Source organism: Nonomuraea indica, assembly GCF_002850745.1.
In the GTDB taxonomy this organism is placed as follows: domain Bacteria; phylum Actinomycetota; class Actinomycetes; order Streptosporangiales; family Streptosporangiaceae; genus Nonomuraea; species Nonomuraea indica.
The window spans coordinates 1-55,364 of the sequence record NZ_KZ559468.1 but is presented as its reverse complement, the minus strand read 5'-3'; the positions used below and the strand labels follow the sequence as shown (position 1 = coordinate 55,364).

Here is a 55,364-nt window from a genome sequence, read left to right as displayed (position 1 = left end):
CCTGGGGCTTCTCGCCCTTGGCCAGCGCGACGGCGAGCTTGGCCGCGGCGTCGGCCTCCTTCTTGACGGCCTTGTAGACGGTCATGCACTGGTCGCCGGCGAGGATGTTCTGCAGGCCCTGGACGGTGGCGTCCTGGCCGGTGACCGGCACCTTGCCGTTGAGGTTGTTCTTCTTCAGCACGGTGATGGCGGCGTTGCCGAGGCCGTCGTTGGCGGCCAGCACGCCGGCGATCTTCGGCTGGCTGGTCAGCATCTGCTCGAAGATCGTGCCGGCCTGGGTGTTGTCCCAGTCGGGAACGGCCTGGTCGGGGCCCTTGACGTAGTCGCCGGAGTCGAACTTCGGCTTGAGCACGCCGTCGTAACCCTGCTTGAACAGGGTGGCGTTGTTGTCCGTCGGCGAGCCGTTGAGGTAGGCGACGATCGGCTTGTCGGCCTTCTTGTCCGACAGGCACTTGACGAGCCCCTCGCCCTGGAGGGTGCCGACCTTGGTGTTGTCGAAGCTGACGTAGTAGGCGGCGTTGCCGCCCAGCGTGAGCCGGTCGTAGTCGATCGTGACCACGCCCTGCGACCTGGCCTTCTCGATGACGGTCTTGCCGGTGCCGCTGTCCAGGTTGACGATCATGAGAACGGTCGCGCCGTTGGTCATCATCTGGTCGGCGATGGTCTGGAAGGCCGTCTTGTCGTTCTGGGCGTTCTGGATGTCGTACTGCACCCCGGCGGCCTTGAACGCCTCTTCCAGGTACTTGCGGTCCGCCGTCTCCCAGCGGGCCGAGGACTTGCTGTCGGGCAGGATGACGCCGATCTTGCCGGCCTTCTGCTGCGGTGAGCCTTCTGCGGTGGCGCCGGTCGTGGTCTGACCGCTGTCGCCCCCGCAGGCGGTGAGACCGAGGGCGAGCGCGGCTGCCGCGGCCGTCATGCTGAGGATCCCCTTGCGCATGTGCAGGGTCCTTTCTTCCGGAGGGGCCCGGGATGAATGTTGTTTGCGGCAACGTAATCCGCGGTGGCCTGCTTGGGAAGACCCAGCGGAGGGGGAGTTTGTTGTTCCAGGTAACAATCGGGAAACACGCGGTCAACCTCGGGGAATCCCCCGGCGACCCGCGGCGCACGCCCGTGTTGGCCTGTAAGCGCTTTCCCGACCTGCGTCCGTCACGCCGCGAGACTCTGCGCGATGAGCACCACGGAGGAAAGCGCGGCGACCGTCAGGACGGCCGCTCGCACCCGCCCGCCGTCGAGGCGGCGGCGCACCGGCCCCGACACCAGGAACCCGAGCACCATGGGCACGACGAGGGCCGCCCCCGTGGTCAGGGCGCGGGCCGGCAGGTGGTCCACGAGCGCGAGGACGACCAGCGCCTGCGCGGCGCTGACGGAGAAGAACATCGCCAGCGTGGCCCGGATCTCGGGCCCCTTGGCGCCCTGGTAGACCAGCGCGATGGGCGGGCCGCCGATGCCCGTCGCGGTGCCGGTGATCCCCGAGAGGAATCCGGCCGCGGCGATCGTCGCCCGGGTGCGGGGCACGCTCAGCGCCCGCGCGGTCAGAGCGACGGCGAGGAGCACCATGACGCCTACGAAGACGCCCAACGTGTAGACGGAGACGTAGACAACGATGACAGCACCGATGGCACTGCCCGGCAGCCGCCCGAGCAACGCGAACCCCACACCGCGCCAGTCGGCCCTGCGCCCCTCGGCGGCGAGCGTGAACAGCGGCATCGTCAGGTTCACCACCTGGATGGCGCCGGGCATGATGCCGGGGTCCAGCAGGGCCAGCACGGGCGCGGCGACCAGCCCCAGCCCGAAGCCCACACTCCCCTGCACCACGGCCCCAGCGAACACCGCGACACCCCCGACGACCAGCACGAGCAACTCGTTCGACATGCGGGAGAGTCAACCATCTTTACGGAGAGTTGCCGTTCGCACACCGCACGCAGTCGATCAGGTATAGGGTTTCGACAGACGCCGACATAGCCTCTGGAGTATGAGCGTGAAGCCCAGAACAGCAACGACCATACGTGTCAGCGTCGCCACGAGAGACCGCATCGCCCGCATCGCCCGACAGGAGGGCCGGAGCATGACCGAGGTGCTCAACGAAGCGATCCACGACTACGAACGCAAGCACTTCTGGGAGGAGCTCAACGAGCAGATCGAGCGCACCCAGCGAGAGGATCCCCGGGCCTGGGCCGACTATCTCGCCGAACGCGAGCTGGTCATGGGCCCGCGATCCCGGTCACGCCGGATCGCCCCCGAATGGGAGGGGCTGATCACATTCCCCGAGGAGAACGATGAAGGCCACCCGAGGTGATATCTGGTTCGCCGATCTCGGCGATCCGACCGGCCGGGAGCAGGGCTTTCCCCGTCCTGTGCTCGTACTCAGCAACGATCGACTCAATCGCTCGAAGCTGGGGCTCGTTCTCGCGATCCCCCTGACAACGCGAGAACGCGGCTACCTCACCCACATCAGGGTCTCAGCCAACGGGACGGGGCTGGCGAAGACGAGTTGGGCGATGGTGGAGCAGATCCGCGCCCTGTCACCGGAACGATTCGAGTTCTACGTCGGCCACGCTCCCGATGAGACGGTCGACGAGGCCATCGGCGTGCTCAGGCAGATGATCTGAGCATGGCCGTGCCACCCGGCGAAGTGATGGTTCGCCGGGTGGCATCCTTCATCGTGCCAGAGCCGCCCTCGCCGCGCCGGACGGGAGGCGAGATCCGCCTCGGCCGGCGGCGACCTCCGGCGGCCCGGGCGGTCAGGACTTGGCGAGCAGCGAGCGCAGGACGTACTGCATGATGCCGCCGTGCCGGTAGTAGTCGGCCTCGCCCGGCGTGTCGATGCGGACCACCGCGTCGAACTCGACGTCACCGGCCTTGACCCGCACCGTGCGCGGGATGCCGCCGTCGTTGAGCTTCTCGACCCCGGTGATGTCGAAGGTCTCCTCGCCCGTCAGCCCCAGCGACTCGGCGCTCGCGCCCTCCGGGAACTGCAGCGGCAGCACGCCCATGCCGATCAGGTTGGAGCGGTGGATGCGCTCGTAGGACTCGGCGATGACGGCGCGGACGCCGAGCAGCGCGGTGCCCTTGGCCGCCCAGTCACGCGACGAGCCCGAGCCGTACTCCTTGCCCGCCAGGACCACCAGCGGCGTGCCGGCGGCCGCGTAGTTGACCGAGGCGTCGTAGATGAACGACACCGGGGCGTCGGGCTGGGTGAAGTCGCGGGTGTAGCCGCCCTCGGTGCCCGGCGCGATCTGGTTGCGCAGGCGGATGTTGGCGAAGGTGCCGCGGATCATCACCTCGTGGTTGCCGCGCCGCGAGCCGTAGGAGTTGAAGTCCTTGACCGCGACCCCGTTGGCCTGGAGGTACTGGGCGGCGGGCGTGCCGGTCTTGATGGAGCCGGCCGGCGAGATGTGGTCGGTGGTGACCGAGTCGCCGACCTTGACCAGGACCCGGGCGCCGGTGATGTCGGAGACGGGCTCCGGCTGCTCCGGCATGCCGTCGAAGTAGGGGGCCTTGCGCACGTAGGTCGAGTCGGGGTCCCATTCGAAGGTGTCGCCGGTCGGGATCGGCAGCGACCGCCAGAGGTCGTCGCCCTTGAACACGTCCGCGTAGTCGCGCTCGAACATGTCGCGCCCGATGGAGGAGTTGACCACGGCCGAGACCTCTTCGGGCGACGGCCAGATGTCGCGCAGGAACACCGGCTGACCGTCGGAGCCGGTGCCGAGCGGCTCGTTGTCGAGGTCGATGTCCATGGTGCCGGCCAGCGCGTACGCCACGACGAGCGGCGGCGAGGCCAGGTAGTTCATCTTGACGTCGGGGTTGATGCGGCCCTCGAAGTTGCGGTTGCCGGACAGCACGGCGGTGACCGCGAGGTCGCCCGCCTGGACCGCCTCGGAGATCTCCTCCGGCAGCGGGCCGGAGTTGCCGATGCAGGTGGTGCAGCCGTAGCCGACGAGGTTGAAGCCGATCTTGTCGAGGTAGGGCTGCAGGCCCGAGCGCTCGAAGTAGCCGGTGACGACCTGCGAACCGGGCGCCAGCGAGGTCTTGACCCACGGCTTGCGGGTCAGGCCCTTCTCGACGGCGTTGCGGGCCAGCAGGGCCGCGCCGAGCATGACGTACGGGTTGGAGGTGTTGGTGCACGAGGTGATCGCGGCGATGGCGACGATGCCGTGGTCGATCTCGAACGAGGTGCCGTCGGCCAGCGTGACCGGCACCTTCTTGTGCGGCCGCTCACCGTTGAGAGCGGCGGGGTGCGGCTCGTCGCCGTTGCCGCCGTGGCTGATCGCCGGGGCGTCGGAGGCGGGGAACGACTCGGCGGACGCCTCGTCGATCGGGCCCTCCACGGCCGGGGCGTAGTCCTTGACGGCCGCGCGCCAGGCCTTCTTGGCGTCGGACAGCGCGATGCGGTCCTGCGGGCGCTTGGGGCCGGCGATCGACGGGACGACCGTGCCCAGGTCGAGCTCGATGTACTCGGAGAAGACGGGCTCGGGCGCCGACGGGTCGAGCCAGAGGCCCTGGGCCTTGGCGTAGGCCTCGACCAGGGCGATCTGCTCCTCGGAGCGGCCGGTCAGGCGCAGGTAGTCGACGGTCTGGCCGTCGATCGGGAAGATCGCGCAGGTGGAGCCGAACTCGGGGCTCATGTTGCCGATCGTGGCCCGGTCGGCCAGCGGCACGCTGGAGACGCCCTCGCCGTAGAACTCCACGAACTTGCCGACCACGCCGTGCTTGCGCAGGATCTCGGTGATGGTGAGCACCAGGTCGGTGGCGGTGGCGCCCGCGGGCAGCTTGCCGCTGAGCTTGAAGCCGACCACGCGCGGGATGAGCATGGAGATCGGCTGGCCGAGCATCGCGGCCTCGGCCTCGATGCCGCCGACGCCCCAGCCGAGGACGCCGATGCCGTTCTCCATCGTGGTGTGGGAGTCGGTGCCGACGCAGGTGTCGGGGTAGGCCTTGCCGTCACGGGTCATCACGACGCGGGCCAGGTGCTCGATGTTGACCTGGTGCACGATGCCGGTGCCCGGCGGGACGACCTTGAACTCGTCGAAGGCCGTCTGGCCCCAGCGCAGGAACTGGTAGCGCTCGCGGTTGCGCTCGTACTCGCGCTCCACGTTGCGCTGGAAGGCGTCGGGGTGGCCGAAGTAGTCGACGATGACCGAGTGGTCGATGACCATCTCGGCGGGGGCCAGCGGGTTGATGCGGGCCGGGTCGCCACCCAGGTCGCGTACGGCCTCGCGCATCGTGGCCAGGTCGACCACGCAGGGCACGCCGGTGAAGTCCTGCATGATCACACGAGCGGGGGTGAACTGGATCTCCACGCTCGGCTGCGCGCCGGGGTCCCAGCCGCCCAGCGCCCGGATGTGGTCAGCCGTGATGTTGGCGCCGTCCTCGGTGCGGAGGAGGTTTTCCAGCAGGATCTTCAGGCTGTACGGGAGGCGGGCAGCACCCTCGACGGCATCCAGCCGGAAGATCTCGTATGACGCGTCTCCGACGCGCAGCGTGTCACGGCTGCCGAAGCTGTTCGCGGACACGGTGATTCGCCTCCTCCATAGACAGTTGCTCAAGGTGAATCCTCCCGCACCCGGGGATCGACCAGCACGTTAGGTGACCCTAAGTCCAGGGCGCGGCGGATGTCTCGACATCAAGATATCGACAGAACTATCTCGACATCAAGTTAACCGGGTGGGGCCTCAGGCGGGCACCAGACGCAGGAAGAGCAGCCCGATGATGGCGACCGACAGCACGGGGGCGAGGATCTTCTGCTCGAACTTCTTGCCGGTCTTGATGCCGATCTTCCATGGCAGCAGGAACTTCACCGACATGGGCCACAGCACCGGGCAGCCCTTCTCCGTCATGCAGTCGCCCACGACGTGCACGAACGAGCCGATCCCCACGGCCAGCCCGAGCCAGGCGTAGCCGACGCCGAGTGAGAGGAACACCGTGTACAGGCCCGCGGTGAGGCCGATGTTGACCAGCGCCGAGCCGGCCTTGTTGCCCGGGATGCCGATGCCGATCGCACGCAGCGCGAGGCCGATGAGCAGGACGACCAGGACGTCGCGGCCGATGGGATGGCTGCTCGCCAGCCAGTGCGCGCCGAACCCGACCGCGACCGCGAAGGCTAAGGAGTGGGTGGCGCCACGGTGCCCGCCGCCCAGCCAGTTGACCACCTTGCTCAGCGCCCACGTCACCGGACCGAACGTCTGCGCGATCGTGGCGCTCGGATGGTCGAGGTCGGGCAGCATCGCCGCCCCCGCGCAGACGAGCGCCCCGGCGATGAGCTCCGCCGGCGTGAGCGCGTTGACCATGATCCCGGTCGAGATGAACCGGTCGGACTCCATCACCATCGGCAGGGCCGCCAGGCCCGGCGCCAGCCCCAGCCAGGCGATGGCCCCCGTCATCGCGTGCGTGTGACCCATCATGATCCGGACTGTACGGCAAAGCGCGGACACCGGGGCGTGGCGGCCACGCCTGATCCCCGTCCGGTCGCCGAGCAGAAACAGGGGCCGGCGAGGTGGCCGCAAACGCAGACGAGGTCGTCTCCGCGGCGACAGCACCCCCCAGCCCTGCCGACGCGGAACGACCTCGTCTGATCTGAACAACGACCTCGTTCCCGATCCTGTTCCCGGATTCCGGAGCATTTTCGTGATCTGTCTCACTCTCCCCGCGGCATTGCTCGCGACATGTTGGCGATATATCTTTGAAGCATCGAGAACAGTCGAAACTTGGAGGAACCCCCATGACTTCCGCACATGCGGCCGGCCGCCCCTGGCCCGACCCGAGAGAGTTCAGGCACGCCGCCCATCAGGCGTTCAGGGCCATCGCCGGAGCCTGGGAGGACGCCGGACGGCGTCACCACCCCCCGCACGGCCACGCCCCGCACGACCACGGGCCGCACGACCACCGGGGACGCGGCCGGCGGCCGTTCCCGCCCGAGTTCGGGCGCGGCCCCTGGGGGCCGGGCGGGCCGTTCGGGCCGGGTGGGCCATGGGGCCACCGCGGCTGGGGCGGCCGGGGCCGCAAGGCCAAGCGCGGCGACGTGCGCGCCGCGATCCTGGCCCTGCTCGCCGAGGAGCCGCGCAACGGCTACCAGATCATCCAGGAGATCGCCGAGCGCAGCGAGGGCGGCTGGAAGCCCAGCCCCGGCGCCGTCTACCCGGCGTTGCAGCAGCTCACCGACGAGGGCCTGGTGGTCTCCGAGGAGAACGAAGGCCGCAAGACCTTCCGTCTCACCGAGGCCGGCCGCGCCTACATCGACGCCCACGGCGACGAGGTGCGCGCCCCGTGGGACGAGATGCGGCCCGACATCGACGACAACGCCGCCGATCTGTGGGACCTGGCCCGGCAGTCGGCGTTCGCGATGATGCAGGTTCTGCAGACCGGGAGCGACGCACAGATCCGCGAAGCGCGTAAGACTCTGGTGGAGACCCGGCGCAAGCTCTACCAGATCCTGGCCGACGGCGACCCGGGCGAGGAGTGACCCGATGACCGGCGCCATCGTGGAAGACCGGTCCGCGAAGGAGGAGTCACGCATGGATCCGGACCACCACGGCAGCGGCGAGGAACGGCGGACGGACCCGGCCGGGGACCGCGCCGTCCACCCCGCCGACCACCTCGCCGGACGCCCCGCCGAGCGGCCCGCCCGAGACCCGCGTCCCGACCCCGGCGACCTGCGCATCGGCGACGCCGAGCGCGAGCAGACGATGGCCGCGCTGCGCGAGCACTTCGCGCTGGGCCGGCTCGACCACGCCGAGCTGGACGAGCGGCTCGACCGGACGCTGGCGGCGCGCACCGTGCGCGACCTCGCCCGGGTGACGGCCGACCTGCCCGGCCACGGCCACCACAGCGCCTATCGCGAGCCGGTCGCGCCCGGGCCCGGCGACTGGCGCGCCGCGGTGAACGCGCATCGCCACCAGGTCGCGGCCACGCGCCACCACCGTCCGCGCCGGGGCCCGCACGGTCACGGTCCGCACCGGGGCGGGACGCCATGGCTGCCGATCCTGTTCGCGATGATGTTCGTCGGGCTGGTGGTCGGCGGCTGGGGCGTCGTCAAGGTGCTGTTCCTGATCTGGCTGGGTGCCACGATCTTCAGCGCGGTACGGCGGCGGTTCCACCACCGCGGGTGACCCGCCCGTGACGGGGTAGGCGGGCGGGATGACATCCGACCGACGCCGTTTCGCCCGCAACCTGCTCGCCACGGGCACCGCCGTGGCCGCGGGCGCCGTGACCGGCGCCCTCTCGACCGACAGCCGCTCCCGGTGGTACCGCCGGTTGCGCAAGCCGCCGTGGCAGCCGCCCCCGCAGGCCTTCGGCCTGGTCTGGACCCCGCTGTACGGCCTGATCGCCTACGCCGGCGCCCGCGCCCTGACCACCGCCTCCGCCCCGGCCGGGCCCGAGACGTCCGCGACGGCGGCCTCCGGGACGGAGGCTCCCTCGACCGGAACGGGGGCAGGGACCGAAACCGGAACCGGGACGGGAACCCGGACCGGGACCGGGCCCGGGGCAGGGGCAGGGACCGGGGCAGGGACCGGGACGGGGACCGCGGCAGGAACCGGGGCGGCGGGGCGGGCCGGGCTGGTGCGGGCGCTCGCGGTGAACCTGGCGCTCAACACCGCCTGGACGCCGCTGTTCTTCGCCGCCCGCTCCCCCCGGCTGGCGATGGTGGACATCCTGGCCCTGAACGCCTCCAACCTCACGCTGCTGCGCCGCTTCCTGCGCGCCGACCGCCGCGCGGGACTGGCGCTGCTGCCGTACGTCGCCTGGACCGGCTTCGCCACGGCCCTGAACGGCGCGATCATCGCCCGCAACCCGGAGGCCTGACGCGCGGCCTCCGGGAACCGGCGGTCAGGCGGCGCCGCGGGCGGCCGTGGGCGCGTCCTCGCCGAGCGTCCGGTCGATCCAGGAGCGGTACCGGGTGACGTCGGTCCAGATCCCGACACCGGGCCCGCCCGAGGGGTTCGTCGAGCAGCCGGCGCCGCCGTCCATGCGGTCGTCCACGTCGTCGCCGTCGCGCGAGGTGGCCCCGATCAGCTCCCACCGGCCGCCGACCCGGCGGATCTGCGGCCCGCCGGAGTCGCCGTTGCAGGCGCTGGCCGCCCGCCCGTCACGTTCGCCCGCGCACAGCTCCGCGACGCCGTCGAGCGTGACGCAGCGGCTGTCGGCGACGCGCACGGTGTCGAGCTCGCGCAGCAGGCGCGAGCCGTCCGCGCACTCCGGGTTCTCCCGGTCCTCGCAGGTCATGCCCCAGCCGAGGACCCGGCTCGGCGTGCCCACGGGACCGGGATCGGCGGCGACGGGGATGGGCGCGAGGTCCACCCGCCGGTCCAGCCGGACCAGCGCGATGTCCGACTCGCGGCCCCGGCGCAGCTGGGCGGAGCCGAAGCCGGGGTGGACGACGACGCGCTCGACGCCGGCGGGCACGCCGCCCTCGTCGCGGTCGGCGGAGCCCACGCGCACCCGGGTCCTGCCGGGCTTCAGCAGGCCCTGGCAGTGCGCCGCGGTGACGACCCAGTCGGGGGCGACGAGGGCGCCGCCGCAGTGGTGGTCGGGCTCCTCGGCCAGCCGGAACGACACCATGAAGGAGTAGGGCTCCGTAGCCGCCCGCCCGCCGATGATGGCGGGCCGGTCGGCCAGGAGGACGGTCTGAGGGGTGGTGGCCGCAGCGGCCGTGGTGGCGGTGGTGGCCGCAGCGGCGGTGGTGGCCGACGCGGACGGCGTGGCGAGCAGGGGGGCCACGAGAGCGGCCATGAGGGTGGCCGCGAACGCCGTCGAGCGCCTGGCGGTTGCCTGGAACACGCGTGTCCTCTCGTCCGAGGGGCGGGAAGGGGATCCTGGTCGCTGCGGAAGCGGCAGGTCAGAGGCCCTCCCGGGCGACCTGCCACACGCGACAGGCTACCCGGGCCGCGGCGCGGTAGGCGCCGGCGAGCCCGGCCGCCGGCCTCAGCCGAGGGCGCGGTCGAGGTTGAAGGCGGCGCTGATGAGCGACAGGTGGGTGAAGGCCTGCGGGAAGTTGCCCTGCTGCTCGCCGTTCCGGCTGATCTCCTCGGCGTACAGGCCGAGGTGGTTGGCGTAGGTGAGCATCTTCTCGAACGCCAGCCGTGCCTCGTCCACGCGCCCGGCGCGCACCAGCGCCTCGACGTACCAGAAGGAGCAGATGGAGAACGTGCCCTCCTCGCCGCGCAGGCCGTCCGGGCTGACCTGCGGGTCGTAGCGGTAGACGAGCGAGTCGGACACCAGGCAGGCGGTGAGCGCGTCGAGGGTGGACAGCCACTTGGGGTCGGTCGGCGAGATGAACTTCACCAGCGGCATCATGAGGACGGCGGCGTCGAGCACGTCGCCGTCCTGGTGCTGGACGAACGCGCACCGCTTCTCCGACCAGCCGTGGCGCATGAGCTGCCGGTAGATCGTGTCGCGGGTGTCGCGCCAGCGCTGCATGTCGGCCGGCAGGCCGCGGCGGCGGGACATGCGCATGGCCCGTTCGATCGCCACCCAGCACATCAGCCGCGAGTACAGGAAGTTCTTGCGCCCGCCGCGGGTCTCCCAGACGCCCTCGTCCGGCTGGTCCCAGTGCTCGCACACCCAGTCGACGAGGGAGCAGACGTCGTCCCAGTGGCCGCTGGAGATGGGCTGCCCCCACTTGTCGTAGAGGTAGACGGAGTCGATGAGGGCCCCGTAGATGTCGAGCTGGAGCTGGTCCGCCGCGGCGTTGCCGACCCGCACCGGGGCCGACGCCCGATGTCCCTCCAGGTGGTCGAGCACGCGTTCGGGCAGTTCGGTGCGCCCGTCGATGCCGTACATGATCTGCAACGGCCCGGCCGGGCCGTGGGCGTCGCGGCAGACGCACCTGGTCAGGAAGTTCATGAACGCCTCCGCCTCGCCGGTGAACCCGAGCCGGAGCAGCGCGTACACGCAGAAGGCGGCGTCGCGCACCCACAGGTAGCGGTAGTCCCAGTTGCGCTCGCCGCCGATCTGCTCGGGCAGGCTCGTGGTGGGCGCGGCGACGATCGCGCCGGTCGGCGCGTAGGTGAGCAGCTTGAGTGTCAGCGCCGAGCGGTGGACCATCTCCCGCCAGCGGCCCCGGTAGCGGGAGGCGGACAGCCAGCGCCTCCAGAACCCCACGGTGGCGGTGAACTCCGCGTCCGCCTCCGCGTGCGGGCAGCCACGCGGTTCCACGCCGCCGTCCACCCGGTCCAGCGCGAACACCTCGGACTGGCCCTCCTTGAGCGTGAACTCGGCCGTGGCGTCCCGCTCGTCGCGGGCGACGGGCACCGTGGCGGTCAGCGCCAGCGAAAGGTCGTCGGAGGAGAAGAGCACCACGCCGCCGCGTTCGGTCACCTCGTGCGGCCGCGCCCCGTAGCCGAAGCGGGGGGCGACGCGGGCCCGGAACGGGATCGAGCCGCGCACGCAGACGACCCGCCGGATCAGCCGGTGCCGGTCGACCTCGCCCCCGTCGCCGGACCCCTCGCTCACCGGCATGAAGTCCTGGATCTCGCCCACCCCGTCCTCGGTGAAGAACCGGGTGATCAGCACGTTGGTGTCGGGGAAGTAGAACTGCTTGGTCCTCGCGGGGACGGCGGCGGCCAGCTCGAACGCCCCGCCCCGGTCCGCGTCGAGGATCGCGGCGAAGACGCTGGGCGCGTCGAAGCGCGGGCAGCAGTACCAGTCGATGGTGCCGTCGGTGCCGACCAGTGCCACCGTGCGCAGGTCCCCGATCAGGCCGTGCTCGGCGATCGGCAGGTAGCGGGAGGGCCCGCCCGGGTCACCGTGATCGATTGTTCCGGCCATCGCAGCAGCCTTTCTCCGGACACCGCCCCGTCCCCTGCCCCCGCCGCCGGCGGCGAAGCAGGGGTGCCGGGACAGTAAGGAGACTGTTGACCGAGATTGACCGGTGGTGGATAACGGAGTTCCGGTACGCCGCACTGATCCGGAGACTCAGATGACGGCCCTCGCTCCCCCCGCGCTGGTCGGACGCGACGCGCAGCTCGGCGCGCTGCTCCGCGCGATCACCCGGCCGCCCGCGGTGGCGCTGGTGCAGGGCGAGGCGGGGATCGGCAAGACGCGGCTGGTCCGGGCGGCCGTCGAGCTGCTGCCCGAGGGGGAGCGCACCGTGCTGGTCGGCCACTGCCACCAGCTCAGGGAGCCGTTCCCGTACGGGCCGGTGTTCGACGCGCTGCGCCACGCCGGGGCCGCCCTGCCCGCCGGGCCGGCGCTGAACCCGGTGACGGGGGCGCTGCGCGGCTACCTGCCCGAACTGGCCGGCGACCTGCCGCCGGCGCCGCCTCCGCCGCCGGTCGACGACCCGCGCGCCGAGCGGCACCGGCTGTTCCGCGCCGTCCACGCGCTGCTGGCGGCCGTGGGGCCGGTCGTGCTGGTGGTGGAGGACCTGCACTGGGCCGACGACGGCACCCGGGACCTGCTGCGCTTCCTCACCGACCAGCCGCCCGGGGGCCTGGCGCTGGTGGTGACGTTCCGGCGGGAGGACCTGCCGGTGCCGGGGCTGCCGTTCGGGCACGCGTACCGGCACCCGCCGGGCGTCAACAGCGAGGTGGTGGAGCTGGCGCCGCTGGACGTGGCGGGCGTCGCGCTCATGGCGGGCGGCCTGCTCGGCCGGGCCGGGCTGCCGGCGGCGTTCGCGGCGCGGCTGCACGAGCGCACCGCCGGGGTCCCGTTCGTGGTGGAGGAGGTGGTCCGCTCGCTGCTCGCCGACGCCGGCGGCGCCGCCGCCGGCGAGGTCGGGGAGGAGCCCAAGGCGCTGGACCGCATCGCGGTGCCGCTGCTGCTGCGCGAGGCGATGGCCGAGCGGCTGGCCGGGCTGTCCCCCGCCGCGCTGCGGGTCGTGCGGGCGGCGGCGGTGCTCAAGCTGCCGGCCGACGAGCCGCTGATCGCCGCCGTCTCCGGGGACGTCGGCGCGCAGGACGGCGCCGGGCTGTGCGAGGCGCTGAAGGCGGGCGTGCTCATGGAGCACGCCGACGGCCAGCACGGTTTTCGGCACGCGCTCGCCCAGCAGGCCGTCTACGACGCGATCCCCGGCCCCGACCGGCGGCTGATCCACCGGCGGGCCGTGGATGCGCTGGCGGCGCTCGACCAGCCGCCGCTCGTCCAGATCGCCTACCACGCGCGGCGCGCGGGCGACTTCGACGCCTGGCGGCGCCACGGCGGCGCCGCCGCCGACCAGGCGGCCGCGCTCGGCGACGTCCCGCTCGCCGTCGAGCTGCTGGAAGGCATGCTCGCCGACCCCAAGCTGCCGCGCGACGCCCGCGGGCCGCTGGCGTTGCGGCTCAGCAGGCTGGCGACGGTCGGGCTGTCCCACCGGCGCGTCGTCCGGCTGCTGCGCCACCTGCTCGCCGACGACTTCCTGTCACGGGAGGTACGCGGCGAGGCCCGGCTCAATTTGGGCGTGCTGCTCGCCAACCAGGCGGGCGCCATCGCCGCCGGGCGTCAGGAGGTGCTCGCCGCGCTGGCCGACCTCGCGGACCGGCCCGGCATGGCCGCCAGGGGGCTGGCGCTGCTGGCCATGCCGGCGTGGGGCACCGAGCCGATCTCCGCCCACCAGGAGTGGATGGACCGGTCCGAGAGCCTGGTCGCCGCCGACGGCGACCCCGAGCTCACGGCTACGGTGCACGCCAACAAGGTCGCCTTCGCCATGCTGGTCGGCTCGCCGGAGGCGTTCGTGCTGGCCGACACCCTGCCGGTCGGCCACCCGTCGGCGGGGGTCCGGCGGCAGGTGGCCCGCGCCTACTCCAACCTGTGTGACGCGGCGATCCCGCTCGGCCACTACGCCGCGGCCCGGCGGTACGCCGAGCTGGGACGGCGGCTGGCCGAGGAGAGCGGCGCCCTGTACCCCGTCTACCTGGTGGAGATGTCGTCCATCAGGCTCGACTGGCTGACCGGGCGCTGGTCCGGGCTGCGGGAGCGGGCGGGCGCGGCCGTCGAGATGATGCCGGAGACGCCGCTGCTCGGCGTGGACGCGCAGCTCGTCCTCGGCATGCTGGCGCTGGCCTGCGGCGAGTGGGAGGAGGCCGGCCGCCATCTGGAGGACGCCGGGGTGCGGGAGCCCGACTCGGCCTTCCTGCCGGTGGCCGCCGCCGCCTCCGGCGGGCTGGTCGAGCTGCTGCTGGCCCGCGACCGGGTGGACGCGGCGCTCGCCGAGGCCCGCGCGGCGGTGGCCCGGCTGCGCCGCAAGGGCGTGTGGGTGTGGGGCGAACAGCTCGTCCCGCCGGCCGTCGCCGCGCTGGTGCGTGCCGCGTGCCGCGAGGAGGCGGGTGAGCTGGTGGCGGAGTTCGCGGCCGGGATCGAGGGCCGCAGCGCTCCGTCGGCCGTGGCCGCGCTGGAGGTGGCGCGCGGCGCGCTGGCGCACGCCGACGGCCGGTTCGCGGAGGCGGTGGCGTGCCTGGCCCGCGCCGGGGCGGCGTACGAGGCGATGGGGTGCCCCTACGGCGCGGCCCGGGCGGCGGAGGCGGAGGCGCTCGCCCGGCTGGAGCTCGGCCAGCTGGACCGGGCGGCGGAGATCGTCGCCGGCGCGGCGGAGCGGTACGCGGCGCTCGGTGCCGCCCACGACGCGGCGCGCTGCCGGCACCGGCTGCGGGAGGCCGGCGCCGGCTGCCCGCCGCGCCGGGGGCGCAGGTCGGCGGGCGGCGGGCTGTCGCCCAGGGAACGCGAGGTGGCCAGGCTGGTCGCGCAGGGCCGGACGAACAGGGAGATCGCCGAGGTGCTGTTCCTGTCGCGCCGCACGGTGGACACGCACGTGGCGAAGGTGCTGCACAAGCTGGGGGTCCGCACCCGCAACGACGTCGCCTGGCCCCTGTGACGGGTGACGCCCGCCCCCCTTGTCAGAGGCGTCGCCCGCCCCCTTGTCACGGGCGTCGTCCGGCCCCCGGTGACGGGCGTCGTCCGGCCCCCGGTGATGGGAAAGGCCCCGGCCGGCGGCCGGGGCCTTGCGGTGGGGCGGGATCAGACGGTGATGCTCCAGGTGTCGAGGTAGCCGGTGTCACCGCTGTAGACGTCCTCGATCTCGAGGATCCAGGTGCCGGCCGCCTGCTGGCTGACCGGGACGGTGTACGTCCTGGTGCCGTACGACGTGCAGCTCGTGCCGCCGTACCGGTCGACCGCGTACCACTGGCCGTTGGGTCCGCGCAGCCAGATGTCGAGGTCCTCGGCGCAGGTGTGGTTGACGGTGACGGAGAGCCTGACCGGTGAGGTCGCGGCGCCCGTCGCCGTGGAGGTGATCGGGCTCTGCACGGTGGTGTAGTCCCGGATCTGGTAGTCGGTGCCGTTGGTGAACGTCCGGCCGCCCGAGGTGCCCTGGACGGTCAGCGCGTACGTCGCGGACCGTGTCGCCGTCTGCCCGGTGCCCGTCACGGTGACGGTGTAGGAGCCGGCGGGGGTGGTCGGGGCGGTCGTGATCGTCAGGGTGGACGAGCCGCCCGACGTCACCGAGGCGGGGTTGAAGGAGGCGGAGGCTCCGGTGGGCAGCCCCGTCGCCGACAGGTTCACCACCTGCGGGTCGCCGGCCGTGGTGGTGGTGCCGATGGTCGTGGTGGCCGGTGAGCCCGCCTGGACGGTGCCGGACGCCGGGTTGGCCGCCATCGAGAAGTCGCGGCTCGGCGTTCCGCCGCCTACGGCCTGCTTCCAGATGGCGTGGGCGGCCGCGTCGGCGGCCCGGTCGAGGACGGTGTCGTTGATGTTGGAGATGGTGTCGCACGCGGCGTGGTAGCAGGGGTCGTACGCCCGTCCCGCGGTGCCGCCCCACTTGGCCGCCTGCGCCGAGCTCTTGGTGTAGCTGGCGCCGGCGGCGACGCCCGAGGTGGCGATGCCCGCGTTGCGGAAGGAGGCGTCGTCGGAGCGGTTGGCGCCCTCGGTGTTCTCCTCCGGCTGCAGGTTCAGGTTGTCGTAGAACTGCTTGAGCGGCTGGGCGACCGCGCTGGTGATGTTGTTGATGAAGTAGCCGCCGTTGGGCGAGCCGACCATGTCGTAGTTGTAGTACGCCTTGATCCTCGATCGTTCGGTGGCGGAGAGCGAGTTGACGTAGTACTCGGAGCCGTTGAGGCCCTGCTCCTCGTCGGTCCACCAGCCGAACCGCACGTGCTTGGCCATGGTGGGCCGCTCGGCGGCCAGCGCCAGCGCGACCTCCAGCAGCGCTCCGGAGCCCGAGGCGTTGTCGTTGATGCCGGGGCCGGCGGACACGCCGTCCAGGTGCGCGCCGGCCATGATCACCTGGTTGGTGTCGCCGCCGGGCCAGTCGGCGATGAGGTTGGGGCCGGAGCCGCTGGTGCAGCCGGAGGCGCAGCTCTGCCGGACCACGGTGTAGCCGGCGGCACGCAGCTTCTGCTCCACGTACGAGACGGACGCGGTGTAGCCGCTGCCGGTGGACCTGCGGTTGCCGCCGTTGGCGGTGGCGATCGTCTGGAACTGCGACAGGTGCGCCTTGACGTTGGTGAGGCTGATGTCCGGCGGATCGTCACCGCCGGGGCCGCCGGAGCCGACCTGCAGCGTGTAGACCGCGGTGTGCGAGGACGTCCCGGCGCCCGTGACGGTGATCTGGTAGGTGCCCTGGGCCGCCGACGCGCCGACGGTCAGCGTCAGCGTGGCGGAGTTGCCGGAGGTCACCGACGTCGGGCTGAAACTCGCCGTGACGCCGCTCGGCAGGCCGGAGGCGGACAGGTTCACCGTCTGCGGGCTGCCGGACGTGGTCTGGGTGTTGACCGTGGTGGTCACCTGCTGGCCGGGCTGGGCGGTGCCGGACGCCGGGCTGAGCGACAGGGAGAAGTCGTTGCCGGGGGTGCCGCAGGCGGGCTCGCCGGACTGCACCGGCACGCTGACCGCGCTGAACGCCGCCTTGGTGGTGTTGCACTCGACGCTGGCCGCGCCGAACAGCTCCACGGCCGCGGCCACGGAGGCGGAGCGGACGTTGGCGTAGCGCCAGCTGGAGGTCTTGCGGTTCAGCGCGCCCATGAAGATCTTGGCGGCCTTCTCGATGCCGATGCCGGTCACCGAGGAGGGGCCGCCGGAGCAGATCGGGCTGGACGGCTTCCCGCCGCCGGGGTTGCTGCCCTCGGCCAGCAGGTAGAACCAGTGGTTCAGCGGGCCGGCCGCGGCGTGCACCTCGGTGCTGGGGATGGAGGTGGACCAGCAGTTGGGGTCGCCGAGCGCGCCCGGGTTGTACATGTTGCGGATCGGGCCGTCGCCGACGAGGTCCACCTCCTCGCCGACCAGGTAGTCCGGCGCGTCGTTCGGGTGGTTGGCGTAGTGCTCGGTGACCGCGCCGAAGATGTCGCCGGTGGCCTCGTTGATGCCGCCGTTCTCGTTGCCGGAGCCGGCGCCGCCGGGGGTGGTCTGGAAGATGGCGTGGCCGTACTCGTGGGCGACCACGTCGATGGGGGTGGCCTGGCGGGTGTTCGCCTGGTTGTGGCCGAAGTTGGTGTAGCTGCCGTTCCAGTAGGCGTTGACCTGGTTCAGGCCGACGCGGGCGGGGAAGCCGCCGCCCTGGCCGTTGATGCCGTCACGGCCGAGCCAGTCGCGCAGCATGTCCCACTCGCGCTGGACGGAGTACAGCGCGTCGACGCAGGCCGTCTCCAGGTTGGTGCCCTGCCCGTTGCCCCAGGAGTCGTCGGGGCCGGTGTAGGCGGAGCCGTTCTGCCCGCCGCACCTGATGCCGGGCCGGGTCGGGTCGGTCATCGAGTACGAGCCGCCGGAGCCGCTCGTGTTGATGGTGACCTGCCCGTAGTAGTGGCCGTTGCCGGTGCCCTCGCGGACGACGTCGTAGGAGTCGGCGACCTCGCCGGTGCGGGCGTCCACGAACACGTGCTGGATGCTCGGCCTGCCGTCGGCGAGGCCGCCGACGACCGTCTCCCAGGTCAGCCGCGGCTTGTCGCCCCAGGTGAGCACCACCAGGCGCGGTTCCTCGGTGTCGTCCACGCGCGAGAGCCGGGTCCTGGCCACCGTGGTGGCCCGCTCGGCACCGATCTCGGGAGTCGTCGGCACGTCGCCCGGTGTGGGGCCGGACTCGGCGACGGTGTCGCGGACGCGCCCGGCGGAGTCGGTGACGACGACGGCGTCGCCGCCGACCATCGGCAGCCCCTTGTACGTGCGCTCGTAGGAGACGAAGAACATGTCACCGGCGCCACGGACCACGTTCAGCCTGCGGTACGCCTCGTCGGGACCCTTGGCCAGCTCGTCGAAGCCGCTGGCGACCGCCCGGTCGGCGACGGCGGCGGCCTGCGACTTCGGATCGGCCGCGGCGGCGCGCGCCTGACCGCCGGCTCCGCTGGCTCCCGGAGGTGCCGCGTGCGCGGGTAAGACGGATAACACCATGGCCGCGGCCGTGGCGACTCCCACGGCCGCGGCTGCCAGTGGCTTGCGTTTCACGCTGTGCTCCTTTCGGCTTTCCCGGCCGCTCGCCCGGGTGGGCGTACGCGGCCGCGCCGCAGGGATCGCCTGGGAGCACGGCCTGCCGGGAAGGGGGGGTGATGAAGGGCGTGCGTCTTCCTTCGTGGGGGTGTGATCGCCCCTGCTGCCGCCAGACGGTAGGCGCTGCCGCCCCGGCCGAACATCCGTAGGACTATCGGTAGGCATACCGATAATTCCGGCATCACCCGCTCTCGGTCCGCGGCGCGGGAGCTCGTGACTCAGGGACGCCGGGCGCCGCGGTGCTCGGCGGAGCCGCCGTCAGCGCCCGGTGTGTTCGCGCATCCGGCGCAGTTCCTCCACGATCCCCGCCAACGTCCAGTGGGCGTTGAGGCCGCTCGGGTTCGGCAGGACCCAGACCGGCGCGCCGCCCACCGTCTCCGGCCGCGGGCCCACGACCGCCTTCGGGCAGGCGAAGGCCGTGCGGTAGGCCGACACGCCCAGGACGGCGAGCATCTTGGGCCGGACCTCGGCCACCAGCGCCGCCAGCCGCCGGCCCCCTTCTACCAGTTCCTCGCGGGTCAGCTCCGACGCCTTGGCGCTGGGGCGGGCGACCACGTTGGTGATGCCGAGGCCGTACCGCGGGAGCAGGTGCTGCTCGGAGGGGGCGAGGCGGCGGGGGGTGAAGCCCGACAGGTGGAGGGCAGGCCAGAAACGGTTGCCCGGGCGGGCGAAGTGGTGGCCGGTGGCCTCGGACATCAGTCCCGGGTTGATGCCGCAGAACAGTACGTCGAGGGAGGGGCCGAGCACGTCGTCGATCATGGCGGCGGACCTTGGCGTAGTGGCGGGCGGCGCGGGCGCGGTCGCCGCAGCCGGGCGGGCGCCATTCGCGCCCGAATCTTACCCTCCTCGGGCGGGCCGGCCGGCACGAGGAGGGCCCCCGCGCCGCACACCCTGGCGCGCCCGCCTCAGACCATCGAACGCGACCGATACGCGAGAGCGTCACCATGAAACTTTCACCCGGAACCCGTCCCGGCGGTTCAGCCGAAAGTTTCAAAGGCCGTAATAGCCACGTCAAGCGACTCAACTGGCGCAGGTAACCCAACCCCATTTCGAAACATTTCAGCATTTCTTGACATGTTTCGACCGGCTTCTCACACTGAGTGCCCGAGGCGAACTCCTCCACCGGCCCCGGTGGGCCCCGCGCGACCGGTGCAGCGTCCGGGGGGTGTCCCGCCCCGTCCTTTCCCCATGATCCGCACAGGAGGCTCAAGCATGCGTGTCGACGCCATGTCCCCGCCTACCGCCCGACGGCCGCTCGGCGCGCGCCGCCGTACGCTGATCACCGGCGTGCTCGGCGCGCTCGGCCTGATCACGGCACTGGCACCGGCGATCCCGGCCGATGCCGCCGCGAGCACGCTCGGCGCGGCCGCCGCGCAGAGCGGCCGCTACTTCGGCACCGCCATCGCCTCGGGCAAGCTCGGCGACTCCGCCTACACCACGATCGCCGGTCGCGAGTTCGACATGGTGACGGCCGAGAACGAGATGAAGATCGACGCCACCGAGCCCAACCGGGGACAGTTCACCTTCACCGCCGGCGACCGGGTTTACAACTGGGCCGTGCAGAACGGCAAGCGGGTGCGCGGGCACACCCTGGCCTGGCACAACCAGCAGCCGGGCTGGATGCAGTCGCTGTCGGGAAGCTCGCTGCGCCAGGCGATGATCAACCACATCAACGGCGTCATGGGCCACTACAAGGGCAAGATCTACGCCTGGGACGTGGTCAACGAGGCCTACGCCGACGGCAACTCCGGCGGCCGGCGCGACTCCAACCTCCAGCGCACCGGCAACGACTGGATCGAGGTGGCCTTCCGCACCGCGCGCGCCGCCGACCCGGCCGCCAAGCTGTGCTACAACGACTACAACATCGACAACTGGACCTGGGCCAAGACCCAGGGCGTCTACAACATGGTCAGGGACTTCAGGGCCCGCGGCGTGCCGATCGACTGCGTCGGCCTGCAGTCGCACTTCAACGCCAACAGCCCCTACAACAGCAACTACCGTACGACCATCCAGAGCTTCGCCGCGCTGGGGGTCGACGTGCAGATCACCGAGCTGGACATCCAGGGCGGCTCGGCCACCACGTACGCCAACGTCGTCCGCGACTGCCTGGCGGTGCCGCGCTGCACCGGCATCTCGGTCTGGGGGGTTCGCGACAGCGACTCCTGGCTCGGCGCCGGCGCCACTCCCCTGCTCTTCGACGGCAACGGCAACAAGAAAGCCGCCTACACCGCGGTGCTCGACGTGCTCAACGGCGGCAGCACGACGCCGCCGCCGGGCGACGCCGGACAGATCAGGAACACGGCCTCCGGCCGCTGCGTGGACGTGCCCAACTCCGCGACCGCCGACGGTACCGCGGTGCAGCTGTGGGACTGCAACGGTCAGAGCAACCAGCGGTGGACCCGGACCGCGGCCGGGGAGCTGAAGTACGGCGACAAGTGCCTGGACGCCGGCGGCACCGGCAACGGCGCAAGGATCCAGATCTACTCGTGCTGGGGCGGCGACAACCAGAAGTGGCGCCTCAACTCCGACGGCACGATCGTGGGCGTGCAGTCCGGGCTGTGCCTGGACGCCGTCGGCGGCGGCACCGGCAACGGCACGGGGCTGCAGCTGTACGGCTGCTGGGGCGGCGGCAACCAGAGGTGGGACTACAACCCGGGCACCGCGTAGGCTCCGCCGACCGCCCGTTCGGGCATCCGGGCGTCGCGGACGAGCGCCGTTCCCTCACTTCGGTGCGGCCTTCACCCGACGAGCGGTGCGGCCGATCTCCCGGGAGGCAGGTCTCCAGTACGCCGCGCTGCTCTCGCCGGATCATGTTAGCGCTAACGCAGCAGAGGAAGGCACCAGCCAGCCATGACAACGCGTCCAAACCGGATACGTCGGAGCTCCGTGCTCGCGGCGGTGGTCGCCCTGGTGGCGAGCCTGTTCGTCGCCCATCAGACCCGGCCCGCCCACGCGGCCACCGTCGACACCAACGCCTGGTACGTCCTCGTCAACCGCAACAGCGGCAAGGCCCTGGACGTCTACAACCTCTCGACGGCCGACGGCGGCCGCATCACCCAGTGGGCCAGGAACGACCAGAACCAGCAGCAGTGGCAGTTCGTCGACTCCGGCGGCGGCTTCTATCGCATCAGGTCCCGCCACTCCGGCAAGGTGCTCGACGTCCACAACTTCTCGACCGCCAACGGCGGCGCGATCGTCCAGTGGGCCGATCTCAACGGCACCAACCAGCAGTGGCGGCTGGCCGACAGCCCGGACGGGTACGTGAGGTTCGTCTCGCGCCACAGCAACAAGGCCGTCGAGGTCCAGGGCGCCTCCACCGCCGACGGCGCCAACATCGTCCAGTACGACGACTGGGGCGGCGCCAACCAGCAGTGGCGGCTCGTCCGCGTCGACGGCGGCAACCCCGGGACCTGCGATCTGCCCTCGACGTACCGCTGGACCTCGACGGGCCCGCTGGCGACCCCGAAGGCGGGGTGGGTCTCCCTCAAGGACTTCACCGTCGCCCCCTACAACGGCAGGCATCTCGTCTACGCCACGACACACGACACGGGCACGCGGTGGGGCTCGATGAATTTCAGCCCCTTCACCAACTGGTCGGACATGGCCTCGGCCGGCCAGAACGCGATGTCCTCCGCCACTGTCGCGCCCACGCTCCTCCACTTCGCTCCGAAGAACATCTGGGTGCTCGCCTACCAGTGGGGCGGGACCGCCTTCTCCTACCGGACCTCCAGCAACCCCGCGGATCCGAACGGCTGGTCATCGCCGCAGGTGCTCTTCTCCGGAAGCATCTCAGGCTCCGGAACGGGGCCCATCGACCAGACGCTCATCGGTGACGGCACGAACATGTACCTGTTCTTCGCCGGCGACAACGGCAAGATCTACCGGGCCGCCATGCCCATCGGGAACTTCCCGGGCAGTTTCGGCAGCACCTCGACGGTGATCATGAGTGACACGACGAACAACCTGTTCGAAGCCGTCCAGGTCTACAAGCTCCAGGGCCAGAACCGATACCTGATGATCGTCGAGGCGATCGGCTCACAGGGCCGCTACTTCCGCTCGTTCACGGCCACCAGTCTGAGCGGTTCGTGGACCCCGCAGGCCGCGACCGAGAGCAATCCCTTCGCCGGCAAGGCCAACAGCGGCGCCACCTGGACCAACGACATCAGCCACGGTGAGCTGATCCGTACCAGCGCCGATCAGACCATGACCGTCGACCCCTGCAACCTGCAGCTGCTCTACCAGGGTCGCAGCCCCAGCTCCGGCGGCGACTACGGCCTCCTGCCCTACCGGCCAGGTCTGCTGACCCTGCGGCGCTGATGGTGTGACACGGGCCGCGGGCACGGCGCGGAGCATCCGCCGTGCCCGCGGAGCCTTGTCCGGCCGCCCTGGCGCAGCTCACCTCGTGCCGCCGCGGCCGGCGTCGTCGATCAGGGGCGGCGGACCTTGGCGTAGTGGCGGGCGGCGCGGGCGCGGTTGCCGCAGCCGGGCGAGCACCATTCGCGCCGGGGGGACTCGCGGACGAAGTGCAGGATGCAGCCCGGCCCCTGGCAGGCGCGCAGCTTGTGCCGGACGGGTCCGGCGAAGAGGTCGATCGCCTCCTCGGCGAGCGCCGCCAGAGCCGCGGCGACGGGCCGGTCCGCGCTGCGCACCACCGCGTGCGGCTCGGGGTCGAGGAGCAGCTCGCGCCAGCGCGGCGAGCGCCTCGCGTGACGGTTCAGCGTCTCGGCCGCCCGGGGGTCGAGCACCGGGTGGCCGGGCGTCGGCGGGGTGGCCCGGCTGCCCGGCCTGGGCTCCGCGAGGTCGGCGCCGGTGGTCCGGGTGGCCGCGACGCCGTCTTCCCCGGCGCCCCCGGCCTCCCTGTCGCCGTCGTGGGCGGCGCAGAGGGTGGCCGTGGCGGCGGCCAGGCTGCGGACGGCGTCGCGGAGCTCCCTGGCCCGCGCCAGATCGTCGTCGGTCACTCCGCGCAGGTCCGCGTCCGTCAGCGGGACCGCCAGGCGCGGTCGCATGTCCCGCAGCCAGGCGGCCAGGTGCTCGGTCGTGAGCAGGCCGTCCCGGCGGCGGCCGCGCACCGCGTGGGCGGTGTTGGCCAGCTCGATGGGCGGCGGCTCTCCGAGCAGCGGAGCTCCCCCGCCGGTGAAATCGGCCACATCCACGTTTCTCACGCTACCCAACAGTTGACGACGTGAGGAATCTCCCCCACTCTTCTAATGGAGAACAACGCAGTAGACCATTAGAAAGTTCCGGAGGTTCCGCATGGGCACGCCCGCGCCGCAGACCGGCCACATCGGCCTGAACGTCACCGACCTGGCCCGCTCCACCGCCTTCTACCAGCGGGTCTTCGAGCTCGAAGTGATCAGCGAGCAGACCGGCGGCGACCGCCGCTTCGCCCTCCTCGGCCGCGAGGGCAGGCTGATGGTCACGCTGTGGCAGCAGAGCAGCGGCGAGTTCCCGACCGACCGGCCGGGCCTGCACCACCTGTCGTTCCAGGTGCCCGACATCGAGGCGGTGCGCCGGGCCGAGGAGGTGCTGCGCGAGCTCGGCGCGACCCTCGTCTACGACGGGGTCGTGCCGCACCGCGAGGGCGCGTCGTCCGGTGGCGTGTTCTTCACCGACCCCGACGGCATCCGCCTGGAGATCTCCGCCCCCAGCGGGGCGGACGCCGCGCCGGCTCCCACGCAGGGCGCTCCGACCTGCGGGTTCTTCTAGGCCCGTGATGACGCCCGTGATGACACCCGAGATGACGCACGAGATGACGCACGAGGGAGAGACGGCGGTGCAGCGGCGGGCCGGGTTCACCCGCTCCGGCTGGGGATCGGCCGGGGTGCGGGCGTTCGTGCCGGCCGTGGCCGCGGAGTTCCTCGCCCGGCAGCGGCTGCTCGTGATCGCCGCCGCGGACGCCGGCGGGGCCGTCTGGGCGAGCCCGCTGGCCGGGCCGCCCGGGTTCGCCGCCGCGCCCGACGAGCGGACCGTCACGGTGGACCGGCTGCCCGTCGCCGGCGACCCGCTGGCCGGCCGGTTCGACGAGGAGCGCGACATCGGGATGCTGGCGCTGGAGCCGGGCAGCCGCAAGAGGATGCGCGTCAACGGCCGCGCCCGCCGCGACGGCTCCGGTCTCGTGGTCCGTACGGAACAGGTGTACGCCAACTGCCCCAAGTACATCCAGACTCGTACACCCGCCGGCGACGACGCCCCGGCGAAGCCCGTGGCGGCCACCTGGAGCGAGCAGCCGGACGACGGCCAGCTGCGCTGGATCACGGGCGCCGACACGTTCTTCGTGGCCACCCGCGCGCCGGGCAAGGGCGCCGACGCCTCGCACCGGGGCGGCGCTCCCGGCTTCGTCCGGGCGACCGGCGCCCGCCGGCTGTCCTGGCCCGACTACGTCGGCAACGCCATGTTCATGACCCTGGGCAACCTGGAGCTCGACCCCCGCTGCGGGCTGCTGTTCCTCGACTGGGAGGGCGGTCGCGCGCTGCACCTGACCGGCCGCGCCCGGGTCGACTGGGACCCGGAGCGGGCCGCGGGGGTGCCCGGCGCGCAGCGGCTGGTCGACTTCGACGTCGAGCAGGTCGTCGAGGTCGCCGGGGCCGTCCCGCAGCGCTGGACGTTCGGGGCGTACTCCCGGTTCAACCCGCCCGTCGCCCCCTGAAGGGAGCCGCCATGCGCGTCCACGTCGACATGACCCTCTGCCAGACCCACGCCCAGTGCGTGTACGCCGCGCCCGACGTGTTCGGCCTCGACGGCGACGACGTCCTGACCTACGACGCCGCGCCGGACGACGCCCTGACCGGCGACATCGAGCTGGCCGTCCGCGCCTGCCCGGTCCAGGCCATCGCCGTGCGGCACGACTGAGCGGCAGCCACAGGAAGGAAGACCATGACCCGACCACCCGTCCCGCCGTTCACCGCCGAGACGGCCCGCGCCAAGGTGCGGGCCGCCGAGGACGCGTGGAACACCCGCGACCCGCACCGTGTGGCGCTCGCCTACACTCCCGACTCCGTCTGGCGCAACCGTGACGTGTTCGTCAGCGGCCGGGAGGAGATCGTCGCCTTCCTCACCCGCAAGTGGGAAAGGGAGCTCGACTACGCCCTGCGCAAGGAGCTGTGGGCGTTCACCGGCGACCGCATCGCCGTCCGCTTCCAGTACGAATGGCATGACGCGGACGGGCGATGGTGGCGCAGCTACGGCAACGAGCTGTGGGAGTTCGACGCGGAGGGCCTGATGCGGCGGCGGGAGGCGAGCATCAACGACGTCGCCATCACCGCCGCCGACCGGCGGATCTTCGGCCCGCGCCGGGCGGACGAGGACGACACGCCGATCCCGCTCGCCTGACGGCCCGCGCCGGCCGCCACCGGCTGGTGGCGGCCGGGTCAGCCCATCTCCTCCAACCGCCGTCCCTTCGTCTCGCGGACCCAGCGCGTGACGAACAGGAACGACAGCACCGCGAAGCCCGCGTACATGGCGTAGGTGAGCGGCAGGTTCCACTCGGACAGGACCGGGAAGGTCACCGTGATCGCCCAGTTGGCGATCCACTGCGCCGAGGCCGCGACGCCGAGAGCGGCGGCCCGGATCCGGTTGGGGAACATCTCGCCCAGCAGCACCCAGACCACCACGCCCCACGACAGGGCGAAGAAGAGCACGAACGCGTTGGCGGCCACCAGCGCGATCGGACCCTGCGGGCTGGGCAGTTGCGGCGAGCCGTTCACCGTCTCGGCGGCGCTGAACGCCCAGGCGGCCGTGGCCAGCGAGACGGCCATGCCCGCCGAGCCGATGAGCAGCAGCGGCTTGCGCCCGATCCGGTCCACCAGCGCGATGGCGATGAACGTGCCGATGATGTTGATGACGGAGCTGGAGAAGCTGATCAGCAGCGAGTTGGCCTGCGTGATGCCGACCGACTGCCACAGCACCGACGAGTAGTAGAAGATCACGTTGATGCCGACGAACTGCTGGAACACCGACAGGATGATGCCCACCCACACGATCGGCAGCAGACCCAGCGCCGAGCCGCGCAGGTCGCGCAGCGTCGGCTTCTCCTCGGTCCGCAGCACCTGGTGGATCTCCCGCAGGCGGACGTCCAGGTCCACGCCCGCGCCCTCGACCTCGGCGAGCACCTTGCGCGCCTGCTGGTCGCGGCCGGCCATCACGAGGTAGCGGGGCGACTCGGGGATGTTCGCGGCGAACAGCCAGTAGAGCAACGCCGGAACGACGCACGCGCCCAGCATCCACTGCCAGGCCTCCAGCCCCCACAGCGGGTTGTTGACGTCGCCGCCGGCCAGCCGCGCGATCACGTAGTTGACCAGCTGGGAGACGGCGATGCCGAGCACGATGGCGAGCTGCTGGAACGACCCCAGGCGGCCCCGGTAGGCCGGTGGCGCCACCTCGGCGATGTAGGCGGGCCCGAGCACGGACGCCATGCCGATCGCGACACCGGCCAGCACCCGCCACAGGGCGAGGTCATAGACGGTGAACGGGAGCATCTGCCCGATGGAGCTGATGGCGAACAGCGCCGCCGCCACCTGCATCGTCCGGGTGCGTCCCCAGCGGTCGGCCAGGCGACCGCCGGTCCAGGCGCCGACGGCCGAGCCGAGGAGCGCGATGGCGACCACGATGCCGATCTCCACAGGCCCCACGGCGAAGTGTTTCTGGATGCCGACGACGGCTCCGTTGATCACGGAGCTGTCGTAGCCGAACAGGAACCCGCCGATGGCCGCCGCCGCCGTGATGAAGACGACGTGGCCGAGGTGCTCCTGGTGTGTGTCCCGAGTAGCCATCTCCGCCCCTCCCCAGGGGACGGCCCCTACCCGGTGAAACGGCCTTTATGGCACGAACGTCACAGCCAGCCCATGCGCTGAGCGGTGCGGATCGCCTCCAGCCGGTTCTGGGCGCCCAGCTTCGTCATGGCGCTGGACAGGTAGTTGCGCACCGTTCCCTCCGTCAGGTGCAGCTCGGCGGCGATCCGGGAGATGGCCGCGCCGTCGCTGGCCAGCCGCAGCGCGTCGCGTTCGCGCTCGGTGAGCGGGCTGTCGCCCGCGGCCATCGCGGCGGCGGCCAGTTCGGCGTCGAGGTACCGGCCGCCCGTCTGAACCTTGCGGATGGCCATGGCCAGCTCCTCGGCGGAGGCGTCCTTGCCGAGGAACCCGCTGACGCCGGCGGCCATCGCCCGGCGCAGGTAGCCGGGACGGCCCAGGCTGGTGAGAATCACGATCCTGCACAGGGAGCTGATCTGCTCGGCCGCGCTCAGCCCGTCCATGCCGGGCATCTCGATGTCGAGCACCGCGACGTCCGGCCGGTGCTCGGCGACGGCGGCCAGCACCTCGTCGCCCCGGCCGACCTGCGCGACGACCTCGATGCCGTCCTCCAGGTCGAGCAGGGCGGCCAGGGCGCCGCGGATGAGGTGCTCGTCGTCGGCCAGCAGCACGCGCGTCGTCATGCCGGCACCGCCGCCCGGAGCAGGAAGGTGCCCTCGCGCGTGGGCCCGGCCGACAACGAGCCGCCCGCGGCGCCGACGCGCTGGGACAGCCCGCCGAGCCCGTTCGGGTTGGGGTCGCCGGCGGGGCCGTTCACTCCGTCGTTGGACATCTCCAGCACTCCGTCCTTGATCGTGATCCTGCAGTGCTCGGCCCTGCTGTGCTTGAGCACGTTCGTGGCCCCCTCGCGGACGACGGTGGCCAGCAGCGTGCGGGTCTCGGGCGCCAGGGAGGCGGTGTCGGCGTCCACGACGCAGCGCACGCCGGCGGCCTCCAGCACCGCCCGCACGCTGGAGAGCACCTCGTCGAGATCCAGGGCGCGGTAGTTCTGCACGGCGGCGCGGACCTCGCGCAGCGCCTGCCGGGCCAGGTCGCGGACCTCGAACATCTCGGCGGCGGCCGCGGCGGGGTCGTCGCCCAGCTTCTCCTCCGCGCCCGCGGTCCTGCCGGAGATGCCGGTGAGGCTCTGGCCGAGCAGGTCGTTCAGGTCGCGGGCGAAGCGCAACCGCTCCTCGGAGACCGCCAGCCGGGCCTTGGCCTCCTGCCCCTCGTGCGCCTCCCGAGCCACCCGCCACAGCGCCAGGTTGGCCAGGACGGCGCCGGTCACGATCGCCGTCAGCACGATCTGGATGAGGACGAGCGGCGGGTACAGGCGGCCGTCGGCCACCGTGACGTAGCCGTTGAGCAGCACCACCGTGCCGGCGGACGCGAGGACGAGGGTGCGCCCCCGCACGAACGGCGCCAGCATGGCGAGCCAGAGCGCGATCGCGTACACGAGCGGGATGACGCTCAGCAGCAGCGTGATCACCCCGGCGACCGCGAGGACGGCCGTGGGCCGCGGGCCGCCCCGGACGGCGACCCGGAACGTCCGCCCGGCCAGCACGACGAGCACCACCAGCAGGACCGCGGCCAGGATCGCTATGGCGACCGGCAGGCCGACCGTCTGCCACCGCAGGTACACGTCGTACAGACCGAGGAGGGCGATCAGGTTGACGAAGTCGGTCGAGTAGACGATCAGCCAGCGGACCTTGTCGAGCTTGCTCGCCGTCCGGGCGAACGGGCCGAGCCGGCGGGCGAACGGGCCGAGCCGGCGGGCGAACGGGCCGAGCCGGCGGGCGACGCGCCGGATCATGCGGGCACCGCCGCCCGGAGCAGGAACCCACCGTCCGGCGTCCCGGCCGCGGTGAGCGAGCCGCCCGCGGTCGTCATCCGCTCGGCCAGCCCGCGCAGGCCGCTGCCCGGCTCGGCGGCCGGTCGCCGGACACCGTCGTTGCGCATCTCCAGCACCCCGCCGTCGATGGTGATCTCGCACCGGGTGGCCGTGCTGTGCTTGAGCACGTTGGTGCCGCCCTCGCGCACCGCCCAGGCCAGCAGCGCCCGCGCGGCGGGCGACAGGTCACCGGCCCGCGCCTCGACGGTGCAGCGGGTGCCCGCCGCCTCCAGCGCGGCCCGCACGCCGGCGAGCTCCTCGTCGAGGTCCAGCGTCTGGTAGCCGTCCACGGCGTGCTGGACCTCGGTGAGCGACTCGGCGACGAGCCTGCGCACGTCGGCCATCTCGCGCGCCGCCCGCGCGGCGTCCTTGGTGGCGAGCTTGGCGGCCAGCTCGCTCTTGAGCGTGATGACGGACAGGCTGTGGCCGAGCAGGTCGTGCAGGTCACGGGCGAAGCGCAGCCGCTCCTCGGAGACGGCCAACCGGGCCTTGGCCTCCTTGCTGTCGTTGGCCTCCCTGATGGTCCACCACAGCCAGCGCCACAACCACATGGCCACAGCCATCAGGACGGCGGTCAGCGCCTCGGTGAGCAGGACGCCCGGCCAGGGCCGGCCGGTGACCACGACGACGTACGAGGCGGTCAGGCCGACCACCACGACGCCCAGGCCCAGCGCCCCCCAGGCGGGCAGGTGGAGGATCGCCACCGACAGCCACAGGAACGCCACCATCGCCCAGGAGCCCTCCCCGGTGGCGCCCTCGGGCGGCGCCGGGACGAGCGCGACGGCCATGGCCGCCGCGAGTCCGGAGACGGTGAGCTTCACCAGGGGGCGTGGCCGGGCGTCGAAGGCGTCGCGCAGCACGAACGGGAAGAGGCCGAACACGGTCAGCAGGCAGGCTTCGGCGCTCACGGCGCGCGGGAGCGAGATCCGGCCCTGGGCCGTCCGTAACGCGATGTAGGCGGTGAGTCCGAGCGCGAACAGGACGACCATGGCGTCCATCCAGGAGAGGAGGACCTTCCTCGCTGTGTCCGGCCGGGCCGTCACCGCCCCTCCCCCTCACCGCAAAATCATCGCTTTCGTGCGAGATCCTACAGTTCAGGCAGGAGTACGCCACAGGATGCGGGTCACGGCCGGGTCCTGCCGGACGCCGCGCAGGGAGAGCCAGGCGAGGCCGTGGCGGTCGGCGAACGCCGACAGCTTGCGGGCGTCGGTCTCGCTCAGGCCGTGGGGCTCGTCGAGCACGGGAGTCAACGCGATCCGGCGTCCCGCCTCGCCGGCTCCGGACAGGTTCTGGGCGGCCGCGACCTGGTCGCGCGCCACCCGGACGGCGGCGGCCACCCGGCGTAACCGGGCGTCGGGCGTCCCCGCGCCCGACCGGCCGGCCGGCTGGTCCCACGAGGCGGCCACCTCGCGCACCGGGAGCGGCGTGCCCGGCTCGGGCGCCTGGACGGGGGCCAGGAGGTTGACGGTGGTGACGTCGGCGCCGAGCCGGTGGGTGAGCCGGAGCAGCTCGACGTCCTGCGCCGCCAGCCCGTACGGGTGGAGCTCCAGCGTGAAGCCGACCCGCACCGGCAACTCCTCCTGCAGCGCGCGGACGGCGCGGGCCCGGCGTTCGGCGGCGGCGTGGTCGGCGCCGTCGCGCACCTCGAAGTCCAGGAACGCCGCGCCGGTGGCGGTGACGAGCGAGCGGTAGGCGGCGGCGAGGTCGTCGGCGGTGGAGCACGCCCCGGCCAGCCCGCGGCCCGCGGGCCCGCCGAGCACCAGCCCGGCCTCGCCCCCGACGGCGCGCAGGTCGGCGAACGGCCCGCGCAGGGCGCCGAACGCGACCGCCGCGCCGCCGGCGGGGGCCGCGCCGGCCCAGCGCGGGACGCAGCCGCCGGGCTCGGCGATCACGTGGCCCACGGCGTAGCGGCGCAGGCCGGTGCGGCGGGCGTGGGCGGCGAGGCCGGGCACCGGCAGGCGGGCGGCGTCCACGAAGGCGACGAACGCCCCCTCCGCCACGGCCGGCCCGCCCGCGGCGTCGGCGTCCGGCGGACCGGGCGTACCGGGCGGACGGCCGGCGGCCGTGCCGGACCCGGCCACGTGGACGGACGGGGAGCCGGGCCCGGCGTCGGGCTGCGCCCGGCCGGGCAGCAACCCGATCACCACCCCGGTCGTCCCGGACAGCGCCAGCGCGGCGAGGAGGGCGAGAGGGCGCGGGAGCATGCCCGGCCCCCGCTGGTGTCGCGTACCCGACATGGCCCACCCCGAGTCGTCACGTGGTTACACAGCGCAGGCGGCAGACGCTAGCAAGCATCGGGGGCGGCGTGGGGGCATTCTCCGGATGCCGTCCGCTCTGTGCCGATAATGGCGTCATGAAGTTGCGGATCTTCACCGAGCCCCAGCAGGGCGCCTCCTACGACGACCTGCTCACCGTCGCCCGGACCGCCGAGCGGCTCGGCTTCGACGCGTTCTTCCGTTCGGACCACTACCAGCGCATCGGCGCGGGCGACCCGGGGCCGGGCTCCACCGACGCCTGGATCACGCTCGCCGGCCTGGCCAGGGAGACGTCCACGATCCGGCTCGGCACGCTGGTGACGCCGGCCACGTTCCGGCTGCCCGGCCCGCTGGCGATCAGCGTCGCGCAGGTGGACCAGATGAGCGGCGGCCGGGTCGAACTGGGGCTGGGCACGGGCTGGTTCGACGCCGAGCACACGGCGTACGGCATCCCGTTCCCGCCGGTCGGTGAGCGCTTCGCCCGGTTCGAGGAGCAGCTGGAGATCATCCAGGGGCTGTGGACGGCCCAGGGCCCGTACTCGTTCGAGGGCAGCTACTACCGGCTCGCCGACTCCCCGGCGCTGCCGAAGCCGGCGCAGCGCCCGCGCCCGCCGATCATCATCGGCGGCTTCGGCGCCGCCCGCACGCCGCGGCTGGCCGCCGCCTACGCCGACGAGTACAACGTGCCGTTCCGGACGCTGCCCGACACGGGCGCGGCGTTCGACCGGGTACGGCGGGCGGCGCAGGACACCGGGCGGACGATCATCCTGTCGGCGGCGCAGACCGTGTGCGTGGGCCGGGACGCCGCCGAGCTGGAGCGGCGCGCGGCCGCCATCGGCACCGGCCTGGACGAGCTGCACGCGAACGGGCTCGCGGGCACCCCGGGCGAGGTCGTGGAGAAGCTCGGCGAGCTGGCGAAGCTGGGGGCCGAGCGCGTCTATCTCCAGGTGATGGACCTGTCCGATCTGGAGCAGCTGGAGCTGATCGCGGCGGAGGTCCTGCCTCACGTGTAGCTTTTCGCGACTTATCCGTTAGCGCCGCTTTGCCTGCTGCGGCAGACTTGCCCCGTGCTGCTGACGATCTCGACCACCGCCCGTCCGGCCACGGACCTCGGCTTCCTCCTGCACAAGCATCCCGACCGGGTGCAGGAGTTCGGCCAGTCCTTCGGCACGGCCACGGTGTTCTATCCCGAGGCGGGCGAGGAACGCTGCACGGCGGCGCTCCTGCTCGACGTCGACCCCGTGTCGCTGGCCCGCTCGCGCGGCAAGGGCTCGCCCGACTTCAGCCTCTCGCAGTACGTCAACGACCGGCCGTACGCGGCCTCGTCGCTGCTGGCGGTGGCGTTGGCCGACGTGTTCCGCACCGCCCGGGCCGGGCGGTGCCGGACCCGCCCGGAGCTGGCGGAGCGGCCGCTGCCGCTGGAGATCCGGTTGCCGGCGCTGCCCTGCCGCGGCGGCCCAGGGCTCGCCGGACGGCTGTTCGAGCCGCTCGGCTGGGAGGTGTCCGCGCAGTCCGTGCCCCTGGACGAGGGCTTCCCCGAGTGGGGTGACTCGCGGTACGTGCGGCTGGAGCTGCGCGGCGCCGTACGACTGGCCGACGCGCTCAACCACCTGTACGTGCTGCTGCCCGTGCTGGACGACGGCAAGCACTACTGGATCGCGCCGGACGAGGTGGACAAGCTGATCCGGGCGGGCGAGGGATGGCTGCGCGACCACCCCGAGCGCGGGCTGATCACGCGGCGCTATCTGGGGCGGCGCCGGGCGCTGGCCCGTACGGCGCTGGCCCGGCTGGCCGAGCTCGGCGACGAGACGGAGGAGCAGCTCGAACCCGCGGTTGCGGAGGAGGCGGGCGCCGCGGAGCTCGTCGCCGAGGGCGCCGCGGAGGCGGGCGCCGCGGAGGCGGGCGCCGCGGAGGCGGGCGCCGCGGAGGCGGGCGCCGCGGAGGCGGGCGCCGCGGTGCCCGTCGCCGAGGGCACGGGCGCCGGGGAGGTCGGCGCGGACGGGCCGGCCGGGGAGGCTCCCGTGCCGGAGGAGGGGCCGGCGGCCGGGCCGCCGCGCCCGCTGAGCGTCAGGCGGCGCGAGGCCGTGCTGGCCACGCTGGAGGAGCTCGGCGTGACCAGCGTCGTCGACCTGGGCTGCGGCCAGGGCGAGCTGGTCGGCGAGCTGCTCGCGAGGCCGCGGTTCGCCCGTGTCGGGGCCATGGACGTGTCCTCCATGGCGCTGACCATCGCCGCGCGCAAGCTGAAGCTGGAGCGGATGCCGGAGCTGAAGCGGGCCAGGCTGCACCTGTTCCAGGGCTCGCTCACCTACACCGACAAGCGGCTGGCGGGCTACGACGCGGCCGTGCTCATGGAGGTCGTCGAGCACGTCGACCCGCCGCGCCTGGAAGCGCTGGAGCGGGTGGTGTTCGGGCACGCCCGGCCGTCGCACGTGCTGGTGACCACGCCGAACGTCGAGTACAACGTGCGCTACGAGTTCCTGACCGGGATGCGCCACCCGGACCACCGGTTCGAGTGGACCCGCGCCGAGTTCGCCCGCTGGGCCGCCGGCGTGGCCGCCCGGTACGGCTACCGTTTCGCCGTCAAGCCCGTGGGCGACGACGACCCCGAGGTCGGCCCGCCCACCCAGATGGGAGTCTTCACCCGTGATCAGGGTTTCTGAGCTGTCCCTCGTGGTGCTCGTCGGCGTCTCGGGCAGCGGGAAGTCGACGTTCGCCGCCCGGCACTTCAAGCCGACGCAGATCATCTCGTCCGACTACTGCCGCGGCCTGGTCGCCGACGACGAGAACGACCAGTCGGCCACGCCGGCGGCGTTCGACCTGCTCCATCACATCGTCGGTGTGCGCCTGTCACGCGGCCTGCTGACGGTCGTGGACGCCACGAACGTGCAGTACCACGCCCGCAAGGCGCTGATCGACCTGGCCAGGAGCCACGACGTGCTGGCCGATGCCATCGTGCTCGACGTGCCGGAGGAGGTGGCGATCGAGCGCAACGTCACCCGGCCCGACCGTGACTTCGGCGCGGGTGTGGTGATCCGGCAGCGCAAGGACCTGCGCCGGTCGCTGTCGAAGATCTCCAAGGACGGCTTCCGCCGGGTGCACGTGCTGCGCGGCGTGGAGGAGATCGACGCCGCCGACGTCGGGTTCGAGAAGGCGTGGACCGACAGGCGGGAGCTGGCCGGGCCGTTCGACATCATCGGCGACGTGCACGGCTGCCGCGCCGAGCTGGAGGCGCTGCTGGCGCGGCTCGGCTGGCAGGGCGTCCGGCACCCCGAGGGACGCACGGCGGTGTTCGTCGGCGACCTGGTGGACCGGGGCCCCGACACGCCGGGCGTGCTGCGCCTGGTGATGGACATGGTGGAGGCCGGCACCGCGATCTGCGTGGCGGGCAACCACGAGCAGAAGCTGGTGCGCGCGCTGAACGGCCGCAAGGTCAAGGTCGCGCACGGCCTGCAGGAGTCGCTCGACCAGCTCGCGGCCGAGCCGCCGGAGTTCGTCGCGCGGGCGCGGGCGTTCATGGACGGGCTGATCAGCCACTACCAGCTCGACGGCGGACGGCTCGTCGTCGCGCACGCGGGACTGAAGGAGTCCTACCACGGCCGCGCCTCCGGCCGGGTCCGCGCGTTCGCCCTGTACGGCGAGACGACCGGCGAGACCGACGAGTACGGGCTGCCGGTGCGCTACCCGTGGGCCGACGACTACCGGGGCCGCGCCATGGTCGTCTACGGGCACACGCCCACGGTCCGTCCCGAATGGGTCAACAACACCATCTGCCTCGACACCGGCTGCGTCTTCGGCGGCCACCTGACGGCGCTGCGCTACCCCGAGCGCGAACTGGTCCAGGTGCCGGCCGAGAAGGTCTGGTACGAGCCGGCCAAGCCGCTCGGCGGCCCGGGCTCCGGCCGCGAGCCGGGCATGCTGGACATCAACGACGTCCAGGGCACCCGGCACGTGGAGACCCGGTTCGGCACTCGCGTCAAGGTGATGGAGGAGAACGCCGCCGCCGCGCTGGAGGTGATGAGCCGGTTCGCGGTGGACCCGCGCTGGCTGGTCTACCTGCCACCGACGATGGCGCCGCCGGAGACGTCGCGGCTCGACGGCTACCTGGAGCACCCGCACGAGGCGTTCGAGGAGTTCGCCGCCGCCGGGGTGAACGAGGTCGTGTGCGAGGAGAAGCACATGGGCTCGCGGGCCGTCGCCGTGCTGGCCCGCACCGCCGACGTGGCGCGGGAGCGGTTCGGCGTCGCCGACGGCAGCACCGGCGCCGTCTACACGCGCACCGGACGGCCGTTCTTCGACGACACGGCGCCGCTGGTGGACCGGTTGCGCGAGGCGTGCGAGCCGCTGTGGGCCGAGCTGGGCTCCGACTGGGTGGTGCTCGACTGCGAGCTGCTGCCCTGGTCGGCCAAGGCGGGCGAGCTGATCCGCAGCCAGTACGCCTCGGTGGGGGCGGCCGCGCGGGCGGCGCTGCCCGAGGCCGTGTCGGCGCTGGAGACGGCGGCCGGGCGCGGCCTGGATGTGGGCGGACTGCTCGACCGCGCCCGGCGCCGTTCCGCCAACGCTGCCCTGTTCCGCGACGCCTACGCCCGTTACTGCTGGCCGGTGGACGGGCTGGAGGGGGTGCGGCTGGCGCCGTTCCAGATCCTGGCCTGCGAGGGGCGGACCACGGCGCTGGAGCCGCACGCCTGGCACCTGGAGACGCTGGCGCGGCTCGACGCGCCACTGATCACCCCGACGCGGCACGTGTTCGTGTCGCTGGACTCCGCCCGGTCGCGGGCGGAGGCGGTGGACTGGTGGGAGTCGCTGACGGCCGCCGGCGGCGAGGGCATGGTGGTCAAGCCGGCCGCATACGTGCCGGGCCGGGTCCAGCCGGGCGTCAAGGTGCGGGGGCGGGAGTACCTGCGCATCATCTACGGGCCCGACTACACCGAGTCGCTGGACGTGCTGCGCCGGCGCTTCCTGGGCAAGAAGCGGTCGATGGCGCTGCGCGAGTACGCGCTCGGCCTGGAGGCGCTGGCCCGCCTCACCGACGGCGAGCCTGGCTGGCGGGTGCACGAGCCGGTCTTCGGCATCCTCGCTCTGGAGTCGGAGCCGGTGGACCCGCGGCTCTGACGCGCTCCCCGGTCCGGGTGCCGGAGCACCGCGGACGGGACCCGGCAGCCGCCGGACGTCGGGGCGGTCAGGGCGCGCACCAGCTCCTGACGGCCTCGACGATCGCGGCGGCCTGGCCGGCGGTGACGTCGGTGAAGCGCTCCTGGGCGTCGCTGACCAGCCGGTCGTCCTGGTCGCCGCTGACGAGCTGGTCGTCCTGGTCGTCCTGGTCACCGCTGACGAGCTGGTCGCCCTGGTCGCCGCGCCGGATGTCGTCGCAGGTGGCGCGGGCGCGGGTGAGCGTGCGGTCCTCCTCGGAGGCCAGCCACGGAGCGATCGCGCCGATCCGGGCGAGGAACCGCGCCCGCTGCCCGGGCGTCGGCTCGCGCGGCTCCGCCTCTGCGTCCGCGCGGGCCAGCGAGCCGGCGACGGTGCCGCCGCTCGACGCGAGCAGCCCGCCGGGGACGTCGGCCCGCCCGCCGGACACCCCGCCCGCCATCAGCTCGGCGGCCACGGCGGCGGTCGCGGCGACCGTGATCCCCGCCGTGAGGAGCGCCACCGTGAGGCGACGCCGGCGTGGCGACCCGGCCTGCGGATCAGCCGGCTGCCAGGCCGGCGGATCAGCCGGCTGCCAGGCCGGCGGATGAGCCGGCTGCCGGGCCGGCGGATGAGCCGGCTGCCGGGGCGGCGGCCCGGCTTCGGCGGTGACGGCGCGTGAGGGGCGCGGAGGCATGATCCGCACGGTACGCCCCTCCCGTGCCTTCCGCCCGCCCTTCGCCGAACTCACGCCGGCTCTGGTGTCACCGCCGCCAGAACAGGTGGTGGGTCACCCCGCTCGGGCTGGGCACGACCTCCAGGTGGAACCGGTCGAGCAGCTCGTCGGGTGACTCCCAGAGCCGCAGTCCGGACTCCAGCTTCACCGGCGAGACCACCACGTGCATGGTGTCGACGAGGTCGGCGTCGAGGAACTGCCGGATGGTGGTGACCCCGCCGCCGAGCCGCACGTCCTTGCCCTGCGCCGCCTCCCGCGCCTGCTCGAGAACCGTGGCCGGGTCGCCGTCGACGAAGTGGAACGTGGTGTCGGACAGCGTGAACGAAGGACGCTTGTGGTGCGTCATGACGAACACGGGGGTGCGGAACGGAGGCTTGTCCCCCCACCAGCCGCGCCACTCGTGGTCGTGCCAGGGCCCGCGCTGGGGCCCGAACTTGTTGCGGCCCATGATCTCGGCGCCGATGTTGCGCGCGTAGTCGCGGGTGAAGTAGTCGTCGAGGCCCCGGCTGCCCCCCGGATCGGTGCGCATGGGCCAGCTCGCCGTGGCGCCGGCCCAGGCGAACAGCCTCTCGGGATCGACATGGCCGAACGGGTTCTCCAGACTCTGGTCCTCACCGGCGCCGATGCCGTCACTCGAGACGTTGAAGTTCTGGACCCTCAGCAGCTGAGTCACGTGTTCCTCCAGTGTTGTCGCTGACGATGGTGAGACCCCGCGGGCCGGGAAAACTCATCGCCGCCGCTTCGGGCACCGCCCGCCCGTCGCGCCGAGGCGGGACGGGCGGCATGATCTAGTCCTTGACCAGCAGAGCCACGCACTCCACGTGGTGGGTCATCGAGAACACATTCGCCCACACCTCGTCCCAGGTCATCGCGCATCCACAGCGGCCTCCGCCACGCCCGTGCGTCGCTGGTGCGTAATGATCTTCGACCATGCGTCCTCCACCGCATCGTGCGCATCCGGCGCCAGATGCGCATACCTCATCGTGGTCTGATACGAAGAGTGACCAAGAAGCTTCTGCACGTCGTACAGCGGAACACCAGCCTGAACCAACCAGCTGGCCGCCGTGTGGCGGCAGTCGTGCACATCCAGGCGAGGCACCAGCTTGACGCGCTTGTCCTTCGCAACCCTTTTGTTCTCCTCCTCGATCGCCGCGTTCGCTGCGGCGATCGCCTCGTACCAGACCACCCGCCAGTTCGCGCCCGACACCGTCGGGTACTCACTGCTTCCCGGCGACCGGCGGCGAGCGACGAACACCCACGCGTCCGGGCGCCTCTCCTGCAGGAGCGGCGCCAGGAGGTCGAGCACATGCCGGGGCACCGGCACCTCGCGGCGGCTGCTGGAGTTCTTCGGGTACTCCTTCCACTTCCCCTGCTGGGAGAGCGCCCCGCGCACGAGGATCCGGCCGCGCAGCCAATCGACCGGATTGCCGGTCTCGTCGTCGCGGTCCGCGCCGGCTACCGCAGCGGCTTCACCCCAGCGCAGCCCGGTGTAGACCATCAGCTCGACCATCGCCGCGTGCCCAGCGGGCAGCTGCTCGACGATCGCGTCGACCTGCGTCCGTGTGAACCACGCTGGGGCCTTCGGCGGCGTGGCGGGAAGGTCGACCTTCTGGCAAGGGCTGGCCTGAATCAGCCGATCCAGGACGGCGTCGCCAAGCATCGTCGCGAACAGGTTGTACGAGCGGCGGATGGCGTGCCTGCCGACGTTCTCCCGCTCCATGGTCCGGACCCAGGTCTGTACGTCGATCCGGCCGATGTCGCCGAGCGACCACTCCCGCCAGTACGGCAGGATCCGCAGCCGGAACTGCGCGGCGTCGCCTCGGCGGGTCTCCTCCTCGACGACGCGGGCCGGCCACCACTTGTTGTGCCACTCCTCCACGGTGATGCGCCCGGCCCGGGGGTCGATGCGGCGGCCTTTCGCGATCTCCGCCTCTTGCTCGGTCGCCCACTTCTGGACGATGCTCTTGAGCTTGTTCGTGTGCGTGAGGCGGCGGCCGCTGGGCAGGCGCACGGTCGCCTGCCATAAGCCGGACGGGAGTTTTCGATAGAACGCCATGGCTCCTCCGTCGTTAGGCCGCGGGCGGGGTCCGGCCGATGACCGCGGCCATCTGAATGAACGTGGCCAGTACGCGCGTGCCGTGCAGGCCGATCTGCTTGGACACCTCCTTGGTCAGGAGCTCGTGGGGCAGGAAGACGTCGATGTTGTCGGTGACCTCGGCGACGATGAGCTCGGTCCCGCCGAGCTTGTGGTCGCGATGCACCCGGACGCGGGCGGCGTCAGTACCGGGCAAGACGCTGAGGATCGCGTCGCTGAGGCCATCGAGGGCGGGGATTAACAGGAGGTCCATCTGGGCGTCGTCGACCAGAACCTTGAGTCCACCGTTTCGTCCGAGATAGGCCGACACGGGCCCGTACGGGAGTCTGTGGGTGGGCATCAGGCAGTAATGGACCGTTCCGGCCATCGTGTGATCACCGTGTCTTTCCGGGCGCTTTGTGCGTTGGGAGCATCAGTGTGACGCCGGAGACAACGGAATGGTTGAATTTTTTTACGACAGGTAAGGCCATTAAGTCCGATTCGCCACATCGGACCTCAGTCTTCCTCGTCCAGCTCCCGCGCGAAGTTCTCGGCCCACTTGATCAGTCGCTGCCGCCGGCGTTCGGACAGCGTGGCGGGCACGCTGACCGTCACCCAGGTACCTCCACCGGTGTCCACGGTGAGCACGTCGCCGAGGTCGAGCCACTGCACTGCAGCCAGGCGCTTGATCTCATCAAGGCGGCGGCGGTACTCGCCCTGATCGAGCCCGAGTCCCGCCGCCGCCATTGCCGCTGCTAGTGCCCTTAGTCGCCACATGTCAGGCACCCTCGGGACTTCGTCGGCCGCGAGCGCGGACACGTAGGTGTGGAGCAGCTTCTGCCCTGTCTCGGGGTCTACAGCCCGTTTTGCCAGCTGGCGGGCACTAAGGTCAGTGCGGTCCAGGTACGCCTGGACATAGTCGCTGAGCGGGTGTTCGCTGATCGTGCCATTGACGTCTCGCGGCGGCATCAGTGGTCGCCTTCCTGGATAGCCCTCGCCTGTTCTGCTGTGGTCTTGCCGTCTGACAGCGTGCTGTTAGGGCAATCTGACAACAGGTGCTGCGCAACGTTTATCCCGAGACGCCACAGACAACAAGATAGGGACATCAAACCAGATCGGTTTGGTGACAGGCAGAGACAAGAGTCCAGCGTGTAGACAGCACGGCCTGAAGGGGCTAGTGTGTTGGAAAATTCTTCCAACGTCTCAGGAGGTCTCAGAACGTGTCACGGCGTCCAGAGATGGTGCTCCGCAGCCGCAGCCTCCTCCGCGAGCTGATGGCGGGCCGCCACGACACGGTCACCCTTGCCACCCAGGTCGGCCTGACGAAACAGGCCATCAGCAACCTGACGTCCGGCCGCCGAATTTCATGCAGCACCACCACGGCCGAACGCATTGCCGACGCCCTGGGTTGCCAGGTCAGCACCCTTTTTTCGCCTCCGATGTCGGGAAATTCCAACAGCAAGGACGAGGAGATGTTGCTCACGATCCCCCAGGCCGCGCAGGCAATCGGCGTCTCCCGCGCGCACGCCTACCGGCTCGTCGCTGACGGAGACCTCCCGGTCATCGACGTCGGCCGGAAGGGCGCCAAGAAGCCGAAGTCGCGCGTACCCGTCGCCTCCGTTGAGGCGTGGATCGCCCGGCGCGCCGCCAGGTCCTGAAACGCGGCGAGGTCCAGCCGCCCCACGGCCGGACCTCGCAGACCGCAATCCCCCAGCTAGAGAAAGGGACGCAAGTCTCATGACCATCATCGCAGATCAGCCCGCCAACGCGGAGCTGCCCGTACGGCACCAGCAGCAGGGCACCGTCGCCCGGTTGGCCTACCTTCTCACCCTGGACCTGCCGGTCTGCTACTGGACCGTGTTCGGCACCGACGGCCGAACCGAGGGCCAGGCTGACGGTCAGGCCGAGGTCTTGGCGTGGGCCGAGGCGATCGCCAACGGCGTATTCACCATCGAGGCGCACAAGAGCGGGAAGCGCTACCTGTGGGCGTACGGCACGGGTGCGAACGCGCGCATCAGCGTGTGGACGCTGCTGCCGAGCACCGAGCAGGCCGAGGCGGTGACCGTCTGATGGTCGCCGTCGACCTGCACGCCCGCCAGATCGTGTCCACGCCCGACTGGAACGACGGCAAGCCGGTCCGCGTCCAGGCGGTTCACCGCGTCTTCGACGGCCGCATCGCGGTCCGCTACCAGGACGCCCGCTGCCGGTGCTCGGCACAGGCCGTCGTCGTGCCCATGGGGATGGAACTGACGCTCATCTCCGGCGGATGCACCGGGGGTGCCCGGTGACCGCGCCCGAGCTCGTCCTGCGCGGAGAGCGCCCGTACAGCAGCCCGGCCAAGTACACCGTGCACATCGCGATCACCAGCCACGTGGAGCTGACCACCAAGCCCGGTGTCAACCGGCCCTTCACCATGCGCGCCACCCGCATCCGCCTGACCTGGCTCTGGCACAACGGCGAGTGGGACCTGCTCTGGTTCATCAAGGGCCACCGCTACCGGAAGACCAAGAACGACTGGTCGCCTCACGAGCAGGGGTTCATGACCGAGCACGACATCGACCTGCCCGAGTGGATGCTGCCTCTCATCGAGGCCAACGCTCCCGTGATGGAACCCACGGCAGGCGGTGCGCGGTGACGGGGCCGGAGCACTACCGCGAGGCCGAGCGACTCATCGGGGCCGTGACCCACCGCGGACTCCTGGAGCCCGGCGACCATTCCGGAGTCCTGGCGCTCGCCCAGGTGCACGCGACGCTCGCCCTCGCCGCCGCCACCGCGATCCTTGGCCCCGTCGCCGGCACCGGCTATGACGATCACGACCTGGACGCCTGGCGCGCGGCCGCCGCGACGCCTCCGTCCCAGTGCGGCGGTCCCTGCGCCTGCGACCACCACGGTGACCACGCGGGATGCGGAGCCGACTGCGGGTGCGCGACATGACCCGGCTGCTCTCCCGCCTGCGCGCCCGCCGCGCCGCCGCGCACCACGCCGCCGCCGTCGAGGCCGCGGCCTGGCTCGCCCCCCTCCTCAACGACCCCGCCCGAGCCCTCACGGCGCGGGCGGGCGCCCACCCCTACGACAGGCCGAAGGGCACCCACACGGGCGAGCTCACGGCCCCAGAAAGCAGCCGCCCGTGACCACCGACAAGGCCACCTGCCCGACCTGCACGACCGAGCAGCAGGTCAACAAGGACGGCACCATCCGCAAGCACAAGACCGCCGGCAACGCCCTCCCCTGCCCGGGGAGCGGCGTGCCGGTCGGCACTGCGCGCATCCCCCGCCGCTCGACGGCCGGGTTCTACAAGGACCCCGCCACCGGCGACCTCCTCCGGAGCGTCACCACGATCCTCTCCCAGGGCTCCCCCAAGGAGGCGCTCATCCACTGGGCCGGGAAGCTCGTCGCCGAGACCGCGATGGAACACCTCCCCCAGCTCGTCCGCGCCTCGCGCGACCCCGAGCAGGCCCGGCAGATGACCGACTGGCTCAAGCGCGCCCACACCCGCAAGAAGGAGGAGCGGGCCGACATCGGCACTGCCGTGCACGCGCTGATCGAGGCCCGAGTGCTCGGCACCCCTGTTCCCGATGAGGTCGCGAACGACCTGGAGCTACAGCCGTATGCCCGGAAGTTCGACGACTTCGTCCGCGACTGGCAGATCGAGTTCACCGCGTCGGAGATGGTCGTCGCCGACTACGACCACAAGTTCGCCGGCACGCTCGACTACCTCCTGCGCTCGCCGCTCCTGGCGGCCGCGCTCGGCTGCCCAGCCGACATGGACATCCCCGGCGACACCAAGACCGGCGGCGAACTCGACGAGAAGACGTATGACGGCAACGTCCGCGGCGTCTACCCCGAGGCCGGCGTACAGATGTCCGCCTATCGCATGGCGAAGTACGGCTGGCTGCGCGACGGCACCCGTGTGGAGATGCCGCCTCGACACTCGGTGGGCGTGGTGCTGCACCTCCGCCCCGAGGGATACCGCCTCTACCCCGTGGCCTGCGGCGACGACGTGTTCGAGGCGTTCACGTACATCCGCCGCGTGGCGGAGTTTCAGACCGGCCGAGCCAAGTCGATTGTCGGCGAGGCCCTGAAGACCCCCGTGAGAAGGGAGGCGGCGGCCTGATGGGCTCCCGCATCATCACCCTCCAGCGCCAGGCCCGCGAGCTCGGCCGCCTGCGCACCGGCTACAGCGTCCCTAACGAGGACCCGACCAAGCGCCCCCGCGCGGTCCGTTCCCAGACCTGGATCGTCACCTCGCACGCCGAGCACTACGTCCAGGCCGCCGCCGACATCTGGGGCGGCCAGGTCGAGAAGTGGCAGCCCCAGGGCAACGGCGCCGCCCAGTGGCGCGTCATCACTCAGGCCAGCAGCCTCGACGCGATCCTGCCGCCCGGTGACCCGCTCTCGCAGGCCTACGAGGCTTGGACCAAGGGTGGGGCGCAGCGCCGCTGCGACGGCATGACCGAGTCCCTCTCCGACTCCCCCTGCCTGTGCAGGGCGCAGTGGGGCGACGCCTTCCACGAGACCGCGCCGCGCGATCAGGCGTGCAAGATGACGACGCGGCTCAACGTCATCCTCCCGGAGATGCCCGACATCGGCGCGTGGCGCGTCGAGACCCACTCCTACCACTCCGCCAACGAGATCGCGGCCGCAGTGGACGTGCTCAAGGGGTCGATCGGCGACAGCGCGCTGATCCCGGTACGGCTGCGGATCGAGCAGCGCACCCGGGTCGCGCAGGGCAAGACCAAGCAGTTCCCCGTGGTCGCCGTCGAGCTGCGCGGCGGGACCGCCGGGCAGGTCCTGGCCGGAGCTGTGCAGGCGCCCGCGGTGGGGGGCGGGAGTCGGACGGCAATCGAGGCGCCGCGCACTGACTACGTGGCGCTGATCCGGGCGGCCGACTCCAGGGACGCCGTCGTGGCGGTGTGGGAGCAGGCCAAGCGGGACGGCGCGCCGAACGGCGCGGAGATCGAGGCCGCCGCCCGGGCGCGCGTCGCCGAGTTCCCCCAGCCGCCGGCATCCCCAGCCGCCGCTCCGCAGCAGGCACCGCATGAGGACCGGCAGGAGCCGGATCGGGACACGGTGTGGCAGCAGATCGTCGCCGCCTGGCCGCGCGGGATGAAGGAGTTGGAGAAGACTTTCCAGGGCGCCATGGGCGTGCAGGCCAAGGCGGCCACCGCTGGCGAGCTGGCGTCCTTCCTCAGGTTGGTCCACGCCGGGAAGTACGACGACCCGGCCCCGGCCACCCCGGCCGGCGCGGACGAGGCAGTGCCGTTCTGATGGGCTGGCACAAGGGCATGCTGCTGGCCTTCGACCTGGAGACCACCGGCATCGACGTCGAGACCGACCGCATCGTCACGGGCTGCGCCTCCCTGATCAACGGCACCACCGGCGAGGCCAACACCCACACCTTGCTCGCCAACCCCGGCATCGAGATCCCCGACGCCGCCACCCAGGTGCACGGAATCACGACCGAGTACGCGGCCGAGCACGGCGAAGACCCCGCACACGTCGTCGCCGTCCTGGCCAGCGCCATCATGGGGCAGGTCTTCGACGGCGTGCCCGTCGTGGGCTACAACTTGGCCTACGACCTCACCCTCCTGGATAGGGAGAGCAGGCGGCACGGCCTGGAGCCGTTCGGCGAGCAGCTCACCGCGGCGCGCGGCGTAGTGATCGACGCGTTCGTGCTCGACAAGCACCTCGACCGCTACCGCAAGGGCTCGCGCAAGCTGGCCGACGTCTGCGCCCACTACGACGTGCGCATCGACGGCGCCCACGACGCCTCGCACGATGCCCTCGCCGCCGCCCGGGTGGCGTACCGGATCGCTCAGCGGAACCCGCACATCGCCGACATGCCGCTGCACGAGCTCCACGAGCTGCAAGCGCGCGCGAAGGCCGAGCAGGCGCAGTCCTTCCGCGCCTACCTGCAGAAGCAGGGCAAGCCGCATGACGACGTGCGCGACGAGTGGCCCGTCATCCCCTACGAACGCCAGGAGGCCCAGGCATGACGCACCTGCGACGCACCGCCCTGACGCCGCTCGGCCAGCCCACCGCGGGCGAGCTCGTGCGCGGCAAGTCCGGCCCGGCCGTGCCGATCAGCCTCGGCCCCGGCCAGGACATCGTCATCGAAGACCCCGCGTGGTTCCGCGACCTGATCGCCGCCGCGTCGGCCGGCCTCAGCGTGCTGGAGTCCGAACTCGGCCTCCCTGCCCCTGAGCGAGCGGTGTGCGGCGGCGACCCGGTCGAGTGCGTGCACGAAGCGGCGCGCGGCCAGGTCGAGGCTGAGCGCGACGCCTACCGCGAGGTGCTCGTCCAACTCGCCAGCGTGGAACGCCCGTCGCAGCTGTGGCCGATCATCCGGGCCGCAAGCGTCGCCCTGGAGAAGTGGACAGGACACGCGTGACCTGTCTGCACCTCGTCGCTCTGCTGGTCGGGGTCATCCTCGCCACACTGACCGCCGCGCTCCTCGCGCTGGCGGCCAGCGTGGCCGCGGACCCCGCCAGCAGGCCGTCCCCCTCCCCCGCACCTGCCCTGGAGGCATGATGACCCCTCGCGTGATCGGCCTCGACCTGTCCCTCACCGCCACCGGCATCGCCACCTGGGACGGCCGGCCAACCTCCACCATCCGCACCCTCGCCAGCGACGGCGACCAGCGCCTGCGCAGCATCATGGTCACCGTCCGCGCCGACGCCTGGGACTACATCAACAGCGAACCCATCGAACTCGCCGTCATCGAGGACCTCCCCACCCACGCACACGGGGCCGGCATCACCGGCATGGTCCACGGAGCTGTCCGCGTCGCACTCATCGAGCGGGGCGTCCCGTACGCGCTCATACCTCCCGCCACACTCAAGAAGTACGCCACCGGCCGCGGCAACGCCACGAAGCCCGACATGCGCATGGCCCTGTTCCAGCGCGCCGGCCTCGACCTCCGCGACGACAACCAGGTCGACGCCTGGTGGCTCCGCGCCGCCGGCCTCGACGTGCTCGGCCACCCGCTCGTCGATCTGCCGAAGGCCCAGCGCGAGGCGCTGACCAAGGTGTCGTGGCCCGCGGCGGTGGCCCAGTGATCGACCCGAGGAAATGCACCGAAGTGCTCTGCGCGTGCTGCGAAGAGCTCGGACTGCATGGCGGGCGGGGACTCTGCCACACCTGCTACAGGCGACACCTGGCCGCGGGAACGCTCGCGCAGTACCCGCGGCTGCAGACCTGGCTCTCGGCGCAGGGCCGCATCGCGGACTTCGCCGAGCTCCGCGAGCGCGGCCTCACCGTTCGCGAAGCCGCCGAGCAGATCGGCGTCAGCCTGCGCACGGCAGAGCGATACCAGGCCCGGCTCAACTCGCAGGAAGGGGTGGCCGCGGCATGAGCATCGCCCTCGACTACCTACCCGCCTGGGACGGCACCGGGCGGTGCGTCGGCCAGCCCGACCGCATGTACCCAACCACCGAAGAGGAACTGGGACAGGCGCTGGCGACCTGCCGGGCCTGCCCAGTCCTGGACCAGTGCCGCGACTGGGTCCTGTCCATTCCTGAGCACCTCGGCCCGGACGGCGTCGTCGCCGGCATGACCGCCCCCCAGCGCGAGCGCATCATCCTCGGCCAGCTCCCGCCCAAGAAGTGCGCCGACTGCAAGGCCATCAAGCCGCAGTACGAGTTCGGGATCAACACGCCCGGCCGGGCCGCCCGCCGCGCCATCTGCCGCGCCTGCGCCAACGCCCGCTCGGCTAAGCCGCAGGCCGCCCGAACTCAGCCGAAGACCGCCCCCGCCGCGCCGGCCGCGCCGCCGCACCAGTGCACCACCTGCCGCCCCTGCATCGCCCAAGCCGAACGCGACGCCTACGCCACCGAACGCCTCACCACTACGAGGGGAAGCCAGTGACCACCACCCTCACACCTGACCGCGTCCTGGCCTTGCTAGTCGCCGGCCACACCATGCAGGCCGTCGCTCAGCACTCCGGCTGGCCAATCGGCACAGTCCGCAAGGTCATCAGCCAGCAGCCCGGCTGGCTCGTCGACAAGAACGGCCGCGTCTACAACCCTGGCCGCCCCGGCTACAAGGTGCAGCTCCCCGACACCGTCGACGTGGAACTGCTCAACTGGGCCAAGCAACTGCTCGACGACGACACGCCGCGGACCGTCCAGTTCCGCGAGCCCGTCGAGCCCCGCCAGCCTCCGGCCCCGGCCCCTGACGCGCCGCCCGCTCCCCCGCCCGTGGAAGGAGGGGCCGCCGTCGACGGCCCGCTGGCCACCGAGCTGCCGCTCGACCGCATCCACGATCACCCCGGCAACATCCGTGACGACATCGGCGACATCACCGAGCTGGCCGCCAGCATCCGCGCCCAGGGACTGCTCCAGCCCATCACGGTGCGCCCGCACCCCAACATGCCGGGCCAGTACGAGTTGCTCGCTGGGCATCGCCGCCGCGCCGCCGCCCTCCAGGCCGGGCTGAAGATCGTGCCTGCGGTCGTCCGGTTCGACGTTCGGGATGCGGCCGCCATCGAGGTCATGCTGGTGGAAAACGTCCAGCGCAGGGACCTCAACCCCTTGGAGAAGGCCGAGGCGATCGGCAAGCTCCGCGAACAGGGTTACTCCGGCGCGCTCATCTCGACCCGGACCGGCATCGCCGAGGGCACCGTCTCCTACCTCCTCGCCCTCCTGGAGCTCGACGACGCATCCAAGGAACGAGTTCGCTCCGGCGAGCTCTCTGTCACCGACGCCGTGGCCGCGGTACGCCGCCTACGGAAGAAGGCACGGAAGGCGAAAGCCAGCGGCTCGGCCGTGCAGCCGTGGTCCTGGGAGCCCGACTATCTGGCCAAGACCCACCCCCTCGCGCGCAAGGCAGCCCGGCTGTGCGAGGCGCGCGAGCACACGACGCGCCGACGGATCGGGCAAACGGCGTGCGGCCAGTGCTGGGAGTCGGTGATCCGCGCCGACGAGCGCGTGGTGATCCAGGCCGAAACCGCAGGCGACCCGGCGTGAGCGTAACGACCCCCTGCGGGCACTGGCACGGCGCCGCAGACACCCGCTGCGGCGCCGTCCCGGCGCGCTTCCACGTCACCGGATGGCGGTGCACGGCGCACACCCCCGCGGCGCTCGCCGGCCGCCCCGAGCCGCCCGGTGGCCATTGCGCTCCGCGCAGGTGCTTGTGCGGCGGCTGCCCCAGCTGGACGCCCGACAACCCGTACCCGTCGCTCGTCGACTCCTGGGTCACCGACGCGCGCAACATCGCGACCGGCAAACGCCGCGCCTCACCAGCGGTGCAGGCCGCCGCCAAAGCCACCGTCGCCGCGCAGAAGGAACGCGAGCACCGCCTGAGATCCACCGCGTAACCCCGCCCCCAGTACCACGCCCCAACCTCTACGAACCACCCGGGAGACACGGTTGATCACGGAGTCCGACTCCAAGCTCTGGGACCGCGCCGCAGAGCAGGCCGTGCTCGGCATGTGCATGACCACCCCGTACGTGGTCAACCACGTCCGCACCGCACTCCCCGACCCCGAGGCGTTCCTTCACCCCGCCCACCGCCTCATCTACAAGGCGATCCTCGAGCTCTTCGACGCCGAAGGCCCCACAGACCCCCACGTCGTCGCCGACAAACTCACCACCGAACGCACCATCGGCGAGCTCGAACGCGACGGCGGCGCCCTTTACCTTGTAGATCTCTTCCGCAACGCCCCCATCGCTGGCGACCCCGTCTGGCACGCCCGCATCGTCGCCCGCCACGCCACCAGCCGACGAGCCCTCCAAGCCCTCACCCGCGGCCTCCAGTGGATCACCAACGCCGCCGCCGCCGACAACGTCCACGACGCCCTCACCGCCACCCAGGAAGAGCTCTCCAAGGCCCTCGGCGACATCGCCGGCACCAACACCAACGCCGCCAACGCCCTGGCCGGCCTCTACACCCCCATCGACTGGACGGCCGCGTTCTCCACCCAGCCCGAGGACATCCCGTGGCTGGTCGAGAACCTCATCGAGCAGGGCCGCTCCATCGCCATCTACAGCCCGCCCAAGGCCGGCAAGAGCCTGTTCACGCTGGAGATCGCCGCCGCCCTGGCCACCGGCCGCCCGGTCCTCGGCCAGCCGGCCAAGCCGCCCGTCCGCGTCCTGTACATCGACATCGAAAACAGCCAGTCCGACATCGTCGAACGCCTCACCAACCTTGGCTACGGCCCCGCCGACCTGCCCGACTTGATCTACTACAGCTTCCCCAGCCTGCCCGTCCTCGACTCCGCGGCCGGCGGCCAGCACCTCATGGCCCTGGCCAAGCACCACCAGCCCGCCCTGGTCGTCATCGACACCGTCTCCCGCGTCATCGAGGGCTCGGAGAACGACGCTGACACGTTCGCCAACCTCTACCGGCACGCCCTCGCCCCGCTGAAGGGCATGGGCATCTCCGTCATCCGCCTGGACCACTCTGGCAAGGACCTGGAGAAGGGACAGCGCGGCTCCTCGGCGAAGGGCGCCGACGTCGACGCCGTCTGGCTGCTCGTCAAGGTGTCCGAGACTTCGCTGTACCTCAAGCGGGAGATGTCCCGGGCCAACCACGGCGTGCCGCTCATCGAGCTGCGCCGCCGCGCGGACCCGCTGCGTCACGAGCTGGCCGTCGGCGGGTCCGGTCTGCCGCCCAAGGTCGCGCAGCTGATCGACTTCCTTGACGGGCTCCAGGTGCCGCTCGACGCCGGCCGGGACGCGATTCGTGAGGAGCTCGGCGCGGCGGGGTTCAAGGCGTCGAACGAGACCATCTCGGCCGCGATCGCGGCGCGCCGTGCGGGGCTCGGATGAGCGGCCGCCCGGTGGCTGTCCGGGACGCCGTCCGGACCTGTCTAAAGATCTTGGGACTGTCCGGGACAGGTCCCCGAGCAAGATCGCTAAATACCCCCTCAAGGTGTGTCGCAACTCTGTGACCAGCCGTCCAAGCTGTCCCGGACAGGAGGCAGAACATTTGTCTGTTACGCGAAGCCGCAGATCACAGCGCCGCCAGGCCCAGGTACCCCCCGAGGGTGTTACCGCCCTTTTTGAGCTGTCCGCACCCTCAGACGATCAACCCCAAACCCCCAGCTCGCACCTGTCCCGGACAGCGTCCGGACAGCTAGACGATCTTGAGCCGGGCAGCGTGACCGGGACCTGTCCCCGTCCTCTCCTCTCTATAGAGAGGACGGGGTCCCGGACAGCCCCAGTCCCAGACACCCGCACACGCCACCGAGCACGCCCCAAAACCCCCATCACCGGCGACTGCGACCCCCACTGCACCACCTGCGGACGCCCCGACGGGCAGGGCTACTGCAACCCATGCGCCACCATCTGCGACCACATGGCCCAGCCATCCAAGGCCGACATCTGCATCGCCCTAACCCGGACAGACGCCCACATCATCATCAGCCCCAACACCGGCTACATGCTCCTCGCCGTCCGACACTGCCCCCACTGCGACGCCACCCACGCCCACGCAGCAGACGACCACCCCTACCGAACCGCCCCCTGCACCGGCCGCCCCTACCTCCTCAACATCAAGGAGCCCACCCCATGAACACCCGCACCGCCACAACGTTGGCCCATGCCGCCGCGCGCGGAGATGCCGCCGAATACGTCGCCGACATCGCCACCCGCCTCCGCCTGGCCAAGATGACCGTCTACCGACTCATCGACGCCGGCACCTTCCCCGGCACCATCCGCGTCGGCCGCTCCATCCGCGTCCCGGCCGCCGCCGTCGAGGCGTACCTGAAGGGCAGCGTGATCACCCCGTGAGCCGCGAAGACCTTCGCCACCGCTACGCCGCCGCGATCGACAGCGTCCTCGACAAGCCGAACGGTCACGCCTACCGCGGCACACTCCCGGACGCCGTGCTCGCCGTGCGCGACGACGAGCTCGCCACACTCCGAGCACGCGCTGAACGGGCCGAGGCCGCCATCGCGCGCATCCGCTCCTACATCGACGAGGACTTCCGTTTCTGGTGCTCCCCCTTCAGCGTGGCCAGCCAGTACGCCCAGAGGCTGCTCGACTTCATCGACCGGGCGGCACGTTGACCTGACCCTGGCTTCGTCCCGCCGCTCGTCCCCGACCTCTGAACCACACCGCCGGAGCTGCCCGTGTCCCTCGCCCTCGACCAGCTCGACTGGGTCATCGAGTACTGGCCCGACCTCCTGACCGCGCGCCTCCCCATGGCCACCCCCCGGCCATGGCGGCACCCCCAGCTGTCCGAGCAGGCCCGGGCCGAACGCGACACCCTCGCCCGAGCCGAACGGTTCGAGCGGACCGCACTCAGCCTCGGCGAGTCGCCGGCCCCCGTCGACGTGGCCATCCTCCAGACCGCGCTCGACATCCTGGTGCGTGCCGACGACCTCGCCGACAACCTCGCCCAGGTGACGATGTGCCCACCACTGCGGCCGCCGACGCTCGGCGAGCTGGACGCCCGGCCCTGGCTGCACTTCGCGGCGGCCCGGCTCGCCGAGGCGCACGACGGCCTGGCCGAGTGGGCGGCGCCCATCACCGCATGGATGGTCGACCAGACCGCCCGCGCCATGTCGCTCGTGTACGACGGCCAGGCCCTCGACGTCGTCTGCCCCTGGTGCAAGGGCGTCACACCGGAGACACCCGCCGGCGGCGCCCGCACCTGGAGCGTGGTCACGCTGCCCGGCGATCAGATCGCCATCGTCTGCTCAGGCGTGTGCGAGCCGCCGCAGCGTGAGGTTGGCACGTGGTGGCGAGGGCAACCGTGCTGGCCCATATCGGATTGGGAACGGTTGGCGAAGCATGTGCGCGTCTCCGAGGCGCACATCGACGGACACGCCACCATGACCGCATGACCCCCGAGCAGCCCGCTCCTACCGTCACGGTGACGGTGCCAGTCCCCATAGCGACGCCCCAGATCACGATGACGGTCCAGCAACCGCCGCCCGACACACCGCACCCAATCGAGGTCATTGACGGGCTGGGCTCGATGGGTGCTGCCCTTGTAGCCACGCTTGGCCTGATCATCGCTCTCATCACGGCCAAAGGAGACCGCAAGGAGGCATCCCAACGCCTCCAGGACGAGCGAGCGGCAGCTGACCGGCGGCTGCAGGCTCAGCTGCAGGAGCAGCGCGATCGAGACCGGCGTGAATTCCTGATCGAGCAACTGATGAAGGTCGGGGACATCTACGCCCAGAAGCTCTGGGCCACCAGTACAAGCCAGCCGGATCTCATAGCAAAATCAAAACGCCTGCTGGAGATCCACCTGCCCTCGATCCCAGGGAGGTACGCCTCCCTCTTGAAGCTGGAGTCCAGCGTGGCCTTCTATGAGGAAGCCCGCGCCGAGGCCCAACGACGGCTTGGTCCAGGAGATCCCGAGTTCAACCGGATGAACCTGTTTGCGTTCTCAATAGCCGAAGAGCTGGCAGAGAACATCGAGGAACTAGTCAGAGAAGAGAGCGTCCTTGACACGGAACCTGTGGATAACCCATGATCGAGGCGTCTTCAGCATGCCCTGAAGCCTGATAGCCCCGCCACCGCGCGGGGCTTCGCCATCTCCAGGGGGTGACCATGCCCGCCCCCGCCCCGCTCACCAACGCCGAGCGCCAGCAGATCCGAGACCTCCACGCCGCCGGCCACGGCTGCAACGACATCGCCCGCCAACTAGGCCGCGACCGCTCCACTATCAGCCGCGCCGCCGCCGCCATGGAGCTCACCTTCGATCGGGCCCAGACCCGCGCCGCCACCCAGGCCCGCGTTGATGACACCAAGCACAAGCGCGCCGTCCTCGCCGAGCAGTTGCTCGACGACGCCCTCCGACTGCGCGCGCAGCTCTGGGAGCGCTGCAAGGTCTACAACTTCGGAGGCCGCGACAACACCTACAGCGAGGCCGAGCTCGAACAGCCAGACTTCGCCGGCCAGGAGAAAATCCTCCGTGCGGTCGCCGTGGCCATCGACAAGCACGCCCGCCTCATCGAACTAGACCGCGACCCCGAGGGCCTGGCCGCCGTCGATGCCTGGCTCCGCGGCATCACAGGCCAGTGATCATCGCGCCGTTGGTCGGCAAGCAGGTCGACTCGTACCGGCTCGCCGATGCCCGCATCAACGTGTTCGACGGCTCCGTACGGTCGTCGAAGACCATCACAACCCTGGTCAAGTGGATCGAGTTCGTACGCACCGCCCCGGCCGGCCCCCTGCTGATGGTGGGCAAAACCGAACGGACGCTCCGCCGGAACATCATCGACGTCCTGGTCGAGATGCTCGGCGACAAGCGGGCCCGCTACGTGGCCGGCACCGGCGAACTGTTCCTGCTCGGCCGCAAGATCTACGTGGTGGGCGCGAACGACGAGACCGCGCAAGAGAAGATCCGCGGCCTGTCGCTGGTGGGCGCGTACTGCGACGAGCTCTCCACGCTGCCTGAGTCGTTCTTCGTCATGCTCTTGACCAGGTTGAGCATCCCGGGCGCCCGCCTGTACGCGACCACCAACCCCGACGGGCCGCAGCACTGGCTCAAAGTGAACTACCTGGACCGGGCCCGGCTGCACCTCGACCGCGACGGCGAGGTCCACCGCAGCGACGACCCCGACAGCCTGAACCTGCACCGGTTCTCGTTCCAGCTCGCCGACAACCCGAACCTCACCCCCGAGTACGTCGCCAACGTCTCCAGCGAGTTCACAGGGCTGTGGTACCGACGGCTGATCCTCGGTGAGTGGGTCCTGGCCGAGGGCGTCGTCTACGAGTCCTGGGACCCGGCCCGCCACGTCGTCGCCGAGCTGCCGCCGATCGCCCACTGGCTGTGCATCGCCCTCGACTACGGGACGACGAACCCGTTCCACGCCCTCGCGATCGGCCTGGGCGTCGATGGCCGGCTGTACGTCGGCCACGAGTGGCGTTGGGACTCGAAGAAGCAGCGCGGCAGCCTGACCGATGCGGAGTACTCCGAGCGAGTGCGCGCCTGGGTGACGGGCCTCGGGATCACGCCGTCGTACTGGGTGGTCGACCCGTCCGCGAAGTCGTACCGGGTGCAGATGCACCGCGACGGCACCACTTCGACGTTGGCCGACAACGAGGTCGTCGACGGGATCCGCGACGTCGCCTCGCTGTTCGCCACCGGCCGGCTCCTCGTCCACGCCGTATGCAAGGAGCTGATCCGGGAGATCCCCGGCTACGCCTGGGACCCGGACGCGTCGGAGAAGGGCGAGGACAAGCCGCTCAAGGTCAACGACCACGGCGTCGACGCGCTCAGGTACGGGATCCGGACGACGAGGAACATCTGGCACGGGCGGCTCGCCCCGCCCACGAAAGCGGCGTGAGCGTCAGCTCAAATCGAACAGCTTCGACCGGTTCTCCCAGAACGGCAGCACATAGTCGCATCGCTTGCAGATCATCAGTGTCACCTGGTTCTGGATGAAGTTGTTCTTGCTGCTGATACGGCCCTGCTGCTGGAGAAACTCGGTGTGCTGACAGAGGGGACATGTGAGCTGAGGTGTGGTCACGCCAGCAGAACGGGCGTGTGATCATCTAAGTTCCACAGGAATCGTGAGCACTGCTCTACTAGTAGTTAACTTGGGGGAAACTTTACTTCCCGCAAGTGTCAGCTAAGATCGTCAAACTTTGGGGCGGGCTCGGTCAGAACCGGGGTATTGGCCCGTATCCTGGAGGAGCAGCCGATGGCCGCCATGCTTCTTCTTCTAGGAAGAGAAGGAGAAGGGCGGCCCCCGCCTTGTGCGCATCGGTGATGCCGTTCACAGAGTTGGTCGATGTTTCTGCTCTTACATGGCCGACCTTATGCCCAGATTGGTTGAAAACTTCGGCACCCCTGACGTACCCCACGCTCCGATCGTCGGTGTCCGATACCTGGCCGGTGCTGCTTACCGCACCCACCCACCGATCCCCTCCATCGCGGACCCAGCCACTGATCTCTACGGACCCTTTACGTGAGTCGCCAAGGCCGTACACGCCCCCACCAAGCACGTAGCCGACCTTACGGTCGTTGGCATCGTAAATGTCATCCAAGATGGCCTCCCCTGCCAAGCTGCAACCTCACGCTCATACTTTCCGGCCACCGACAAAACGAAGCCTCACAATGCGGCAATTACACGTAATCCGAATTGTGGCCTACCCTGAGTGCTTTTCATCTTGCCTCGCGGAGCTGAAGGACGAGGATCGCCTTGACAAGCTGA

59 protein-coding genes and 2 pseudogenes (1 of these 61 running past the window's edge) are annotated in these 55,364 nt (G+C 71.5%); 40 read left to right on the top strand and 21 right to left on the bottom strand.

The features are described from left to right. Together CXR44_RS08065 and CXR44_RS08060 are read right to left on the bottom strand one after the other, a co-directional pair. Positions 1-937 carry the 5' portion of a sugar ABC transporter substrate-binding protein gene (locus CXR44_RS08065; protein WP_101784295.1) on the bottom strand. Its footprint begins 176 nt before the window's first position, so only the first 937 of its 1,113 coding nucleotides appear in the window; it begins with the start codon at positions 935-937; the stop codon falls past the left edge of the window. A 209-nt stretch (positions 938-1,146) separates the two neighbouring features. Continuing rightward, positions 1,147-1,872, bottom strand: coding sequence for a sulfite exporter TauE/SafE family protein (locus CXR44_RS08060; RefSeq protein WP_101784294.1), 726 nt, complete (start codon positions 1,870-1,872; stop codon positions 1,147-1,149). A 100-nt stretch (positions 1,873-1,972) separates the two neighbouring features. Here CXR44_RS08060 and CXR44_RS08055 point away from each other — a divergent pair, with 100 nt between their 5' ends. Together CXR44_RS08055 and CXR44_RS08050 are read left to right on the top strand one after the other, a co-directional pair. Next, positions 1,973-2,296 carry a ribbon-helix-helix domain-containing protein gene (locus tag CXR44_RS08055; protein ID WP_144069899.1) on the top strand — a complete coding sequence of 108 codons (324 nt, stop codon included), beginning with the start codon at positions 1,973-1,975 and terminating at the stop codon, positions 2,294-2,296. Next, complete coding sequence (locus CXR44_RS08050; protein ID WP_101784292.1) at positions 2,277-2,609, top strand: type II toxin-antitoxin system PemK/MazF family toxin; 333 nt, start codon at positions 2,277-2,279, stop codon at positions 2,607-2,609. Before CXR44_RS08055 ends, CXR44_RS08050 begins: the two co-directional genes overlap by 20 nt. A gap of 132 nt (positions 2,610-2,741) precedes the next feature. Here CXR44_RS08050 and acnA read toward each other — a convergent pair whose 3' ends face one another. Together acnA and CXR44_RS08040 are read right to left on the bottom strand one after the other, a co-directional pair. Next, positions 2,742-5,519: an aconitate hydratase AcnA gene (gene acnA, locus CXR44_RS08045; RefSeq protein WP_219601740.1), complete on the bottom strand. Its 2,778-nt coding sequence runs from the start codon at positions 5,517-5,519 to the stop codon at positions 2,742-2,744. A gap of 153 nt (positions 5,520-5,672) precedes the next feature. Beyond that, positions 5,673-6,401: a metal-dependent hydrolase gene (locus CXR44_RS08040; RefSeq protein WP_101784290.1), complete on the bottom strand. Its 729-nt coding sequence runs from the start codon at positions 6,399-6,401 to the stop codon at positions 5,673-5,675. A gap of 317 nt (positions 6,402-6,718) precedes the next feature. On the opposite strand from CXR44_RS08040, the gene CXR44_RS08035 reads away from it, so the two are divergent. From CXR44_RS08035 to CXR44_RS08025, 3 genes are read left to right on the top strand one after another with little or no spacing between them, the layout of a single operon-like run. Then, positions 6,719-7,459 (top strand): PadR family transcriptional regulator, encoded by a 741-nt coding sequence (locus tag CXR44_RS08035; RefSeq protein ID WP_101784289.1) that lies wholly within the window; start codon positions 6,719-6,721, stop codon positions 7,457-7,459. A 4-nt stretch (positions 7,460-7,463) separates the two neighbouring features. Further along, positions 7,464-8,105 carry a DUF1707 SHOCT-like domain-containing protein gene (locus CXR44_RS08030; RefSeq protein ID WP_101784288.1) on the top strand — a complete coding sequence of 214 codons (642 nt, stop codon included), beginning with the start codon at positions 7,464-7,466 and terminating at the stop codon, positions 8,103-8,105. A 28-nt stretch (positions 8,106-8,133) separates the two neighbouring features. Then, complete coding sequence (locus tag CXR44_RS08025) at positions 8,134-8,799, top strand: TspO/MBR family protein (protein ID WP_101784287.1); 666 nt, start codon at positions 8,134-8,136, stop codon at positions 8,797-8,799. A gap of 24 nt (positions 8,800-8,823) precedes the next feature. Here the strand turns inward: CXR44_RS08025 and CXR44_RS08020 are convergent, their stop codons facing one another. Continuing rightward, positions 8,824-9,774: a S1 family peptidase gene (locus CXR44_RS08020; protein WP_219601708.1), complete on the bottom strand. Its 951-nt coding sequence runs from the start codon at positions 9,772-9,774 to the stop codon at positions 8,824-8,826. Between the two features lie 144 nt (positions 9,775-9,918). Further along, a complete protein-coding gene (locus tag CXR44_RS08015; protein WP_101784286.1) occupies positions 9,919-11,763 on the bottom strand; it encodes a glycoside hydrolase family 15 protein in 1,845 nt (614 codons plus the stop codon). A 151-nt stretch (positions 11,764-11,914) separates the two neighbouring features. Here CXR44_RS08015 and CXR44_RS08010 point away from each other — a divergent pair, with 151 nt between their 5' ends. Next, the gene (locus CXR44_RS08010) at positions 11,915-14,785 is read left to right on the top strand and encodes an ATP-binding protein (protein WP_101784285.1); all 2,871 of its coding nucleotides are present in this window, start codon (positions 11,915-11,917) and stop codon (positions 14,783-14,785) included. 143 nt (positions 14,786-14,928) lie between these two features. Here the strand turns inward: CXR44_RS08010 and CXR44_RS08005 are convergent, their stop codons facing one another. Next, positions 14,929-18,342, bottom strand: coding sequence for a M28 family peptidase (locus tag CXR44_RS08005; protein WP_245898956.1), 3,414 nt, complete (start codon positions 18,340-18,342; stop codon positions 14,929-14,931). 300 nt (positions 18,343-18,642) lie between these two features. Then, a complete protein-coding gene (gene mug / locus CXR44_RS08000; RefSeq protein WP_101784284.1) occupies positions 18,643-19,143 on the bottom strand; it encodes a G/U mismatch-specific DNA glycosylase in 501 nt (166 codons plus the stop codon). Between the two features lie 453 nt (positions 19,144-19,596). On the opposite strand from mug, the gene CXR44_RS07995 reads away from it, so the two are divergent. Then, positions 19,597-21,051, top strand: a complete 1,455-nt coding sequence (locus tag CXR44_RS07995) for an endo-1,4-beta-xylanase (protein ID WP_180903242.1) — start codon at positions 19,597-19,599, stop codon at positions 21,049-21,051. A gap of 219 nt (positions 21,052-21,270) precedes the next feature. Beyond that, complete coding sequence (locus CXR44_RS07990) at positions 21,271-22,701, top strand: non-reducing end alpha-L-arabinofuranosidase family hydrolase (protein WP_245898955.1); 1,431 nt, start codon at positions 21,271-21,273, stop codon at positions 22,699-22,701. A gap of 110 nt (positions 22,702-22,811) precedes the next feature. Here the strand turns inward: CXR44_RS07990 and CXR44_RS07985 are convergent, their stop codons facing one another. Beyond that, positions 22,812-23,537 (bottom strand): CGNR zinc finger domain-containing protein, encoded by a 726-nt coding sequence (locus tag CXR44_RS07985; RefSeq protein ID WP_245898953.1) that lies wholly within the window; start codon positions 23,535-23,537, stop codon positions 22,812-22,814. A 100-nt stretch (positions 23,538-23,637) separates the two neighbouring features. On the opposite strand from CXR44_RS07985, the gene CXR44_RS07980 reads away from it, so the two are divergent. The 4 genes from CXR44_RS07980 to CXR44_RS07965 are packed head-to-tail and all read left to right on the top strand — an operon-like array spanning position 23,638 to position 25,713. After that, a complete protein-coding gene (locus tag CXR44_RS07980; protein ID WP_101784281.1) occupies positions 23,638-24,090 on the top strand; it encodes a VOC family protein in 453 nt (150 codons plus the stop codon). Between the two features lie 7 nt (positions 24,091-24,097). Next, a complete protein-coding gene (locus CXR44_RS07975) occupies positions 24,098-25,030 on the top strand; it encodes a pyridoxamine 5'-phosphate oxidase family protein (RefSeq protein WP_245899073.1) in 933 nt (310 codons plus the stop codon). Between the two features lie 11 nt (positions 25,031-25,041). Further along, on the top strand, positions 25,042-25,233 hold the full coding sequence (locus tag CXR44_RS07970; RefSeq protein WP_101784280.1) for a ferredoxin: 192 nt from the start codon (positions 25,042-25,044) through the stop codon (positions 25,231-25,233). 24 nt (positions 25,234-25,257) lie between these two features. Continuing rightward, the gene (locus tag CXR44_RS07965) at positions 25,258-25,713 is read left to right on the top strand and encodes a nuclear transport factor 2 family protein (RefSeq protein ID WP_101784279.1); all 456 of its coding nucleotides are present in this window, start codon (positions 25,258-25,260) and stop codon (positions 25,711-25,713) included. 38 nt (positions 25,714-25,751) lie between these two features. On the opposite strand, the gene CXR44_RS07960 is transcribed toward CXR44_RS07965, so the two are convergent. From CXR44_RS07960 to CXR44_RS07940, 5 genes are all read right to left on the bottom strand, one after another. After that, a complete protein-coding gene (locus CXR44_RS07960) occupies positions 25,752-27,152 on the bottom strand; it encodes a sugar porter family MFS transporter (protein WP_101784278.1) in 1,401 nt (466 codons plus the stop codon). A gap of 59 nt (positions 27,153-27,211) precedes the next feature. Next, positions 27,212-27,811, bottom strand: a complete 600-nt coding sequence (locus tag CXR44_RS07955; protein ID WP_101784277.1) for a response regulator transcription factor — start codon at positions 27,809-27,811, stop codon at positions 27,212-27,214. Then, a complete protein-coding gene (locus tag CXR44_RS07950; RefSeq protein ID WP_101784276.1) occupies positions 27,808-28,980 on the bottom strand; it encodes a sensor histidine kinase in 1,173 nt (390 codons plus the stop codon). Before CXR44_RS07950 ends, CXR44_RS07955 begins: the two co-directional genes overlap by 4 nt. Beyond that, on the bottom strand, positions 28,977-30,056 hold the full coding sequence (locus tag CXR44_RS07945; RefSeq protein WP_101784275.1) for a sensor histidine kinase: 1,080 nt from the start codon (positions 30,054-30,056) through the stop codon (positions 28,977-28,979). The genes CXR44_RS07950 and CXR44_RS07945 overlap by 4 nt, the downstream gene beginning before the upstream one ends. A gap of 96 nt (positions 30,057-30,152) precedes the next feature. Then, positions 30,153-31,262 (bottom strand): glycoside hydrolase family 18 protein, encoded by a 1,110-nt coding sequence (locus tag CXR44_RS07940; protein WP_101784274.1) that lies wholly within the window; start codon positions 31,260-31,262, stop codon positions 30,153-30,155. A gap of 149 nt (positions 31,263-31,411) precedes the next feature. Here CXR44_RS07940 and CXR44_RS07935 point away from each other — a divergent pair, with 149 nt between their 5' ends. Beyond that, positions 31,412-32,326, top strand: a complete 915-nt coding sequence (locus CXR44_RS07935) for an LLM class F420-dependent oxidoreductase (protein WP_101784273.1) — start codon at positions 31,412-31,414, stop codon at positions 32,324-32,326. 54 nt (positions 32,327-32,380) lie between these two features. After that, positions 32,381-33,085: pseudogene (locus tag CXR44_RS42125) on the top strand (3' terminal RNA ribose 2'-O-methyltransferase Hen1); the annotation flags it as partial. 135 nt (positions 33,086-33,220) lie between these two features. Here CXR44_RS42125 and CXR44_RS42120 read toward each other — a convergent pair. Next, positions 33,221-33,457: pseudogene (locus CXR44_RS42120) on the bottom strand (hypothetical protein); the annotation flags it as partial. On the opposite strand from CXR44_RS42120, the gene CXR44_RS42115 reads away from it, so the two are divergent. Further along, on the top strand, positions 33,398-33,973 hold the full coding sequence (locus CXR44_RS42115; protein ID WP_425437409.1) for a methyltransferase: 576 nt from the start codon (positions 33,398-33,400) through the stop codon (positions 33,971-33,973). The pseudogene CXR44_RS42120 and the gene CXR44_RS42115 sit on opposite strands and share 60 nt — an antisense overlap. Further along, the gene (locus CXR44_RS07925; RefSeq protein ID WP_101784271.1) at positions 33,957-36,422 is read left to right on the top strand and encodes a polynucleotide kinase-phosphatase; all 2,466 of its coding nucleotides are present in this window, start codon (positions 33,957-33,959) and stop codon (positions 36,420-36,422) included. Before CXR44_RS42115 ends, CXR44_RS07925 begins: the two co-directional genes overlap by 17 nt. Before the next feature lie 67 nt (positions 36,423-36,489). Here the strand turns inward: CXR44_RS07925 and CXR44_RS07920 are convergent, their stop codons facing one another. From CXR44_RS07920 to CXR44_RS07900, 5 genes are all read right to left on the bottom strand, one after another. Next, positions 36,490-36,960 carry a hypothetical protein gene (locus tag CXR44_RS07920; RefSeq protein ID WP_144069898.1) on the bottom strand — a complete coding sequence of 157 codons (471 nt, stop codon included), beginning with the start codon at positions 36,958-36,960 and terminating at the stop codon, positions 36,490-36,492. Between the two features lie 241 nt (positions 36,961-37,201). Further along, a complete protein-coding gene (locus tag CXR44_RS07915; protein WP_101784269.1) occupies positions 37,202-37,846 on the bottom strand; it encodes a dihydrofolate reductase family protein in 645 nt (214 codons plus the stop codon). Between the two features lie 192 nt (positions 37,847-38,038). Then, entirely contained in the window at positions 38,039-39,229 is a 1,191-nt protein-coding gene (locus tag CXR44_RS07910; protein WP_101784268.1) for a tyrosine-type recombinase/integrase, read from the bottom strand. 13 nt (positions 39,230-39,242) lie between these two features. Beyond that, positions 39,243-39,578, bottom strand: a complete 336-nt coding sequence (locus CXR44_RS07905; RefSeq protein WP_144069897.1) for a hypothetical protein — start codon at positions 39,576-39,578, stop codon at positions 39,243-39,245. A gap of 185 nt (positions 39,579-39,763) precedes the next feature. After that, positions 39,764-40,216 (bottom strand): hypothetical protein, encoded by a 453-nt coding sequence (locus CXR44_RS07900; protein ID WP_101784266.1) that lies wholly within the window; start codon positions 40,214-40,216, stop codon positions 39,764-39,766. Between the two features lie 269 nt (positions 40,217-40,485). On the opposite strand from CXR44_RS07900, the gene CXR44_RS38830 reads away from it, so the two are divergent. From CXR44_RS38830 to CXR44_RS07785, 24 genes are all read left to right on the top strand, one after another. Beyond that, positions 40,486-40,905 carry a helix-turn-helix domain-containing protein gene (locus CXR44_RS38830; RefSeq protein ID WP_144069896.1) on the top strand — a complete coding sequence of 140 codons (420 nt, stop codon included), beginning with the start codon at positions 40,486-40,488 and terminating at the stop codon, positions 40,903-40,905. A 79-nt stretch (positions 40,906-40,984) separates the two neighbouring features. Continuing rightward, positions 40,985-41,317, top strand: coding sequence for a hypothetical protein (locus CXR44_RS07885; RefSeq protein ID WP_101784265.1), 333 nt, complete (start codon positions 40,985-40,987; stop codon positions 41,315-41,317). Then, positions 41,317-41,535: a hypothetical protein gene (locus CXR44_RS07880; protein ID WP_101784264.1), complete on the top strand. Its 219-nt coding sequence runs from the start codon at positions 41,317-41,319 to the stop codon at positions 41,533-41,535. Before CXR44_RS07885 ends, CXR44_RS07880 begins: the two co-directional genes overlap by 1 nt. Further along, positions 41,532-41,882 carry a hypothetical protein gene (locus CXR44_RS07875; RefSeq protein ID WP_101784263.1) on the top strand — a complete coding sequence of 117 codons (351 nt, stop codon included), beginning with the start codon at positions 41,532-41,534 and terminating at the stop codon, positions 41,880-41,882. Before CXR44_RS07880 ends, CXR44_RS07875 begins: the two co-directional genes overlap by 4 nt. Further along, positions 41,879-42,181 (top strand): hypothetical protein, encoded by a 303-nt coding sequence (locus CXR44_RS07870; protein WP_101784262.1) that lies wholly within the window; start codon positions 41,879-41,881, stop codon positions 42,179-42,181. The genes CXR44_RS07875 and CXR44_RS07870 overlap by 4 nt, the downstream gene beginning before the upstream one ends. Next, positions 42,178-42,378 carry a hypothetical protein gene (locus CXR44_RS07865; RefSeq protein ID WP_180903240.1) on the top strand — a complete coding sequence of 67 codons (201 nt, stop codon included), beginning with the start codon at positions 42,178-42,180 and terminating at the stop codon, positions 42,376-42,378. Before CXR44_RS07870 ends, CXR44_RS07865 begins: the two co-directional genes overlap by 4 nt. Beyond that, positions 42,375-43,361 (top strand): hypothetical protein, encoded by a 987-nt coding sequence (locus CXR44_RS07860; protein ID WP_101784260.1) that lies wholly within the window; start codon positions 42,375-42,377, stop codon positions 43,359-43,361. Before CXR44_RS07865 ends, CXR44_RS07860 begins: the two co-directional genes overlap by 4 nt. Then, positions 43,361-44,515 (top strand): recombination directionality factor, encoded by a 1,155-nt coding sequence (locus CXR44_RS07855; protein ID WP_101784259.1) that lies wholly within the window; start codon positions 43,361-43,363, stop codon positions 44,513-44,515. Before CXR44_RS07860 ends, CXR44_RS07855 begins: the two co-directional genes overlap by 1 nt. Next, entirely contained in the window at positions 44,515-45,243 is a 729-nt protein-coding gene (locus CXR44_RS07850) for a 3'-5' exonuclease (protein WP_101784258.1), read from the top strand. Before CXR44_RS07855 ends, CXR44_RS07850 begins: the two co-directional genes overlap by 1 nt. Beyond that, on the top strand, positions 45,240-45,638 hold the full coding sequence (locus CXR44_RS07845; RefSeq protein ID WP_101784257.1) for a hypothetical protein: 399 nt from the start codon (positions 45,240-45,242) through the stop codon (positions 45,636-45,638). Before CXR44_RS07850 ends, CXR44_RS07845 begins: the two co-directional genes overlap by 4 nt. Continuing rightward, positions 45,635-45,778, top strand: coding sequence for a hypothetical protein (locus tag CXR44_RS39315; protein ID WP_180903239.1), 144 nt, complete (start codon positions 45,635-45,637; stop codon positions 45,776-45,778). The genes CXR44_RS07845 and CXR44_RS39315 overlap by 4 nt, the downstream gene beginning before the upstream one ends. Beyond that, complete coding sequence (locus tag CXR44_RS07840) at positions 45,775-46,305, top strand: RuvC family protein (RefSeq protein WP_101784256.1); 531 nt, start codon at positions 45,775-45,777, stop codon at positions 46,303-46,305. Before CXR44_RS39315 ends, CXR44_RS07840 begins: the two co-directional genes overlap by 4 nt. Then, positions 46,302-46,601 carry a helix-turn-helix domain-containing protein gene (locus CXR44_RS07835; protein WP_144069894.1) on the top strand — a complete coding sequence of 100 codons (300 nt, stop codon included), beginning with the start codon at positions 46,302-46,304 and terminating at the stop codon, positions 46,599-46,601. Before CXR44_RS07840 ends, CXR44_RS07835 begins: the two co-directional genes overlap by 4 nt. After that, on the top strand, positions 46,598-47,113 hold the full coding sequence (locus CXR44_RS07830; protein WP_101784254.1) for a WhiB family transcriptional regulator: 516 nt from the start codon (positions 46,598-46,600) through the stop codon (positions 47,111-47,113). The genes CXR44_RS07835 and CXR44_RS07830 overlap by 4 nt, the downstream gene beginning before the upstream one ends. Continuing rightward, positions 47,110-48,213 carry a ParB/RepB/Spo0J family partition protein gene (locus CXR44_RS07825; protein ID WP_101784253.1) on the top strand — a complete coding sequence of 368 codons (1,104 nt, stop codon included), beginning with the start codon at positions 47,110-47,112 and terminating at the stop codon, positions 48,211-48,213. The genes CXR44_RS07830 and CXR44_RS07825 overlap by 4 nt, the downstream gene beginning before the upstream one ends. Continuing rightward, positions 48,210-48,563: a hypothetical protein gene (locus tag CXR44_RS38825; protein WP_144069893.1), complete on the top strand. Its 354-nt coding sequence runs from the start codon at positions 48,210-48,212 to the stop codon at positions 48,561-48,563. The genes CXR44_RS07825 and CXR44_RS38825 overlap by 4 nt, the downstream gene beginning before the upstream one ends. A gap of 52 nt (positions 48,564-48,615) precedes the next feature. Next, complete coding sequence (locus CXR44_RS07815; RefSeq protein ID WP_101784251.1) at positions 48,616-50,016, top strand: AAA family ATPase; 1,401 nt, start codon at positions 48,616-48,618, stop codon at positions 50,014-50,016. 529 nt (positions 50,017-50,545) lie between these two features. After that, complete coding sequence (locus CXR44_RS38820; protein WP_144069892.1) at positions 50,546-50,761, top strand: hypothetical protein; 216 nt, start codon at positions 50,546-50,548, stop codon at positions 50,759-50,761. Next, a complete protein-coding gene (locus CXR44_RS07810; protein ID WP_101784250.1) occupies positions 50,758-50,979 on the top strand; it encodes a helix-turn-helix transcriptional regulator in 222 nt (73 codons plus the stop codon). The genes CXR44_RS38820 and CXR44_RS07810 overlap by 4 nt, the downstream gene beginning before the upstream one ends. Further along, a complete protein-coding gene (locus CXR44_RS07805) occupies positions 50,976-51,257 on the top strand; it encodes a hypothetical protein (RefSeq protein WP_101784249.1) in 282 nt (93 codons plus the stop codon). Before CXR44_RS07810 ends, CXR44_RS07805 begins: the two co-directional genes overlap by 4 nt. 63 nt (positions 51,258-51,320) lie before the next feature. Beyond that, positions 51,321-52,037 carry a hypothetical protein gene (locus CXR44_RS07800; RefSeq protein WP_101784248.1) on the top strand — a complete coding sequence of 239 codons (717 nt, stop codon included), beginning with the start codon at positions 51,321-51,323 and terminating at the stop codon, positions 52,035-52,037. Further along, positions 52,034-52,675 carry a hypothetical protein gene (locus CXR44_RS07795; RefSeq protein WP_101784247.1) on the top strand — a complete coding sequence of 214 codons (642 nt, stop codon included), beginning with the start codon at positions 52,034-52,036 and terminating at the stop codon, positions 52,673-52,675. The genes CXR44_RS07800 and CXR44_RS07795 overlap by 4 nt, the downstream gene beginning before the upstream one ends. 77 nt (positions 52,676-52,752) lie before the next feature. Beyond that, positions 52,753-53,226, top strand: coding sequence for a helix-turn-helix domain-containing protein (locus CXR44_RS07790; RefSeq protein ID WP_101784246.1), 474 nt, complete (start codon positions 52,753-52,755; stop codon positions 53,224-53,226). Continuing rightward, positions 53,223-54,494: a PBSX family phage terminase large subunit gene (locus tag CXR44_RS07785; protein ID WP_245898951.1), complete on the top strand. Its 1,272-nt coding sequence runs from the start codon at positions 53,223-53,225 to the stop codon at positions 54,492-54,494. The genes CXR44_RS07790 and CXR44_RS07785 overlap by 4 nt, the downstream gene beginning before the upstream one ends. A gap of 316 nt (positions 54,495-54,810) precedes the next feature. On the opposite strand, the gene CXR44_RS42110 is transcribed toward CXR44_RS07785, so the two are convergent. Then, entirely contained in the window at positions 54,811-55,197 is a 387-nt protein-coding gene (locus CXR44_RS42110; RefSeq protein ID WP_425437403.1) for a 5-fold beta-flower protein, read from the bottom strand. Between the last annotated feature and the right edge of the window lie 167 nt (positions 55,198-55,364).

Excerpts from the sequence above, each read along its gene's own strand:
- CXR44_RS08060 (WP_101784294.1), bottom strand. The coding sequence starts at position 1,872 with ATGTCGAACGAGTTGCTCGTGCTGGTCGTCGGGGGTGTCGCGGTGTTC.
- CXR44_RS08055 (WP_144069899.1), top strand. The coding sequence starts at position 1,973 with ATGAGCGTGAAGCCCAGAACAGCAACGACCATACGTGTCAGCGTCGCC.
- CXR44_RS08050 (WP_101784292.1), top strand. The coding sequence starts at position 2,277 with ATGAAGGCCACCCGAGGTGATATCTGGTTCGCCGATCTCGGCGATCCG.
- CXR44_RS08040 (WP_101784290.1), bottom strand. The coding sequence starts at position 6,401 with ATGATGGGTCACACGCACGCGATGACGGGGGCCATCGCCTGGCTGGGG.
- CXR44_RS08035 (WP_101784289.1), top strand. The coding sequence starts at position 6,719 with ATGACTTCCGCACATGCGGCCGGCCGCCCCTGGCCCGACCCGAGAGAG.
- CXR44_RS08030 (WP_101784288.1), top strand. The coding sequence starts at position 7,464 with ATGACCGGCGCCATCGTGGAAGACCGGTCCGCGAAGGAGGAGTCACGC.
- CXR44_RS08025 (WP_101784287.1), top strand. The coding sequence starts at position 8,134 with ATGACATCCGACCGACGCCGTTTCGCCCGCAACCTGCTCGCCACGGGC.
- CXR44_RS08015 (WP_101784286.1), bottom strand. The coding sequence starts at position 11,763 with ATGGCCGGAACAATCGATCACGGTGACCCGGGCGGGCCCTCCCGCTAC.
- CXR44_RS08010 (WP_101784285.1), top strand. The coding sequence starts at position 11,915 with ATGACGGCCCTCGCTCCCCCCGCGCTGGTCGGACGCGACGCGCAGCTC.
- mug (WP_101784284.1), bottom strand. The coding sequence starts at position 19,143 with ATGATCGACGACGTGCTCGGCCCCTCCCTCGACGTACTGTTCTGCGGC.
- CXR44_RS07995 (WP_180903242.1), top strand. The coding sequence starts at position 19,597 with ATGCGTGTCGACGCCATGTCCCCGCCTACCGCCCGACGGCCGCTCGGC.
- CXR44_RS07980 (WP_101784281.1), top strand. The coding sequence starts at position 23,638 with ATGGGCACGCCCGCGCCGCAGACCGGCCACATCGGCCTGAACGTCACC.
- CXR44_RS07975 (WP_245899073.1), top strand. The coding sequence starts at position 24,098 with ATGACGCCCGTGATGACACCCGAGATGACGCACGAGATGACGCACGAG.
- CXR44_RS07970 (WP_101784280.1), top strand. The coding sequence starts at position 25,042 with ATGCGCGTCCACGTCGACATGACCCTCTGCCAGACCCACGCCCAGTGC.
- CXR44_RS07965 (WP_101784279.1), top strand. The coding sequence starts at position 25,258 with ATGACCCGACCACCCGTCCCGCCGTTCACCGCCGAGACGGCCCGCGCC.
- CXR44_RS07960 (WP_101784278.1), bottom strand. The coding sequence starts at position 27,152 with ATGGCTACTCGGGACACACACCAGGAGCACCTCGGCCACGTCGTCTTC.
- CXR44_RS07955 (WP_101784277.1), bottom strand. The coding sequence starts at position 27,811 with ATGACGACGCGCGTGCTGCTGGCCGACGACGAGCACCTCATCCGCGGC.
- CXR44_RS07950 (WP_101784276.1), bottom strand. The coding sequence starts at position 28,980 with ATGATCCGGCGCGTCGCCCGCCGGCTCGGCCCGTTCGCCCGCCGGCTC.
- CXR44_RS07945 (WP_101784275.1), bottom strand. The coding sequence starts at position 30,056 with ATGGACGCCATGGTCGTCCTGTTCGCGCTCGGACTCACCGCCTACATC.
- CXR44_RS07940 (WP_101784274.1), bottom strand. The coding sequence starts at position 31,262 with ATGCTCCCGCGCCCTCTCGCCCTCCTCGCCGCGCTGGCGCTGTCCGGG.
- CXR44_RS07935 (WP_101784273.1), top strand. The coding sequence starts at position 31,412 with ATGAAGTTGCGGATCTTCACCGAGCCCCAGCAGGGCGCCTCCTACGAC.
- CXR44_RS07910 (WP_101784268.1), bottom strand. The coding sequence starts at position 39,229 with ATGGCGTTCTATCGAAAACTCCCGTCCGGCTTATGGCAGGCGACCGTG.
- CXR44_RS07900 (WP_101784266.1), bottom strand. The coding sequence starts at position 40,216 with ATGCCGCCGCGAGACGTCAATGGCACGATCAGCGAACACCCGCTCAGC.
- CXR44_RS38830 (WP_144069896.1), top strand. The coding sequence starts at position 40,486 with ATGGTGCTCCGCAGCCGCAGCCTCCTCCGCGAGCTGATGGCGGGCCGC.
- CXR44_RS07885 (WP_101784265.1), top strand. The coding sequence starts at position 40,985 with ATGACCATCATCGCAGATCAGCCCGCCAACGCGGAGCTGCCCGTACGG.
- CXR44_RS07880 (WP_101784264.1), top strand. The coding sequence starts at position 41,317 with ATGGTCGCCGTCGACCTGCACGCCCGCCAGATCGTGTCCACGCCCGAC.
- CXR44_RS07865 (WP_180903240.1), top strand. The coding sequence starts at position 42,178 with ATGACCCGGCTGCTCTCCCGCCTGCGCGCCCGCCGCGCCGCCGCGCAC.
- CXR44_RS07855 (WP_101784259.1), top strand. The coding sequence starts at position 43,361 with ATGGGCTCCCGCATCATCACCCTCCAGCGCCAGGCCCGCGAGCTCGGC.
- CXR44_RS07850 (WP_101784258.1), top strand. The coding sequence starts at position 44,515 with ATGGGCTGGCACAAGGGCATGCTGCTGGCCTTCGACCTGGAGACCACC.
- CXR44_RS07845 (WP_101784257.1), top strand. The coding sequence starts at position 45,240 with ATGACGCACCTGCGACGCACCGCCCTGACGCCGCTCGGCCAGCCCACC.
- CXR44_RS07840 (WP_101784256.1), top strand. The coding sequence starts at position 45,775 with ATGATGACCCCTCGCGTGATCGGCCTCGACCTGTCCCTCACCGCCACC.
- CXR44_RS07830 (WP_101784254.1), top strand. The coding sequence starts at position 46,598 with ATGAGCATCGCCCTCGACTACCTACCCGCCTGGGACGGCACCGGGCGG.
- CXR44_RS38820 (WP_144069892.1), top strand. The coding sequence starts at position 50,546 with ATGGCCCAGCCATCCAAGGCCGACATCTGCATCGCCCTAACCCGGACA.
- CXR44_RS07810 (WP_101784250.1), top strand. The coding sequence starts at position 50,758 with ATGAACACCCGCACCGCCACAACGTTGGCCCATGCCGCCGCGCGCGGA.
- CXR44_RS07795 (WP_101784247.1), top strand. The coding sequence starts at position 52,034 with ATGACCCCCGAGCAGCCCGCTCCTACCGTCACGGTGACGGTGCCAGTC.
- CXR44_RS07790 (WP_101784246.1), top strand. The coding sequence starts at position 52,753 with ATGCCCGCCCCCGCCCCGCTCACCAACGCCGAGCGCCAGCAGATCCGA.